Annotated in this window: 63 protein-coding genes; 38 read left to right on the forward strand and 25 right to left on the reverse strand. The window is 35.6% G+C overall.

What is annotated here, in order from left to right:
* Positions 1–496 precede the first annotated feature (496 nt).
* On the forward strand, positions 497–730 hold the full coding sequence (locus WH188_RS19230) for a hypothetical protein (RefSeq protein ID WP_339424507.1): 234 nt from the start codon (positions 497–499) through the stop codon (positions 728–730).
* Positions 731–774: 44 nt separating this feature from the next.
* Positions 775–933: a hypothetical protein gene (locus WH188_RS19235; protein ID WP_339424508.1), complete on the forward strand. Its 159-nt coding sequence runs from the start codon at positions 775–777 to the stop codon at positions 931–933.
* Positions 934–1,311: 378 nt separating this feature from the next.
* On the opposite strand, the gene WH188_RS19240 is transcribed toward WH188_RS19235, so the two are convergent.
* The gene (locus WH188_RS19240) at positions 1,312–2,652 is read right to left on the reverse strand and encodes an aminotransferase class I/II-fold pyridoxal phosphate-dependent enzyme (RefSeq protein WP_339424509.1); all 1,341 of its coding nucleotides are present in this window, start codon (positions 2,650–2,652) and stop codon (positions 1,312–1,314) included.
* A 255-nt stretch (positions 2,653–2,907) separates the two neighbouring features.
* On the opposite strand from WH188_RS19240, the gene WH188_RS19245 reads away from it, so the two are divergent.
* From WH188_RS19245 to WH188_RS19280, 8 genes are all read left to right on the forward strand, one after another.
* The gene (locus WH188_RS19245; RefSeq protein WP_132767497.1) at positions 2,908–3,810 is read left to right on the forward strand and encodes a helix-turn-helix domain-containing protein; all 903 of its coding nucleotides are present in this window, start codon (positions 2,908–2,910) and stop codon (positions 3,808–3,810) included.
* A 592-nt stretch (positions 3,811–4,402) separates the two neighbouring features.
* Positions 4,403–5,407, forward strand: coding sequence for an LLM class flavin-dependent oxidoreductase (locus WH188_RS19250; RefSeq protein ID WP_339424510.1), 1,005 nt, complete (start codon positions 4,403–4,405; stop codon positions 5,405–5,407).
* Positions 5,408–5,520: 113 nt separating this feature from the next.
* Positions 5,521–5,814, forward strand: coding sequence for a thioredoxin family protein (locus WH188_RS19255; protein WP_132767501.1), 294 nt, complete (start codon positions 5,521–5,523; stop codon positions 5,812–5,814).
* A gap of 21 nt (positions 5,815–5,835) precedes the next feature.
* Positions 5,836–6,468: an FMN-dependent NADH-azoreductase gene (locus WH188_RS19260; RefSeq protein WP_339424511.1), complete on the forward strand. Its 633-nt coding sequence runs from the start codon at positions 5,836–5,838 to the stop codon at positions 6,466–6,468.
* Positions 6,469–6,848: 380 nt separating this feature from the next.
* Positions 6,849–7,397 (forward strand): OsmC family protein, encoded by a 549-nt coding sequence (locus WH188_RS19265; protein WP_339424512.1) that lies wholly within the window; start codon positions 6,849–6,851, stop codon positions 7,395–7,397.
* 141 nt (positions 7,398–7,538) lie between these two features.
* A complete protein-coding gene (locus WH188_RS19270) occupies positions 7,539–8,237 on the forward strand; it encodes a DsbA family oxidoreductase (RefSeq protein ID WP_339424513.1) in 699 nt (232 codons plus the stop codon).
* A 47-nt stretch (positions 8,238–8,284) separates the two neighbouring features.
* On the forward strand, positions 8,285–8,671 hold the full coding sequence (locus WH188_RS19275; RefSeq protein ID WP_339424514.1) for an OsmC family protein: 387 nt from the start codon (positions 8,285–8,287) through the stop codon (positions 8,669–8,671).
* 244 nt (positions 8,672–8,915) lie between these two features.
* Positions 8,916–9,359, forward strand: coding sequence for a hypothetical protein (locus tag WH188_RS19280; RefSeq protein ID WP_339424515.1), 444 nt, complete (start codon positions 8,916–8,918; stop codon positions 9,357–9,359).
* A 1,217-nt stretch (positions 9,360–10,576) separates the two neighbouring features.
* Here the strand turns inward: WH188_RS19280 and WH188_RS19285 are convergent.
* Together WH188_RS19285 and WH188_RS19290 are read right to left on the reverse strand one after the other, a co-directional pair.
* The gene (locus WH188_RS19285; RefSeq protein WP_339424516.1) at positions 10,577–11,068 is read right to left on the reverse strand and encodes a hypothetical protein; all 492 of its coding nucleotides are present in this window, start codon (positions 11,066–11,068) and stop codon (positions 10,577–10,579) included.
* Positions 11,069–11,070: 2 nt separating this feature from the next.
* A complete protein-coding gene (locus tag WH188_RS19290) occupies positions 11,071–12,255 on the reverse strand; it encodes an ImmA/IrrE family metallo-endopeptidase (protein ID WP_339424517.1) in 1,185 nt (394 codons plus the stop codon).
* A gap of 927 nt (positions 12,256–13,182) precedes the next feature.
* Between WH188_RS19290 and WH188_RS19295 the strand changes: the two genes are divergently transcribed.
* Entirely contained in the window at positions 13,183–13,722 is a 540-nt protein-coding gene (locus WH188_RS19295; RefSeq protein ID WP_168126283.1) for a hypothetical protein, read from the forward strand.
* A 1,080-nt stretch (positions 13,723–14,802) separates the two neighbouring features.
* Here the strand turns inward: WH188_RS19295 and WH188_RS19300 are convergent.
* Positions 14,803–15,660 (reverse strand): hypothetical protein, encoded by an 858-nt coding sequence (locus tag WH188_RS19300; RefSeq protein ID WP_339424518.1) that lies wholly within the window; start codon positions 15,658–15,660, stop codon positions 14,803–14,805.
* Positions 15,661–16,119: 459 nt separating this feature from the next.
* Between WH188_RS19300 and WH188_RS19305 the strand changes: the two genes are divergently transcribed.
* On the forward strand, positions 16,120–16,311 hold the full coding sequence (locus tag WH188_RS19305) for a hypothetical protein (RefSeq protein ID WP_168126285.1): 192 nt from the start codon (positions 16,120–16,122) through the stop codon (positions 16,309–16,311).
* A gap of 610 nt (positions 16,312–16,921) precedes the next feature.
* Here WH188_RS19305 and WH188_RS19310 read toward each other — a convergent pair.
* The 4 genes from WH188_RS19310 to WH188_RS19325 form a co-directional block, all read right to left on the reverse strand.
* Positions 16,922–17,332, reverse strand: a complete 411-nt coding sequence (locus WH188_RS19310) for a lipocalin family protein (RefSeq protein WP_168126286.1) — start codon at positions 17,330–17,332, stop codon at positions 16,922–16,924.
* Positions 17,333–17,411: 79 nt separating this feature from the next.
* A complete protein-coding gene (locus WH188_RS19315; protein WP_339424519.1) occupies positions 17,412–18,329 on the reverse strand; it encodes a M43 family zinc metalloprotease in 918 nt (305 codons plus the stop codon).
* Positions 18,330–19,307: 978 nt separating this feature from the next.
* Positions 19,308–20,318 (reverse strand): IS4 family transposase, encoded by a 1,011-nt coding sequence (locus WH188_RS19320; protein ID WP_339424589.1) that lies wholly within the window; start codon positions 20,316–20,318, stop codon positions 19,308–19,310.
* A gap of 229 nt (positions 20,319–20,547) precedes the next feature.
* Entirely contained in the window at positions 20,548–21,210 is a 663-nt protein-coding gene (locus WH188_RS19325) for a hypothetical protein (RefSeq protein WP_168126289.1), read from the reverse strand.
* A gap of 123 nt (positions 21,211–21,333) precedes the next feature.
* On the opposite strand from WH188_RS19325, the gene WH188_RS19330 reads away from it, so the two are divergent.
* Positions 21,334–21,753 carry a hypothetical protein gene (locus tag WH188_RS19330; protein WP_339424520.1) on the forward strand — a complete coding sequence of 140 codons (420 nt, stop codon included), beginning with the start codon at positions 21,334–21,336 and terminating at the stop codon, positions 21,751–21,753.
* Between the two features lie 20 nt (positions 21,754–21,773).
* Here the strand turns inward: WH188_RS19330 and WH188_RS19335 are convergent, their stop codons facing one another.
* A complete protein-coding gene (locus WH188_RS19335; RefSeq protein ID WP_168126291.1) occupies positions 21,774–22,379 on the reverse strand; it encodes a hypothetical protein in 606 nt (201 codons plus the stop codon).
* A 594-nt stretch (positions 22,380–22,973) separates the two neighbouring features.
* Between WH188_RS19335 and WH188_RS19340 the strand changes: the two genes are divergently transcribed.
* Genes WH188_RS19340 through WH188_RS19350 form a run of 3 tightly spaced genes read left to right on the forward strand, consistent with a single transcriptional unit; the run spans position 22,974 to position 29,137 of the window.
* Complete coding sequence (locus WH188_RS19340; protein ID WP_339424521.1) at positions 22,974–26,507, forward strand: SusC/RagA family TonB-linked outer membrane protein; 3,534 nt, start codon at positions 22,974–22,976, stop codon at positions 26,505–26,507.
* An 11-nt stretch (positions 26,508–26,518) separates the two neighbouring features.
* Positions 26,519–27,877 carry a RagB/SusD family nutrient uptake outer membrane protein gene (locus WH188_RS19345; RefSeq protein WP_339424522.1) on the forward strand — a complete coding sequence of 453 codons (1,359 nt, stop codon included), beginning with the start codon at positions 26,519–26,521 and terminating at the stop codon, positions 27,875–27,877.
* A gap of 6 nt (positions 27,878–27,883) precedes the next feature.
* The gene (locus WH188_RS19350; protein WP_339424523.1) at positions 27,884–29,137 is read left to right on the forward strand and encodes a TlpA family protein disulfide reductase; all 1,254 of its coding nucleotides are present in this window, start codon (positions 27,884–27,886) and stop codon (positions 29,135–29,137) included.
* A gap of 50 nt (positions 29,138–29,187) precedes the next feature.
* Here the strand turns inward: WH188_RS19350 and WH188_RS19355 are convergent, their stop codons facing one another.
* From WH188_RS19355 to WH188_RS19370, 4 genes are all read right to left on the reverse strand, one after another.
* Positions 29,188–29,412, reverse strand: a complete 225-nt coding sequence (locus WH188_RS19355; RefSeq protein ID WP_339424524.1) for a hypothetical protein — start codon at positions 29,410–29,412, stop codon at positions 29,188–29,190.
* Between the two features lie 257 nt (positions 29,413–29,669).
* Positions 29,670–30,035, reverse strand: coding sequence for a hypothetical protein (locus tag WH188_RS19360; protein ID WP_339424525.1), 366 nt, complete (start codon positions 30,033–30,035; stop codon positions 29,670–29,672).
* The gene (locus tag WH188_RS19365) at positions 30,013–30,999 is read right to left on the reverse strand and encodes a helix-turn-helix domain-containing protein (RefSeq protein ID WP_339424526.1); all 987 of its coding nucleotides are present in this window, start codon (positions 30,997–30,999) and stop codon (positions 30,013–30,015) included. The genes WH188_RS19360 and WH188_RS19365 overlap by 23 nt, the downstream gene beginning before the upstream one ends.
* 169 nt (positions 31,000–31,168) lie before the next feature.
* Positions 31,169–31,555 carry a hypothetical protein gene (locus WH188_RS19370; protein ID WP_339424527.1) on the reverse strand — a complete coding sequence of 129 codons (387 nt, stop codon included), beginning with the start codon at positions 31,553–31,555 and terminating at the stop codon, positions 31,169–31,171.
* 330 nt (positions 31,556–31,885) lie between these two features.
* Between WH188_RS19370 and WH188_RS19375 the strand changes: the two genes are divergently transcribed.
* The 11 genes from WH188_RS19375 (at position 31,886) to WH188_RS19425 (ending at position 39,547) form a co-directional block, all read left to right on the forward strand.
* Positions 31,886–32,791 carry a LytTR family transcriptional regulator DNA-binding domain-containing protein gene (locus WH188_RS19375; RefSeq protein ID WP_339424528.1) on the forward strand — a complete coding sequence of 302 codons (906 nt, stop codon included), beginning with the start codon at positions 31,886–31,888 and terminating at the stop codon, positions 32,789–32,791.
* A gap of 110 nt (positions 32,792–32,901) precedes the next feature.
* Positions 32,902–33,273: a helix-turn-helix domain-containing protein gene (locus tag WH188_RS19380; RefSeq protein ID WP_339424529.1), complete on the forward strand. Its 372-nt coding sequence runs from the start codon at positions 32,902–32,904 to the stop codon at positions 33,271–33,273.
* A gap of 408 nt (positions 33,274–33,681) precedes the next feature.
* Positions 33,682–34,323 (forward strand): DUF6266 family protein, encoded by a 642-nt coding sequence (locus WH188_RS19385; RefSeq protein WP_339424530.1) that lies wholly within the window; start codon positions 33,682–33,684, stop codon positions 34,321–34,323.
* A 67-nt stretch (positions 34,324–34,390) separates the two neighbouring features.
* Positions 34,391–34,873 (forward strand): DUF5675 family protein, encoded by a 483-nt coding sequence (locus WH188_RS19390; RefSeq protein ID WP_339424531.1) that lies wholly within the window; start codon positions 34,391–34,393, stop codon positions 34,871–34,873.
* A 277-nt stretch (positions 34,874–35,150) separates the two neighbouring features.
* A complete protein-coding gene (locus tag WH188_RS19395) occupies positions 35,151–35,375 on the forward strand; it encodes a hypothetical protein (RefSeq protein WP_168126302.1) in 225 nt (74 codons plus the stop codon).
* Complete coding sequence (locus WH188_RS19400) at positions 35,362–35,526, forward strand: hypothetical protein (protein ID WP_339424532.1); 165 nt, start codon at positions 35,362–35,364, stop codon at positions 35,524–35,526. The genes WH188_RS19395 and WH188_RS19400 overlap by 14 nt, the downstream gene beginning before the upstream one ends.
* A gap of 729 nt (positions 35,527–36,255) precedes the next feature.
* A complete protein-coding gene (locus tag WH188_RS19405; RefSeq protein ID WP_339424533.1) occupies positions 36,256–36,630 on the forward strand; it encodes a VOC family protein in 375 nt (124 codons plus the stop codon).
* 187 nt (positions 36,631–36,817) lie between these two features.
* A complete protein-coding gene (locus tag WH188_RS19410; protein ID WP_339424534.1) occupies positions 36,818–37,399 on the forward strand; it encodes a Crp/Fnr family transcriptional regulator in 582 nt (193 codons plus the stop codon).
* 90 nt (positions 37,400–37,489) lie between these two features.
* Positions 37,490–38,197: a DUF5131 family protein gene (locus WH188_RS19415; protein ID WP_339424535.1), complete on the forward strand. Its 708-nt coding sequence runs from the start codon at positions 37,490–37,492 to the stop codon at positions 38,195–38,197.
* Between the two features lie 169 nt (positions 38,198–38,366).
* Complete coding sequence (locus tag WH188_RS19420; RefSeq protein WP_339424536.1) at positions 38,367–38,747, forward strand: VOC family protein; 381 nt, start codon at positions 38,367–38,369, stop codon at positions 38,745–38,747.
* A 35-nt stretch (positions 38,748–38,782) separates the two neighbouring features.
* The gene (locus tag WH188_RS19425; RefSeq protein ID WP_339424537.1) at positions 38,783–39,547 is read left to right on the forward strand and encodes an MBL fold metallo-hydrolase; all 765 of its coding nucleotides are present in this window, start codon (positions 38,783–38,785) and stop codon (positions 39,545–39,547) included.
* 140 nt (positions 39,548–39,687) lie between these two features.
* On the opposite strand, the gene WH188_RS19430 is transcribed toward WH188_RS19425, so the two are convergent.
* Positions 39,688–40,020: a winged helix-turn-helix transcriptional regulator gene (locus WH188_RS19430; protein ID WP_108160939.1), complete on the reverse strand. Its 333-nt coding sequence runs from the start codon at positions 40,018–40,020 to the stop codon at positions 39,688–39,690.
* Between the two features lie 113 nt (positions 40,021–40,133).
* Here WH188_RS19430 and WH188_RS19435 point away from each other — a divergent pair, with 113 nt between their 5' ends.
* The 9 genes from WH188_RS19435 (at position 40,134) to WH188_RS19475 (ending at position 46,501) form a co-directional block, all read left to right on the forward strand.
* On the forward strand, positions 40,134–41,030 hold the full coding sequence (locus tag WH188_RS19435; protein WP_132767548.1) for an SDR family oxidoreductase: 897 nt from the start codon (positions 40,134–40,136) through the stop codon (positions 41,028–41,030).
* Positions 41,031–41,047: 17 nt separating this feature from the next.
* A complete protein-coding gene (locus WH188_RS19440; protein ID WP_339424538.1) occupies positions 41,048–41,437 on the forward strand; it encodes a nuclear transport factor 2 family protein in 390 nt (129 codons plus the stop codon).
* Between the two features lie 36 nt (positions 41,438–41,473).
* Positions 41,474–41,650, forward strand: a complete 177-nt coding sequence (locus WH188_RS19445; protein ID WP_132767552.1) for a helix-turn-helix domain-containing protein — start codon at positions 41,474–41,476, stop codon at positions 41,648–41,650.
* Between the two features lie 100 nt (positions 41,651–41,750).
* Positions 41,751–42,164: an OsmC family peroxiredoxin gene (locus WH188_RS19450; protein ID WP_132767554.1), complete on the forward strand. Its 414-nt coding sequence runs from the start codon at positions 41,751–41,753 to the stop codon at positions 42,162–42,164.
* Positions 42,165–42,359: 195 nt separating this feature from the next.
* Positions 42,360–42,902 carry a cysteine hydrolase family protein gene (locus tag WH188_RS19455; protein WP_339424539.1) on the forward strand — a complete coding sequence of 181 codons (543 nt, stop codon included), beginning with the start codon at positions 42,360–42,362 and terminating at the stop codon, positions 42,900–42,902.
* Positions 42,903–43,452: 550 nt separating this feature from the next.
* Positions 43,453–44,562, forward strand: coding sequence for a hypothetical protein (locus tag WH188_RS19460; protein ID WP_132767558.1), 1,110 nt, complete (start codon positions 43,453–43,455; stop codon positions 44,560–44,562).
* A 138-nt stretch (positions 44,563–44,700) separates the two neighbouring features.
* Positions 44,701–45,075 (forward strand): hypothetical protein, encoded by a 375-nt coding sequence (locus WH188_RS19465; RefSeq protein ID WP_132767560.1) that lies wholly within the window; start codon positions 44,701–44,703, stop codon positions 45,073–45,075.
* A gap of 144 nt (positions 45,076–45,219) precedes the next feature.
* On the forward strand, positions 45,220–45,600 hold the full coding sequence (locus WH188_RS19470) for a hypothetical protein (RefSeq protein ID WP_108160931.1): 381 nt from the start codon (positions 45,220–45,222) through the stop codon (positions 45,598–45,600).
* Positions 45,601–45,631: 31 nt separating this feature from the next.
* A complete protein-coding gene (locus tag WH188_RS19475; protein ID WP_339424540.1) occupies positions 45,632–46,501 on the forward strand; it encodes a helix-turn-helix domain-containing protein in 870 nt (289 codons plus the stop codon).
* A gap of 111 nt (positions 46,502–46,612) precedes the next feature.
* On the opposite strand, the gene WH188_RS19480 is transcribed toward WH188_RS19475, so the two are convergent.
* The 9 genes from WH188_RS19480 to WH188_RS19520 all read right to left on the reverse strand — a co-directional run bounded on the left by WH188_RS19480 (position 46,613) and on the right by WH188_RS19520 (position 54,296).
* Positions 46,613–47,107, reverse strand: a complete 495-nt coding sequence (locus WH188_RS19480) for a c-type cytochrome (RefSeq protein WP_339424541.1) — start codon at positions 47,105–47,107, stop codon at positions 46,613–46,615.
* 43 nt (positions 47,108–47,150) lie between these two features.
* The gene (locus WH188_RS19485) at positions 47,151–48,116 is read right to left on the reverse strand and encodes a transporter (RefSeq protein WP_339424542.1); all 966 of its coding nucleotides are present in this window, start codon (positions 48,114–48,116) and stop codon (positions 47,151–47,153) included.
* 130 nt (positions 48,117–48,246) lie between these two features.
* Positions 48,247–49,311, reverse strand: coding sequence for a cytochrome-c peroxidase (locus WH188_RS19490; protein ID WP_168126312.1), 1,065 nt, complete (start codon positions 49,309–49,311; stop codon positions 48,247–48,249).
* Positions 49,312–49,314: 3 nt separating this feature from the next.
* Positions 49,315–50,196 (reverse strand): MbnP family protein, encoded by an 882-nt coding sequence (locus tag WH188_RS19495; RefSeq protein ID WP_339424543.1) that lies wholly within the window; start codon positions 50,194–50,196, stop codon positions 49,315–49,317.
* Positions 50,193–51,290 (reverse strand): cytochrome-c peroxidase, encoded by a 1,098-nt coding sequence (locus WH188_RS19500; protein ID WP_339424544.1) that lies wholly within the window; start codon positions 51,288–51,290, stop codon positions 50,193–50,195. The genes WH188_RS19495 and WH188_RS19500 overlap by 4 nt, the downstream gene beginning before the upstream one ends.
* Before the next feature lies 1 nt (position 51,291).
* The gene (locus tag WH188_RS19505; RefSeq protein WP_339424545.1) at positions 51,292–52,158 is read right to left on the reverse strand and encodes an MbnP family protein; all 867 of its coding nucleotides are present in this window, start codon (positions 52,156–52,158) and stop codon (positions 51,292–51,294) included.
* Positions 52,159–52,200: 42 nt separating this feature from the next.
* Complete coding sequence (locus tag WH188_RS19510; RefSeq protein WP_132767570.1) at positions 52,201–53,046, reverse strand: FixH family protein; 846 nt, start codon at positions 53,044–53,046, stop codon at positions 52,201–52,203.
* 30 nt (positions 53,047–53,076) lie between these two features.
* Positions 53,077–53,736, reverse strand: a complete 660-nt coding sequence (locus WH188_RS19515) for an SCO family protein (RefSeq protein ID WP_207902331.1) — start codon at positions 53,734–53,736, stop codon at positions 53,077–53,079.
* Positions 53,737–53,924: 188 nt separating this feature from the next.
* Positions 53,925–54,296, reverse strand: coding sequence for a hypothetical protein (locus WH188_RS19520; RefSeq protein ID WP_132767571.1), 372 nt, complete (start codon positions 54,294–54,296; stop codon positions 53,925–53,927).
* A gap of 395 nt (positions 54,297–54,691) precedes the next feature.
* Here WH188_RS19520 and WH188_RS19525 point away from each other — a divergent pair, with 395 nt between their 5' ends.
* Positions 54,692–55,402 carry a type 1 glutamine amidotransferase domain-containing protein gene (locus WH188_RS19525; RefSeq protein ID WP_165905813.1) on the forward strand — a complete coding sequence of 237 codons (711 nt, stop codon included), beginning with the start codon at positions 54,692–54,694 and terminating at the stop codon, positions 55,400–55,402.
* A 483-nt stretch (positions 55,403–55,885) separates the two neighbouring features.
* Here WH188_RS19525 and WH188_RS19530 read toward each other — a convergent pair whose 3' ends face one another.
* The gene (locus WH188_RS19530) at positions 55,886–56,077 is read right to left on the reverse strand and encodes a hypothetical protein (RefSeq protein WP_084825366.1); all 192 of its coding nucleotides are present in this window, start codon (positions 56,075–56,077) and stop codon (positions 55,886–55,888) included.
* 174 nt (positions 56,078–56,251) lie between these two features.
* On the reverse strand, positions 56,252–56,860 hold the full coding sequence (locus WH188_RS19535) for a hypothetical protein (protein WP_339424546.1): 609 nt from the start codon (positions 56,858–56,860) through the stop codon (positions 56,252–56,254).
* A gap of 207 nt (positions 56,861–57,067) precedes the next feature.
* Between WH188_RS19535 and WH188_RS19540 the strand changes: the two genes are divergently transcribed.
* Positions 57,068–57,517, forward strand: a complete 450-nt coding sequence (locus tag WH188_RS19540) for a hypothetical protein (RefSeq protein WP_339424547.1) — start codon at positions 57,068–57,070, stop codon at positions 57,515–57,517.
* The last annotated feature ends 154 nt before the right edge of the window (positions 57,518–57,671 follow it).

Genomic DNA, 57,671 nt, shown 5'->3' on the forward strand with positions numbered 1-57,671 from the left:
ATTTCCTGTGCATTACTATTTAAAGAGCACACTAAAAGAGGAAGAGTCAGTAAAGAAAATTTTATGAATTTCATCTTAAAAAAAATTATGTTAAAATTATTTGTTATAGGTGCTATATCTTATGCCGGCTAAGCTATCGTTACACCGATACAAATGTAGTTATGGGTAGATCAATAAAAATTACACTTTTGAGCCCTTTAATTACACTTTAAGGTTCCGTTTATTCAACACCTTTTATTTTAACTCATCTCTGAAATTTGACAATTCAAATAATGAAAAAATTAGCTAGAAATGGTTTGATTTTAATTCTTTTTTTTAATAATAAGGATGGACGCACTATAGGATAACCGGTTGCTCAACATTCTTTCGTGTTCATCCTGTTCAATATTAAATTAAAGCAGGGTAGGGTTTTGTAAGTTCGCTTTATAGTAAAGTAATTTAGAATCGAAATGTCAATCCTGTTGGAAGAAAGCAAAAACGATAAATACTAATTGCGATGAATGTACCATTGACAACCGAGATCTTGAAGGACTTAAAACATAAAGGATACAATATCCTGAAGTCCGATAATAGTGTGGGTGATGTTATACAGCATTTTGTCCCTACAAAAGTAAACGACCTATGGGCGTTTATGAGTGAATTTAAGGAAGAGTCTGCGACAGTTATTATTGAGCAGATCCTTGATGTACCAGAGGAAGTGTTAGAAGGAAAATTCTTAAGGTTTTTTTGATTGATCTTTTAATTTTTAAAAACTACACAGATGAATTAAAGCAAATGCACCAAGAATATATACTCAATCATCCTACAGCTGTAAGAACAGGTAAAAGCAGAGCACAGTTAACTTTTAGGCAGATTGCCGGCATCCGAGAGTCTGTCTTTAGTATATCTCAGTTATTTACGATATCTGACTATCTGCATGACAAGATATGGTAACCAGTAAGGATGGAGTACAGTGCACCTGTGATTATTTATCAAAAGAAAGATAGGCTTCAGAAAACTTTTTGGGCCATTATTTATTGACTCTTCTTTTATTAAGATGTGGTGAACAGACATCTCCTGGGCAAGTACCTTTATTTATTAAGGTAGTTATAAGTAAAATAGCTCCAAGAACTGAGATGTATATTTCGCTGTCCATAATTCCTATGGCAATGAAAAGCAGACCGAAAGCTATTTTAATCAGTCCGAGTATGGTGAAGTTTCTGAAATATTGTGTCATATGTTTCTCTTAATATTTTTTTATAACTGATTTATTGTCGTCATTAGCTTTGATTTAGGATAAAATTATTACCAAAACCTATAGGTATAACAAAATTATTCAACAGATTTTTTTACAGTTGTAGCTAAACCTGCTAAGTAGTACTGTATCCTTTTCATAGCAATCCGTAAGGCTTCATCATCAAAACAAGTATATACTATTCTAAACATGCCTTTTTTTGTGTGACCGAAACCGATTCCCGGTGTTAATAAGACTCCTGTGTTTTTGTAAAGATTCTCCCAAAATTCGATTTCCGCAGCCAAAGTTTCCGCGAATAAAAATTTAGAAAAATCAGCCCATATAAATAAGCTTCCATAGGAAGGAACAAATGGTATATCTAAAATTTTTAACATATCTACCACTACAATGTATCCCTTGGTTAAGGCTTGATGCTGTGCATCCAAGAAATTGCGCATAAACTCGTGATCTCCCAACACATTTTCCATTAACCATTGTGTATGATTGGAAACCATGTGCGGCAGGTTTAAATTATTAAAAGCAGTTAAGAAGGCTTGATTAAGCGAGTATACCATACCGACTCTCATTCCTGAGATCCCCAGATCTTTAGAAAGTGCGTACCACTGGTGTAAATATGGACTGTTTTTATTATGGATTATTGAGAGGAAAGAAGAAAACTGACGATGATCGAGGTAATCATCAGCTATAGCTGGATCTGTTGTATGTATGGTTACAAGTCCATAGATCTCATTGACGATAAAATGAATTTTCCTTTCTATACACCAATCGGCAATAGCTTCCAAATGCTCTGCGGTGTATAATCCTCCGGTGGGATTATCAGGATTAGTAACTACCAGAAGTTTGAAATTTGAACCTTGGAGCTCGATATCTCGTTTGGCTTTTTCCAGATGTTCAATCGACAGAATAGGTCCATGATGGATAGCATCACTATCATGATGCGTGATTAAATCATATCTTTCTATGCCAGCCTTATTCATGATGTCGCGGCTGTATACAGGATATGCAGGGGCTGGAAATACAGCAACATCCCCTTTATCTGCCAGAATTATTGCGGATAGTTCGATCACGGCGGTAGCTCCAGCAGCCACTCCTATATTTGCAGGATCTAAGGGGCGTTTTGCTAAAAAAACACCCAGAAAATCTGCTAATGCTGCTCGGAAGGTTTCGTGCCCCAGGCCAGAAGTATAGCCTGAAACCCAGTCTGGAATTTCCTGCGTAGCAGCGATTTTTTGCAAGCGCTCACTCAGGATAGGCCAATTTAGATTGTTATCCGCGACATTCAATGGAAAAGTTCCGTCTGGATTATCAACAGCATGATATATATTTTTTGATGCTTCAAAATAAAGTTCAAAATCTGGTCTAACAACAGTATGGTAAGCACGATTGCCTCTTGAAGATATATAGGATAAGTCTGACATTGAATGATAATGGTATAAATTATATATCCCAAAGCTAAGCAATGGGCAACTTCGAAAACATGGACAATACTGAAAAAAAATGGTACTTATTGATCATAATTCTATCTATATCTTGTCAATTTTAAATTTAAAGTATTGATAGTGAAATGAATAATATTTTTATGAAAATACTTTTTGATTATCATAATTTTTAATGACTATGGAAATACTACTATATTTGCAAAATCAATATAGTAAGCATAAACTGAAGTCAAAATGGAAAAGCAGGAAAAGGAAGCGATCAACGAATATCATTTACATGCTGATTTTCCAGGTAAAATGCAGTTTGAGGTCCAGTCTTTACAAGATTTGATAGAAGATCATCAGGAAGATATTGTCAAACCCCATATCCACAGTTTTTATCAGGTTATCTGGTTCAAGTCAGGTACTGGGAAGCATTTTGTTGATTTCAATGAATACGATGTATCAGAAAATACGATATTCTTTATTGCTAAAAACCAGGTTCATGCTTTTGATAACAATCCGGATTACGAAGGATTTGTTATTCATTTCGCAGAAGATTTCTTGGTTCAAAAGGAAGATGATGTTGATTTTTTTCTCAAGTGTAGTATGTTCAATAATGCCTATCAAATTCCTTCTTGTTGTGTAGGCAGCGGAAACGAATATAAACTGGATGAGTATATCGTCCAAATGCAGACTGAACTTAAAGAACAGGATAAATATGGTCAGGAAGAATTGCTCAGGCTCTATCTAAAAGCATTTTTGATTCAGGTTCAGCGTCGTAAATATCAACTTGAAGAACTAAATAAGGGCCATGCACCGTTTATTGTGGACGAAAAACGTACCCAATTGATCCACTTTGTCAATCTGATTGAAGAGAACTACACCAAAGGACTTCCTGCATCTAAATATGCGGAAATGCTATTTGTTTCCCTCAGAACTCTCTCAAATCTTACTTTGCAGCTGCTCAATAAAAAACCATCTGAAATGATCCATGAAAGGATTGTACTGGAAGCAAAAAGATTATTACTACATTCAAAACTAAATGTGAATCAGATCGCAGATAAAATCGGTTTCGAAGACTCATCTTACTTTATCAGATATTTTAAGAAATATACCAATCAGTCACCGACATCTTTTCGAAAATCCTTTCAATAGTATTTTCAGTAATAGATTTTATATACCATGGATATTGTAAAACATATTGACCAGCATCCCAATAGATTAATTGAGTGACTGGTCAGTTCTTCTTTTGAGCAAAGGAAAAGTCCACAATAGCCATTTTAGGTTTTTATATGCAATTAGAAATGTTCATATAGAAAACTACCAAATCCTAATATCAAGGTAAAGCTATCACCATTTCCACACAGGCCTTTAAATTTTAAAAATTCATCTTTAGTAAAAGCTGGGGCATTCGTTTTAATGGGGCTGTATATCGTTTTCTAAAATAATTCCTCAAATTCTCTTAATTGTAGTTGTCTCGTTTTGAATGCTATACAGGTGATGTCGATCCATCATCTGCGCGTATAATCTTGCTAATAAGTACCACTTGTTTTCAGTTTTGTCCATTTTCTTGATGCTTTCCAGCAATTACCTTTGTAGTATTAAATTTTAAGACAGATGAGTACTGATCTTTGAGATCCATGTTCTTTATTATTTTTCGATTATGAACAAATAATAGCATTTCAATAGTAAGAAAGAATATTAAACTCATCAGCAGCTGTAATTAATTATTAAAAAGAGGAAAATTATGATCCCTATATCATTATTAGAGTTAGCGTTTATTGGAGAAGATAGCAATGCTCGTTCTACATTCGAAAAAACAAAAGAACTGGCCCGATTGGTCGATACTTTAGGATATAAACGTCTCTGGTTAGCCGAGCACCATAATATGGCTCATGTTGCCAGTACTGCAACATCAGTTTTGATTGGACATCTTGCTGGTCATACGCAAAACATACGTGTAGGATCGGGAGGTATTATGTTGCCAAACCATTCACCTCTGATTGTCGCCGAGCAATTTGGAACCTTAGCACAACTTTATCCCGATCGGATTGATCTGGGGTTGGGCAGAGCACCCGGAAGTGATATTCAAACTGCTTTGGCAATCCAGAAGGATTTTTTCGAGCAATCTCAGCGATTTCCTCAGAATGTGGAAGCACTTGAAATGTATTTTTCCCATAAGAATCCATACGCCAAGGTGCGTGCTTTTATAGCCGAAGATACACATGTTCCGATCTGGATCTTAGGATCGAGTACAGAAAGTGCAGCTTTAGCCGCATCCAAAGGATTACCCTATGCTTTTGCCGGTCATTTTGCTCCTAGACAGATGTTGGATGCATTTGCTCTGTACCATCAGAATTTTAAACCTTCTGAAGTACTGAAACAGCCTTATACGATCGCCGCTGTAAATGCTACAGCTGCAGATACGGATCAGAAAGCAGAGATGCTGTCAACAAGTTTGCATCTGATGTTTCAAAGTTTAGCACAAAATGCAGGAAAGTTTTTACAACCGCCAGTAAAGTCCTTGCCGGAGCTATTAGATAGCATGTCTGAGCAGGTACGGTTACAAGTAAAGCAAAGGACAGCCTGTTCTTTTGTGGGAAGTAAAGAGAAAATTAGAGACGAATTAAAGGATTTTATAGGGCAAACAGGTGTGGACGAATTGATGATCCATTCGCCTATCTATGACCATCAGGAGAAATTAAAAAGTATGATGATCATGAAAGAAGTAATGGATGATTTAAATCGTTAAAAATCCCTTTTTCTTGACTCACATGATCATTATAAGCAAAAAATATCCAGCATTGCCCTAATACAATACAATACAATACAATACAACTGTTAATAATTTAAAAATATAAAACAATGGATTTAGCAAATAAAATAGAATCGGAACAATTGACCATGGTTAATTTTCATGCAACTTGGTGTCCTCCATGTGTGGCCATGAAACCAAATTTAGATGAAGTAGTTGCGGAATTTGATGATGTTATTCATTATGAACGTGTGGATATCGATAAATATCCAGATTTAGCAACCCTATTTGAAATCAGAAGTGTACCAACTACGATGCTTTTCAAAAATGGAGAAATGAAATGGAGACATTCCGGTATCGTACCTGCTCATGAACTAGGTCAGTTGGTAAAAGATAATCTTTAACATTATATACTTGAAATAAATATGAAAAGACTACTGCACATCATCAGCTCACCGAGAAAGGAAAAATCTAAATCCGGAGCCATCGCTCATGAATTTTTGCAACAGTATAAACTGTTGAATCCGGATGCTGTTATAGATGAACTGAATCTGTGGGACTTAAGCATTCCCACTTTTGACGGGGACAAAGCTGCGGCCAAAATGACTTTCTTCGGTGAAGGTATATTAAATGAGGAATTAAAAACATCTTGGGATAAAGTTGTGGAGGTAACGGAACGGTTTTCCTCAGCAGATGAATACCTGATCACTGTTCCGATGTGGAATGGAGGTATTCCATGGGTATTGAAACACTATATCGACACCATCTCACAGCCGGGTTTGACCTTTGGCTTTGGAGAGGACGGTTACTTTCCCTTATTGAAAGATAAGAAGGCTTGTGTTATATATACCTCAGGTGTGTATGGTGCGGGTGTACCGATTGAGCTAGGGCTTGATTTCCAGTCTACTTATTTCAATTGGTGGTTAGGACTTGTTGGAATTACTGAAGTTCATTCCGTTAAATTTTTAGGAAATCTAGTGAATCCCGATACTGAAAAGGAGTTTTCTAATGCCTTGGAGTCTGCTAGCCGTATTGCTGATGAATTTTTTTCACAATAGCTAATTTATGCTTGATTTGAAGAATTTAGCTCTTATAAAAGATTTCTGTGAAGGAGTCAAGTGAGCTATTTATCCTGTTCTTATCGGAAACTAAATTACGTCGTGCAAAACAGCAAAAGGCCTCTTGATAAAAAGGAAGTTTCCCATAATTTGGGGAACTTCCTTTTTTTATAAGTACCAGGTATCTAATGATTTGATTTTTCAATCAAGTAGGTTCGAATGGTCTGACCTATCTTTTTGCCAATATATTTTAGAAAGGAAATTTGACTATATAAAAGGGTGGAATTTAATCAATAAGTGCTATTTGTTTTCAGTTTTGTCCATTTTCTTGAAGCTGTCTAGCCAGTACCTTTGTAGTACAAAATTTAAAACAATTGGTTATGTTAAACAATGTAAATTTAGAAGCATTAGGAAATTATGTAGCAATAATTACTAACAAACCTGCTGAAGCAATTGCAGCATTAGGTGTAACCGCAACCTGGAAAGGTGGTGTAAATACTGAAATTACCACTCATAGTAAAAAGATAGGAAGCGCTTTCGTAGAAAAACAATTCAAATATCAGATCGGGGAGCCCAGAGAATTGTTGGGAGACAACCTGAATCCGAATCCTCAGGATTATATTTTAGGCGGTTTAGCCGGCTGTATGATGGTGGGTTTTGTGGCAGGAGCTACCAGTAAAGGGATCAAGCTTGACAGTGTTAACTTAACTATTGTAGGTAACCTTGATCTCCGTGGATTTTTGGAAGTTGACCCGAATGTTTCAGTTGGATTTGAAGAACTTCAATTCAATTTTGAAGTTACCGGTAGCGGAACCGAGGAGGAGTATGCTGCTATTGCGGAACATGTACGTAAAGTATCCCCGGGTTACAGAACTATCGCAGAACCCGTAAAAATCAGTATCAATAAGAGCTTAAATGCTGTGATGTAATTCAAGGTATGACAAGATTAAAAGAGTACCAACAACGATGCTATTCAAAAATGGTAAGATGAAATGGAGACATTTCGGTGTACATCAGCTTACTGAAATCGTGAATGAGAATCTCTAAATAAACTTAAAAATAACAAGACAATGAAAATACAGGTATGGTCGGACATCATGTGTCCTTTTTGCTACATCGCTAAGAAAAATTTTGAGCAAGCGTTAGCAGGTTCTTCATTCAAAGATGAAGTGGAAGTAGAGTGGAAAAGTTTCCAGTTGGATCCTACTTTAAAAGAAAGCTCTGGAACTTTGAGTATCAGCGAGTATATGATGAATCGTAAAGGTTTTTCTAAAGCTCAACTTGATCAGTTTTTAAATCAATTAAAAGAAATGGGTAAAAATGCAGGTGTTACTTTTAATTACGATCAGGTCATTGCTGCCGATACTTTTCCAGCTCATAAGTTATTGCATTTGGCAAAAGAACATGGTAAAGCCGATGAGATGGAGGAGGCTTTGTTTAAAGCTCACTTTGTTGACGGAAAAAATATTGCGGATGTTGAATTTTTGGTCTCCCTTGCGGAGGAGCTGGGCTTAGATCCGTCAAAAGCCCGAAAAGTATTAGCTGAAGATGAGTACAACTATGAAGTGAAACAGGATATCATGGAAGCACAAAATCTAGGAATAACAGGTGTACCTTATTACCTTCTTGATGGTAAATATGCCGTTTCAGGAGCACAGCCTGTCGAACTTTTTGCTAAGGCTCTTGCACAGACCTACCAGGAAAGCATTATTGATCTGTCAGAAGAATCTGGAGATAACATGTGTGGAATTGATGGATGTAGCATCTAATTTCAACATATAAGTCATTTCGTATTCACTATAAAAAATTAAATAAAATGTCACAAATAATAGCAACTACCTACGAAGGTAAATATAACTCAAGTACAAAATCAACATCGAATACTGATCCGATTAAAGTCGATCTGAAATTTGGTCCAATTGACCTGCTTATGGGATCATATGCAAGCTGTATGTTAGCTACAGTTGATTTTTACACACGAAAAAAAGATTTCGAAGTAACGGGATCAAGAAGCGAGTTATCTTATGAAATGTCCGCAGAAGGAGGACAAGTAGGAATGATCAACGTGAGGTTGTTCTTTGATAAAGAGTATACAGCAGAACAAAAGGAATTGATTGAAAATTCAGCAAAGAATCTATGTCACGTTGGCAACAGTCTTAATCCTGCAATTATAAAAAACTATGAATTTACTTACGGAGCTTAATCCGAAGGTAAGATCTCATAAAATAGATTTCATCTATTGCCAAGGAATGACAATATGACCAAATTTCATTTTTTGGATTACACAGAGAAAGACTATCATGGTTTTCACGCCTATAGTAGATTTTGAGCCAAAACTTCCATTAATTTTCAGTTTTGTCCATATCTACAGGATAGGCTTTCTTTATTTTTCTATAATCGATTTCCACAAAGGAACAGATATTTAAATTACTTTAAAATATTTTATAATGAGAGCAAATTTTTTATCCACATTGTTGTTGCTAACAGTTTTAATCTTTAGTTCAAATTACAGTCAAGCACAAACCCAAACATTAGGAGCTAAAGTGGAATACAAAGGGTCAAGTAAAAAACTTGCCGTTATGGTTTCAGACGTTCTACATTTTAATGTAAGTATTGAAACTATAGAATTACTTGATCTGAAGAAAAATGGATTAGCTTTTGAAATTGTGATTGTTGGTAAGTTAGCTAAAGAAATTGTTGAGAATGAAGCGCTAAAACAAGCTATTGATAAGGCTGAGAAAGTAGGGGCAAAATTGGTTATTTGTGAATATGCCTTAGATCTACTCAAAGTGGACAAATTGAAATTAGACAATCGTATACATATCACCCCTAATGCCTTAGTTTATATGTTTGAATTGAAGGACAAAGGATTTAATACCTTAGTTTACTAATAAAGGTCATAGCTTTTGTTTTTTCGTGAGTTACAATATGGTCGAACATTCAAGTTGTTTGTTAAAAAAGCACTGATAAATAAAAAATAATTGAATTTCAAACCTATAATTATCAAGCTGATTTATTTTCCTTTGCTAATTTGGATCATTTCAAAAAACAGAAAATGGGATTAAAATCTATTTGTTCATCAGTATCAGTTTTTTGACTATGAAACAGTTGTACAGCTCCGCATTGTCGGTTATCTGTTGCAATACGCTAATTTTATGGTAGGTCGCTAACCACTGACTTTTCAAGCGAAGAAAAGTGAGTTAGGGAAGAGATCAAAAAGCTTTTAGTACAGCTTTAAAGCTAAAAGAGATGAGTTTATAGGTAGAACAAATTGCTGAGGTTACAGGTCTTACCATCGACGAGCTTGAAAAACTGAAATGAATCAAATAGATCATTAAATTAAACCTATAAAGCCATTCTGTCAAGAATGGCTTTATAGGTTTAATACCATAGAAATAACTAATGACATCCACATGATTTTTAGTGTAGACGCCAAATCCTTTAATTTCCTTTGTTTAATTAATGTCAACCGTAATCTTACATTATAATGCGTGTCGCACTCTGATGGATAATTTTCAAATTAATGACCGCAACGCATGCTTCCAAATTAACAATGAGCTTACAGCAGTCGGCCTAGATTTTAAGGAAGACTTGCAGAATACCATTTAAGGTCATAGCCTCATTGAAAGTTAAGACAATTAACGGATTTTACCCCGTTTGGTTGTATTGACAATTTCACAGCTCTAGAAGCTGTATATCGATTTTAAAATATCCCTTCAATTTGCGTTCCTTCAAGTTCTTTTTTTATTGAGCCAATTCTTGTTCCGTTGCGCTAAAATTTACTTTTCCGTTACTGGGTTAGCTGGATGTTTGCTTTTCAGAAAACTGTTTTCCCCAACGGTATAATAATGAGAACTTAATGTTTAGTTCATTGGTTTACTAAGCCACATCTGTATGTTTATTACTAATTTCAACAATCATAAGTTCGAACTTTTTTAGATACGTTTTTCTTTCTCGTGACATAATTTCTGTTAAGGTATAGAATTCACTTAATATCTGCTCAAAATAGCAACTTTAAAAGGTTAATTACATATTTTGTGGTACATTCCCTCTTTAATAAAAATATACGGGTGTTTTTTACCAGTATATTTTTATTAAAATTTCAAATTTATTGACTTTGATCCATAGTTCCTCTTTCTTCGGATGAAAAATACCCATATTCAATATTTAAATCCCTAAACTTTAAAAATAGATCTAGTGTATTTCTATCGCTGTTCAGCCATTCGAAAAGAGCATTAAGTGCTACCTCTAAATGAGTCGATATATATGCTTGTCTACTATCCGCACCTCTTATTCCTTGAGCATTTTTCTTTTTTCCCCCTGTTAGAAAAATTGATTTCTCTTCTCTTATAATATCTCTAATTTCTTTGTTACTGTCGCCTTCAGGAAGATGGGTTTTAAGTATCCCCTGTATCGCATAAAATATTTTGTAAGATTTATCTGGATTTTGAACATCATTACCGTAGTCAATTTCAATGTTTTTAAATTCCTCCGATTGTTCAAAGCCTAATTCAAATGCTTTGTTTTCATCTGCTTTTTTTGCTAATTCTCTGATTTTAAGTAGAGAAAGCTCATTGTCTTTGTCTGTTTTATTATCCATAATTATGCGTTTATTTTATCAAGAATCTTTTCTAGTTCTAATTGAACATTTTTATCGTAGTCCCATATGTTAGATTTTAGTGGGGCAATTGCCTGTTCAGACGAAATTAAATATTTACTATATCTCTTATAATGTTCCTCTTTATTGGAATTCTTCTTTATATAGAAACCATAAATTATCGAAGGATGTACATAGTTTCGTTCTGCATATGCTTTCACTAAATTGTAGTTATTTATATTTGAAGAAATGTAATTTAATTTATCTTCATTGAACAGCATTTCTTCTGCAAACCTATTTGCTCTTTCCTCATTTAATAATAGTAAGTCTGCCATTCCACTTAGGTGAAATTTTTGAGATTTTAACTCTTCTAAATCAAAAATGATATGTGCAAGTTCATGAAATAGCGTAAACCATAATAAATCATATCTCTTATAATGATTTGTCAAAACAATACAAGGTTTGTTGTTAATGAAAAAACTAGCACCAAAAACAGCAGTTTTAGATATATAATCTTGTACAATGACTGTTATTCCGATATTGAATAAAGCTCTTACAATTGTTAGGAGACCAGTATCAATATTGAGTGTATATGGACGAATTTTAGTCACCATATCTTCTAATCTTTCAACAGAAAAATCATTATTGTTTTGAATTCTGTTAAATTGGTTATATGCACATTTGATCCAGAATTCATTCATGAAATCCTGTGATTTTAATTTAGATTTACTGAATAAAGAGTAAGCAAAATTTTCTTTATAATCATAAATCGATTTAAGACCGAAAAAATCTATAATTCTATGTTCAATATCGATTATGTTGCTTTTATCTTTTATAAAATTTATTTTTTCTAATCCATTAAGATCAAAGTTGTTTGCAATAAAAGAAGCTTTTTTACTATGTTCAATTTCTTCAATTATTTCTTTTGTTGTATTTGCTATATAAGCTGAAACAACTTTATCAACATCCAATTCTAAGAAATTAGCTAATTTGATCAGGCTAACAATATCAATTTTATAGTCTTCATTTTTTATAATTCGAGATAGGGTATCTTTATTAATATTTAGTATTGCAGCAAGATGAATATTTGTTTTTATATTCAGAAGCGCTTTTTTTTCCTCAATCAAATCCACAAGATTTTTTTGATGTTGTATTCCTAATATATCATATAGTTCATTGATGTTGTTCATGATTTATCAAATTTGATAAACAAAAATACACCTTTATTATTTATAAAATGTATTTTTTTATTTTTTTATCAAAAATGATCAATATTACTATGTGAAAGTATTGATCTATCACACCTTTTATTTTAACTCATCTATGAATTTGACAATTCAAATAACGAAAAACTTAGCTAGAAATGGTTTGATTTTAATTCTTTTTTTAACAATGAGAATGGACGCACCATTGGATAACCAACCGGTTGCTCAACATTCTTTCGTATTCATAATTTTTGGTATAAAATTTTCATGAGCTTGCAAGTAGTAAATTGAATATTAATTTAGGTTAACTATAAAATCACCTATTATATTCTTGGGAACCATTTAAATGAACCGAACTATCGTGGGAAATCTCATTACTATATTCTGAAAGTGCCTTTTGGCAATACTGAAAATATCTCTCAAAGATATCTGCTATAGGATCTTCGTTATAGTCGTAAATGTCTGTTGCGTGAATTGTTTTTGTTGTAATTAGCTCAGCTGTAATTTCTTTGTAGTTGTACATAATAGTGTAAATCTGTTAAGTATAAAAAAATAGTAACTCAATTAATTGCAAATCTATCTTAAAGAGGTTTAAATGATTTTGTATATTTTGAATTTTGCTGGAAAAAATCAAATTGTGTAACAGTTATTGAAGTTAACGCCGAATTTGCTAAATATAATAACTCATTATACTTCTAATTCTTTGCGTCAGATTTTATTTAAATATTTTTTTTAAATTAATGATATCTTAAGAAAAGTTTGTATTTTAAGTTTTAAATTAACCAATTTTTCTTAACTAGAACCATATAATATGAAAGCAAAAATTTTACAGATGCTCTTCTGTCTCATTATTTTCATGGGATGTTCCCGCAATGATATCCCCTTCAACTGGTACTTGTAATTAAGGAAGATATGAATAGATTTAAAAAAGTAATTGATGAATATTTTGACTGGGACTTTTTCTGGAGACCATCTGAGTCTTCAAAACAGAGCAAGTTGGACGAACGGGGTGAACGTTTTCTTGCCAATCATCCAGATCTTTTTAAGAAGGTCATAACTGACTTTAGATCAAATTTTCCACAGTCAGAAATTTTAGGATTCAGTCCATTTCCTGTCGAAGACCGATGCTTAAGTTTTGAAATAAAGTCTAACACTGAAGGTACTTTTGTTATTTGCATTAGTATTTTCAAGTATTTGTTGGTGTGGAAATTGTATGATGGTGAGCCATATACTCCTGAAAATTATATAGAAACTGGTGAATCGGAACTAATTGACAGAATTTACCAACTCGTAATAAAACCACATGTGGAGGTCGAGTGGTTGCATAGAGATGAAGCGTTCCTAGAAGTGAAAGAATTTAATTATGCTTCAGCCTCAGGACCATTTAAAGACGAGGAGGAAGATTTTGAAACACCGATTTTCTTAGCAAATCTATTAACCCGTTTTCGTTAAAATTTAAACTTTGTTTAAGCCTTTCGCACAGTATGGCGAAAGGTTTTCCAAGCTTTATATATTTTGCTCGTTGGCCAGATATTACAGCAGGAGAGTTGGAGCCATTTAAGAGGAGATTGGTTGATTAATTTGTCGTAATAGGAGTGTTTTCTTCGAATTGTAGCAGCTTTCCATATGGACAACATTGACACCCGACATTAAGAAATTGATTAATCAAATTCATGGAGGTTTATGTCTATGCACTTTATCTTAAGTGAATTAATATGGAAATGTAAACCATGAGAAAGCATATGTAGCATACAAATTTCAGGAAATAGACAATTCCTATTTGCACATCTCTGAAAACTATAAAGTCGTCAGGAAAGTTCAATCTTAATCACATTGGCTTTTTTTGCAAATTAGATGTTGATAAAACAACTTTACCAAATTCTGGATATAGGTTATTAACTTGCTATAATGTCTAAAAATCGAAATTTTATAAGGAGTAAAAATAAAGAGCAAAAAGATAAAGGTTCTGGAAGGCTACACATTGTATGGCGTATAACAATAGTTTTGTACATTGTAGTCATGCTGTACTTTTTATTTACATGTGGTGGCAACGGAGCTGATTGGTTTCCAAGAAAACCTATATTTACGAGATAGCTAAGGTAGAACTTATCCGTTTCGAGCGCTTCAAAACCAAGTTATGCAGGGTCTTTATGAAGACAAAAGTTTATCTCCAAACGGTGGTATCCATCTCCAGATACGAGAGCTTACCAACCTAAGCTTTACGAGCTTATAAATTCCTATAAAATATATACCAATGAATAAACCAGGTGTATTCAGTTTATAGCAGGCACTGAAGAAATTGATGTACATGATCATAAAAGATGTATCAAAGAAATGGACGATGCCAATGCACAATAGGGGCTTGAGCATATGACAACTATATACTAAATTTGGAGATAGGCTCAAGCTGGATAGAGGCTTTTAGAATTAGGCTAATTATCCAATGACACAGTTTGAGTTACACTCCCAGATAGAAACTTTTAAAAAGAGACTAATAACACAGTTGCTTGTACACTCCCGGATTTAGATCAATTAGTTTCCTGTATAGTTTCGCATAGTTTTTGGAAGTGAAATTTCTACACTGCCATCTTTTTTTAATTTAAGGAACATTTTTAATTTCGTGTCCATCGGCCTTCCACTGTCGTACATTATTGCTGCTCTCCACTTAGGTTTATACTTTCCAAAATCTTTATTCTTGTCCAAAAAAATAGCCCTTTCAGCAATATCGTTAAGCTCTGAGTTTTTTCCTCCAATTGATTTTACATCTGTAACCTTTCCAGTTTTTAAAATGATTATTTCTAGCACACAAATAGAATCATTAACAGCATCAGATTGGTTTAAACTTAATTCTTTGGCAATCTGCTGTTCCCGTGCCTCTATACTGCCCAAATATTTTGCAGGAAAACCCCATAATGGCATTATCTGTCCGTAGAAGTCTTTATGTGTAGTAAAGTAATATATAGTGCTATCTCTATAAATGGAGATTTTACTTAAGTAATTTATCTCATCATTTTTAGGTAGATTTTTAGGATATATGTCCTCGATAGATGGTAAATGAAGCCACGGATAATTTTGATTTAAGATATATTTATCGCCCTCAAAATTTAGATCAAAATAATAATTATTTTCTTTATGCAGAAAAGATTGCGAAGTATCTCCATTTTTTCTATCAAATGTTGTTGTCTTTTTTGTAAATAATTTGATGAAGTATGCTTTTTCATTTGAATATCCTACATATATATGAGTTATATTATCATCTTTAATGCTGTTCTTTACAGAGGAAAATATTCTTGTTTCAAGGAATTCGTTGTACTCCCTTTTAGCGGTATTGTTTTGTGATAATACATTTAATGACAGTAAAAGAGTGCAGAAAAATAGAAGATATTTCATATACATAAATGTGATTACTGATTATAGGCAATGATTTGAATGCCATTAAAGATCAACAGATCCTCTTCAATTTCTTCAAAATCCGTTATTTTCTGTTTCGAATTAAATAAAACAATATCCCAACTCATAATGGGATATAATATGGACGTATTATATAACTAATATAGTATAAATATAATAAATCATTGGTATTCAAATGGTACAAATAAAAATACATGAAAAACTAATATTTATAGCAATTATTAGCTAATATATTTAGTTTTATTATTTATCTTTGGATATTGAATAAGGATGGACACGCTTCAAGATAACTGGTTGCTCAACATTCTTGCGTGTTCGTCCTATTCAATATTGAATTAAAGCAGGGGAGAGTTCTGTAAGTTCACATTATAGTAAAGGGACTTGCGATTGAAATGCCAACCTGTTGGAATGAGGTGATAATGATAAATACTAATTGCGATGAATGTACCATTGACAATCGAGATCTTGAAGGACTTAAAGCATAAGGGATATAATATCCTGAAGTCTGACAATAGTGTGGATGATGTTATACAGCATTTTGTCCCGACAAAAGTAAACGACCTATGGGCGTTTATGAGTGAATTTAAGGAAGTTGTTAAGTGCATCAAAATTGGCGAAGAACCAAAGTAAATTTGCTATTTACATTGTGATTATTTAGATGAGAATGAACTGCTAGAAGAATGGTCAAAGTATACGAAAGAAGATCTCGAAGACTGTGATTTTATTTTTACCACTTACAGAATAATTCGGAGAAACCACTTCACGATCGATTTATCCTATCAAAAAATTCTGGATTAAGGTTAGGAACTTCAGTTAATTCAATTGGATCATCTAAAAAATTTGCAGAGATCTCAAAATTAAAGAAAGTTAGAAAAAGCTATAACCTCTAACCGTTTTCAATTATCTTACAAAATAGCTAAACCAAGTAAAAGGAAGTTGTTTTTAAAATTTTTTAATGGAGGGGTATCAATACCACTCTTTCCATTAAAAATTGATGAACGACATTAAATCTACCCAACAAAAACATCATAGTCATTCATTTTGTCTCTGTTTTTAACTAACCTAGGCGCTTTCTTCTTTTTTGTATAGTGTTGAATAGCATTGGCAATTAATAGCGGTCTAACTGCTTCATCGAAATGTGCTTCACAGTCTAAGAAAATATGCAGTGCAGTTTACGTAGTATATAAAAAGCTGCCCTTTTCGGACAGCTTCATCTTGAGAAACATAAATAATATTATAATTATTTATCTGAAATTTTTTTGTAATCAAAATAACATCCTTCGGGACAATTTAGATAAGTAGGAGTCAATCTCAAAATACCCTCTTTGATACTAAATATTTCCTTTTGTATCCCTTTACTTAACATATTTTCTTTCCCCTCGCATGTATAATCAAAGATTATATAATTCTCTGAAATTTTGTATGTTCCTTGATCACAGTTCCCACCGAACTTTTTGAATGTTCCATCACTATTTATAAATATTTCTGCTCCATCTTTAATCGACACATGTGAGTCAGGAAGTCCTACATTTTGTGCAATCAATTTCCACTTTCCTTCGATCTTATTTAAATTTACATTTTCAGTTTGTTTACTGCATCCTTGGTTCACTACAGTAAACAGCAATAATGCTATAATAGGTATAATTTTCATTGGTTTCCTTTGTTAATATATTTTGAGAACTATTTTCACTTAATTTCTTACTATTATAACGAATCTGTTATAGAAAATGCTACATCGTTACTGAGTACATAATATACTTCCAGTCACCCGTTCCACAACTATTTTTTGCTCTAGCCTTTAATTGTATAGTACCAGAACCATTAATCTGTATAATCGCTGTTTGTCCTATATTACCATTTCCATTATTGACAGGATTAGTTGAATAGTCCCCAGTTGTAAATATAAAATTACCAAATCCTTTTTCCCATTCCCAATCATTTATTCCAGTAGTATTTGTACCTTTCCCTTGTAAACTTAAAGTTATTTTTGAACCGAAAGGTAAAGAACTTGCTGCTCCTCCATAGTTCATGTCACATGTAGTAATGAAAACATCATTACAATACATATTAAGGGCTACAAGTGGAGTACCGATCCAAACTTCTTTTTTAAGCGTTTGAAAAGGAAGTTTTGCCTCAACAAAAGCTGTTTTTTCATAAATTGACTTAGGTTTAACCGTTATTGAATTACTGTTCTGTGAAATGATATCTACTGTAGAAGAAACATTCCAAACAACATTAGAGCCTCCATTTAGAAGTGTATACACTATATTTTCTCCAGCGCAATAATTCTGTTTATTTGTTGATAAAGTTGGAATTATACAGTTATTTCCGATTACATTTGTTAGGACTGAATTATTAAAAATGGATGTTTTCATTCTTGATTTTTGTCCTTCAGTAAAACGTGCGCTGGTCGATGTATAGTATGACATAATATTATTTAAATCTGGCGTATATCCATTTTCCGTTCCAAACCCCCGGTCAGCAGGAGTATCACAGACCTTGTCTCCACATGTAATACAATTTGACCCATTTATATTTTCCGCACAGCCAGATGTTCCTGGTTTAGTACCCTGAAAAGTATGCCATAAGTCAAGGCAATGTCCCATCTCATGAGCAGAAATAGGAGTGGTTACATAATTCTGATTCATAATTAACGTTTTAGATGGAATTCCAAGGGCCATTCCCAAGACACTAGAACCTCCGCTACTCCACAGATTATTAACTATATAATAATCTATAGCATTCTGTTTCACATTAACATTTCCTAATTGATTAGATTCAGTATCATTATCTATAGAATAATATTTTGAACTGTTTATAAAATCATGACCTGTTGACTTAAAGTATATACCGTGTTTATTGTAATGACGGTTTAAAGAATCAAGTACTATATTTAGATTTGTTTCAGGGTATCCACCTGTTCCATTATCTTGACGTACAATATGAAAGAAAACATTAATACATACAGGTTGATCCGGATCTATTATAGAATAATTGGCAGAAGCTCTATTTTTAGCCTCAATTTCAGTTGTTGTAGGAGTTGGAGTACCACATATTATTCCATGGTTATCTAATTCTAAATCAGGTTTGTTTTTGTCATTTTTATCATTTTTATTACAAGAACTTATTCCAAATAATAACGGTAGAATAATTAGATAAAAAAATTTTTGCTATTTTCATAATTTTTTTCGGTTTTCTCGAAATTATAGCTTTGTTTTTAACTAGTTTTACGGGAAACCGGAAATTGGTGTATTATTTGTTTTTTTTACAATATTTCATTTTTCTCATAATTTAATCTTGATGTGTTTTTTAAAAAAAAATCTAAATTTTTTAAACAATCAGAGCTTTTATAATAGAAGCGAAAAATTTGATATGGACATGATTAAACTATTTGTTAAAAATCAGTCCCGTCCTAAATAAATTTTAGGCGCTTGTTTCCATTTCTAAAACAGCTATTTTTAGATCATTTCAATTTTGATCCTATTTTTTAGTCTGAAAACATTTGTAACTGGCCATTTTTCCCTTTAACTGGTGGCCTGATAAAAGGATCATCTATCCATTGCCATATATTTATTTTTACGAAGATATTCATCCTGATAAATCCCACCAGATTTGATAGATTCCAGTCATATTTTAGCCTTCTTTTGAAGGTATTTTAGTAACAAGATGCCGATCAAGGAAGTCCATATCTGGATCATCACCGCATTTTCGGATGTGCCCACAAATGTCGATACTTTTAAGCGCTGTTTGAGATGCTTAAAGAAGACCTCAATCTGCCATCGCTGTTTGTAAATGTTTGCTACCAGTGAGGCCTTCCACCCAGTATTATTTGTCAGAAAGTGATACTGGGTGTCTGTGGTGCTGTCCCAAAAATGAATCAGGCGCAGCGATTTGGAACTGTATTTATCTGCTGATGGACCAGAAAGCTCAACGATCTGATCTTTAATGATTCCCTTTTCTAAGAGTGCTTCACTCTGATATGACCTGATCACGTTGTACTTCATGTTAGTTTTACTCCTGGTAACAAAATAACAGCCGTTGCTGTCCAAATCCCCGAGCCAGCTGTAATCTACATAACCTCGGTCCACCACCATGACGCTTCCTTTAGAAAAACTGTAGCTGCCCGCACGCTGGCTCTCATGAACCTTTCCGTCCGTAATCTGCATAAAAACAGGCAGACAGCCATCATAATCCAAAACAGTGTGCAACTTTACAGCTCCTTTGGTACTTCTAAACTTAGCCCAGTCAAATACCGATAAGCATAATGGGATAACACTGGCATCCATTAGATAAACCTTGCGCTTTAATTGGTTAAGCTCTTTACGGAAATGGGTATCTTTTTGCCACAGCTTATCCAATAGCGAAAAATACAGATCTTTAAAGAGTTCATGGGTGCGATGCTTATTGATATAGGAAATATTGGACTTGCTGGGAGCTCTGCCCACACCTAAATGGTTCAGATTACCGGTCGTACTACGCAAGCCATTACTGATATCCCGAACTGAATCTGCAGAAGAAAAATGGCAGAATAACATGCTTGCAAGATGAGTCCAGCTGTTGATCCCTTTGCAATGTTTGTCACTCTTATGTTTAGCAACCAAATCTTTGAATAATTCCCGGTCGATAAGGGATAAAATCTGACTAAAACGTTTAAATTTACCATGGCGGTGTAAGAAAAGTTAGCGATTTAAATATAGCAACTTTGCTATACCAAATCACCGCCAATTTTTAAACGTTTAGGACGGAACTGATAAATTTTAGTCATAATAATGAATCTATGAAGAGCTATTAAATCTTTTTTTAACTTAATATAGTTGTTTTTCTAAGTCTATTAGGCTTGGGTTTTCTGAATTATTTATTTGACATTTATCTCCTATCCACCTCTCCAATAAAAACATCATAGTCATTCATCTTGTCTCTGTTTTTAACCAACCTTGGGGCTTTCTTCTTCTTAGTGTAGTGTTGAATAGCATTGGCAAGGAATAACGGTCTAACTGGTTCACCGAAATGAGCTTCACAGTCTAAGAAAATTTCCAGTGCAGATTTAGCAACATTAAAATATCCATTATGGTACTTTTTATCAATCCAACTTTGAATCTGGGTATCTGTTATTAGACTAGACGACTCTAGAAGGATGTCCTTTTCTTCATCACCAAATCTTAAAAATTCCTTCCACTTGCCGTTTCCAATTTTTTGCTCTGCTATATAATTTCTGTTGCCTTGGTCATCAACTTGATAGAGTATTTGAATTTTATGATTGGTACTGCCGTTACTTAATGGAACAAAATCCTCAAGTTCACATTTGAAAATTATTTTGATGGTATTATTTTCACTAAGACCTAAGATTAAAGTATGATCTGGTCGTTCAAAATCTCGCACATAAAGGTCACGTTGTCCCAACAAAAATGCTAGCTCAAATTGACTTAAACCACGGTTATTACGTAATTTAATTATATTGAGCATCTTAATGAGCTCGATATCCGACATACTGCTTATTTTTAAGATCTCAAAATCTAGATTTCGTTTCATTATATGGGCTATTACCGACTTACAACAAATATAATCAAACGAATCTTTAATACTATCTCCTTTAAAAATATATTGTAATGGGAAAAATTTGTAGATTCAATAAATTAACAATGAATAGATCTGATGAATCAAAATCAATTGCAAATATTAAAATTATTGGAAGAACTTCCTGACTCATCAGACTTTGAGTTGGTTCCAGCTACTTCATTACAAATCACTGTTTTTAAAGAACGTGCTTTTACGAAAAAAGTACCTGAAAATGTGATTACGCAATTGATTGAATTATATAAGGTTGCCGATGGATATGTTAATCATATGGTTATAGGCTTTATTAATTGTGATGATGAAACTATATTTGAATGGTGGGGTGTTTATCAAGAGCTTTGGATAGGGCAAAGAGATTTAAATACATTACGTTGGGCAAATGGTACGTTCTGTTTAGGTGATGCCTCCAGCACTAGCGATGACGAATCTTATGAATCACCAACTTTAGTAGGACTTATAGAAATATGTAGAAATGAAATGTTGAGAGCGATCGATTAAATCTTTGGACATTATAAATACTAGTCAACCTTTTTATCAATACTTTCTTTTTTAGGTTTGTATTTTATGTAGGTATTTCTGCCATCAACAATTACGACTTCCAATCTTTTGTTTTTGCCTTTAATAGCACGACTCAATGCATCAGTGAAATCTGAACTCGTCCAAGTCTGATTTTGTAATTTATTACAATGATTCACTATTTCCTCTAAAGTTCTGGCTTTGTCGAAATACTTTGTGTTTTCAATCACCGCATTCAATGTAGATGCAGAGCCTGCTCCTGGTGGGATAGGAGGTATCACTTTTAATACTTTATCTCTTTCTTGAATATCAGAAGGTTGTAAATCTAAGTTGGTATAGCTTGTTTTAAAATCTATTGGTTCACCATTCTCTACACATTCATTTTTACGCTCTTCTGCTTTTAACGAGAAATAGATTGCAATGTGATAAAGAGCTTCTTCGGTATATTTTAGGGCACTAGCCTTACTTTCAATATGTCCAATATATTTTTTACTCTTCCCTAGATAAAGTGATAATTCTTCACCTGAAATACCCAAGCTCAATCTAATTGTGCGAACTGTAATTATTGTTAATAACTCATACGGGGTAAGATACCATTCCTTGTTCATTATTTATAAATGAAGTAATTTTGTTCGCGTATATTGTATTGATATAATAATTTGCTTTTGTAAAATATACTCTGTACTTTAGCGTTAGATTTCGGATTAACGAATTAATCTGAAATACTGGTATTTAAAATAAGAGTCTTGCGATCACAATTTCTCAGGCCGTAACGCAGGGCAGTAGTTTAAAATACCCATGTCTTTTCTTTATATTGCAAATCGTATATTTGCGTATATAAGATGGATATGGGCCTACTGTTAGTCCGTGTTACGTAAGGCCTGAGAACTGATAAGTGGTCACGGCGTGTAGTCCCATATTCATCATACTACCTGCTACTGGACTCGTTAATTATAAAACGAGTTATGAACAAAAAACAAACCACCAAAAACATCATCAAGCCGGCAGATTAGATTTGTTGCGCAAAGTCACTATGCTGACTATCTATTCAAAATGCAATAATGTAGACCATTATATAACCAATTGACGACGACTTAGAATTGCATTTTTTCCATTTTATTTTTTAACTATTGAAAGTTGAATAGGGTGCTTATTGCCTAATTTTTAGCTCTTTATTCACTCTCAGTATAAATCTTTAAAAAATGCAAAAAACTTGCAATAGGGATAGCTATGTGCTGTACCAAAGGAAATTTACTGTCCTAAATCTTGAGTTATATTTTGGTCTTCCATCAAAAACAAACCAAAAAATAAACACATTGAAAAGTTCTATACTACAAATTGAAAACGTTAGACATGATTACGCTTTACAAGAGCATAATCAATCTACGGTTTCATATATAAAAATACATTGGAAGTTTGCGCTATGCATCTTGCTTTCTCCAATGCTCCATGCCTTTAATATACTCATATGCTTATTAAAGGCTATTAAAGTAATTGCGATACCCTGTATCATGATCATTGCAGTATTTCATAGTTTATGTTTATCAGCTCAGACACCCCGCAAGGACAGCGGGGTGAATGGGCAGGTAAAAAATGAGCTTACAGGTGTTGTTTTTTCTTCCACCGATGGTACGCCACTGCAAGGAGTGTCGGTCCGAATCGAAGCCGAAAACTTACAGATTAAAACCTCCAAAGATGGAAGGTTTCAATTGACGGTCCATAAGAAAAGTGGAAAGATCAGATTCTCTTCCATCGGTTTTAAAAGCCAAGAATTCAATTATACCGCAGGAGTATTAATGACTGTGAGATTGATACCTGAAGATCATAAACTAGAAGAAGTGGAGGTGGTATCTACCGGTTATCAGAAAATACCGAAAGAACGAGCAACTGGTTCTTTTGAATTTGTTGACAACAAGCTTCTTAATCGAAAAGTATCTATGGATTTTTTAAGTCGATTGGAAGATGTTGTGCCCAGTGTATCTAGAATAAAGCTTTACGAAGATAGCCGAGGAAAATTACCATTTATGAATATCCGCGGTACAAGTAGTATCAACTCGAATATTTGGCCCTTAATTGTGTTAGACGGAGTTCCTTATCAGGGAGATTTCAATACGATCAATCCCAATGATATTGAAAATGTGACCATCTTAAAAGATGCAGCAGCATCGTCGATCTGGGGTGCACAATCGGGTAATGGTGTCATTGTGGTGACCACAAAGAAAGGAACTTATGAAAAACCTATCCAAGTATCCTTCAACAGTAATCTGACCATTCGCAATAAACCAGACTTATATTACTATCCGCAAATGGCTACATCAGATTATATCGATGTAGAGCAGATGCTTTTTGAAAATGGATATTATGATTCTAGAATGAATAATTTCCAATATAATATTACACCAGTTGTGCAATTATTGAAGAAAAACAAAGAGGGTAAGCTGTCATCGGTAGATATGAATAAGGAATTGGATCGATTACGTAAAATTGATTTTCGTGATGACCTATTAAAATATTTCTATAGAAAAGAGATCAGTCAACAATATCATGTTCAACTAGAAGGAGGAAGTAAAGTATTAAACAGTATTTTTTCCATCGGTTATGATAAAAATTCTAAAAATATTATAAATACCGGTAATAACAGATTGAGCACAAGAAGCTATACAATATATAAGCCCACTAATAACTTGGATATTGGTTTAAGTTTACAATATAATGAGCTTAATGCTAGTGAACCATATGTTAGGCTTGGTTTTTATGAATTTGGTGCTGGATATGGAAACTTTCCCTATATGGAGTTGGCTGATGCAGATGGCAATCCATTGGTCGTGGATGCAATTGCTTTGCATCCTGAGTTTCGGGATACCGTTGCTGGAGGACGTTTGCTGGACTGGAAATACAGACCCTTAGCAGAATTGGATCAAACATCGGTTAAGAACAAGCAACGTGAAGTTCAGTTGAATTTTGATGCCAGCTATAAAATTACATCGTCCCTCAGAATGTCTTTTCTGTATAATTACCGTTATGCTAACACTGATCTGCAAACTTGGAGAGGGATGGGGAGTGTTTATCAAAGAGATATACTCAATTATTATGCAGTTTGGGATAATGAATCGGTTAAATGGAACCTTCCTCTCGGAGATTATTTACAAAAAACGAGTAGTGCTAATCAATCACAGCAGGGTCGTTTTCAAATAGACTTTAATCGTGTATGGCAGGGTAGATATGCTATTTCTATGTTAGCCGGAACGGAGTATAGAGAACAGAATCAGGAGTCCTATAATACTGAATTATGGGGTTATGACCCTGAAACATTGTCTTCAATGCCTGTGGATTACGTAAACAGTCATCCCTATCTGAATGGGAGATATGGAAAACGTAAAATTCGTTCATATTTAGATTACAGCAATTTGATCAATCGTTTTACTTCTTACTTTATTAATGGTTCTTATACTTTAGATAATAAATACATTGTAAGTGCCAGTGCACGTAAAGATGCCTCCAATCTTTTTGGTGTCAAGACTAATAATAGGGGTAAGCCCTTTTGGTCTCTAGGTGCATCATGGCTACTTTCTAATGAAACTTTTATAGGCAACGATGTATTTTCTTTATTAAAGGTACGGACAACTTATGGACATAACGGGAATGTGAATAACAGTACCTCGGCATATCCGATTATCTACCGCTCCTCACAGCCCCATTATTTGACCGGGCTTCCTTATGCGACCATGCAGTCACCTCCAAACCCTTCACTTCGATGGGAAACGGTGGGCATGTTGAATTTTGGTATTGATTTTCAGTTGAGTAACAATCGGATTAGTGGTGCACTTGAATATTATATCAAGAAGCCAAAAGATCTTATAGCAAGTACACTAGTGGATCCGACATCTGGATTTAGCAGTATGAGTATCAATAGTGCCAATCTATTAGGCAAAGGGGTAGATCTATCGCTAAATACTGTTAATGTTAAAAGTCGCTCTTTTGAATGGATTAATAATCTGGTATTTGCGTATAGCCGTACAAAAGTTACGAAGTCTTATGTGGAGGATCCGTTAGGTAAAAATTTTAGTGCTAATGCTTATAGTGCTTTAGTTACTCCTATTGACGGGGCTGATTTGAATAGTGTAATAACTTATAAATGGGGTGGACTTGATCCGCAAACTGGAATGCCTCGCGGCTATATGAATGGTGAATTATCAACCGCTTATTCTCAGATCTATAATGATACGAAAATAGAGGATATGGATAATCATGGCTCTGCATTACCACTGTATTTTGGATCATTACGTAATTCATTCCGGTTTAAAAACATAGACCTATCATTTAATATCAGCTACCAATTAGGACATAAATTCATGCGTAAAAGTACCAATTATTCATTTTTGATTGATCAACGTGTAGGGAATAATGATTTCGCACGTAGGTGGCAAAAACCTGGTGATGAGACGAAGACCGATGTGCCTGTATTTAATTATCCGTCAAATTATTATGCTGATTACTTTTATAACTATTCTTCGGCTTTAGTATTGCCTGCAGACCAAATCAAATTGCGGGATATTCAGCTTGGGTATACACCACAGCTAAGTGATCGGCTTAAGCTGAAAAACCTGCGCTTTTATGCGTACCTGGCGAATATCACGACCATATGGCGCGCTAATAAAATGGGTATTGACCCTGAATATGGTATCAGTACGCCAGATCCATTTTCCTGTTCTGTTGGCGTTAGTTTTAAATTGTAATGATGATGATCATGAAGAAATTAATCTATATACTCACTTTCACATTGCTATGTACGGGCTGTAGCAGTTTTTTAGATGTTAAGCCTGATAAAAAGATGTCTGTACCGCAAACGCTAGAAGATTGTGAGTTATTGCTCAATGACTATGGGACACTGAATATGGCCTATCCGTCCTTGGGTGTGATCGCGGGCGAGGCCTATTATCTGAATTCTGCTGATTGGAATAGCATTGAGGAGTTTGATGACCGGAATGCTTATATATGGTCTGACGAGCCTAGTTTTAAGTCCATGGCTTGGCAGGGATCCTACCGCGTGATCTATATCTGCAATCAGATTATGCAAATATTGGATAAAATGTCTACTGTGGAAAAACAGTCTCTTCGTTTTAAATCTGCATATGGCCACGCTCAATTTCTTAGAGCTTTTGCGTACCAGGAATTGATCGCGATTTATACTTTGCCATATAATGTAAATACAGCAGATAGAGAGTTGGGAGTTCCCATCAGATTAGTACCTGATCTGGATGTGGTCTCCAAAAGAGCATCACTCCAGGAAAGTTACAAACAGGTAATATCCGACTATCAAGCTGCTTTAAGATTGTTGGAGGCAAAAACCACAATACAGACGGGTACTTCTAAATCTGCTGCGTATGCGGGGTTAGCCCGATTATTTTTGGATATGCAAGATTATGATAGCGCTTATCGCTATGCGGACTCCGCGTGGAAGCTTAAACCTTATTTATTGGATTATAATGCACTGAATTTAGAAGCGAGTTATCCGATACCTAAGTATAATAGCGAAGTTCTATTTTCAGCAATGACTGCGTATTCCAATGCATTTGGAAGTTATTATGTTCGTATGAATCCGGATCTAATAGCTAGTTATCAGATAGGTGATCTCCGTAAGCTCGCCTATTTTGAACCCAATGAAGTTGACTTAGCAACTTTTGGATTTAAAGGTTCTTATGATGAAGGACCTGGAGGGGCATTTATAGGGTTTACTAGTAGTGAGGTATTGCTGATCCGTGCAGAATCTGCAGCCCGATTGCAAAAAACAAATGAAGCACTAGAAGATGTTAATCTTTTACGTAAATATCGATGGTCTGATCATGCTTATCCGATTATTACAGAGCAGGAACCAAATCGATTATTAGATACAATTCTAGAGGAGCGGAGTAGGGAGTTGGTTTTTAGAGGAAGACGCTGGAGCGATATTAAACGTTTAAGCGATGATCCACACAGGGCAATATCGATCGAACGGATTATTGACAATAAAACTTACAGTTTACCAATAGGGAGCTTAAAATATGCGATTCAAATCCCTTATAGCGTCATGGAGCAAAACTCGAACATTAAGCCAAATAAAAGATAATTAGCCATGAAATACATTATTTTAAATATATTATTGTTGACCGTAGCTTGGCAATTTAGCTATGCACAGCAAAAAAAAGTGGGCATAAGTAAGCCGCTTCTTGTAGGTAAACTTTTACCAAAAGTTAGGTCCATGCCTATTCTTAATTTCAATACCAAGTCGGTAAATCTGCAAGATTGGAACGACAAGGTGGTTGTACTGGAGTTTTTTGATACGTATTGTGCTACCTGTATTGAAGGAATGCCTGCTCTAGCAAAAGTACAGCAAGAAAGGGGAGATAAGTTGGTTGTGCTATTGGTAACTTGGCAATCCAAAGAAGTGATCGAAAAGTTTTATAGTACTAATGCATTTTTGAAAGAAAAGAATGTGAAATTACCCACTATTGTTGGCGATACTTTATTGCGTCAATATTTTCCGCACAAAGGAGTTCCGCATACCGTTTTCCTATATAAAGGAAAGGTGCAAGCAATAACCTATCCCGACTATGTAAAAAAACAGTTTGTAGATGAATTATACAATAATGGACAAATTCATGTTCCACAAAAAGATGATTTTAAGAGCGAAAAGGTATTTGAGCTTGATGATTCAGAAAACGGAATTATTGGATCAGTTCGAATGACTACCTATCAAGAGGGGCTCAGTGACAAGCCAGGATTGACCATTGTGAAAGATAGTATTACTGGCTTGTATCGTTCATACTTCAATAATGTGGGTATTCTCAATGCCTATAAAGCTTTGGATGCATTGATCAACAAACCAACATTTTTATTAACAGATAAGCGAATAGTCTGGAAGGTGAAAGATCCTGACAAGTATTATTATCGCGAAGGAAGTGGCGGACAACAGTTTTGGTTAACCAAATATGGAATTTGTTATGAAAGAAAGAGTTATGTGGTTAAGGATCTGGCTGAGCAAGTTAAAATAGTGATGAATGACCTGAATAGGTTCTTAGGTTTGAGAGTGTATTGGGATCAATTGGAACGTGACTGTTTAGTTATTCAAAAGAAAGCTTCATCAAATGCCGCTCGAGCAACAATAGAGAACACACAAAAGATGGAAAGTCTAAGTGTCTTGATTTTTTTCATGGACTATTCAGGTAATTTTTTACCGATCGTTGATGAGTCAGGATACAAAGATGCTATTGATATAGGAAGTTACAATAATATAGCTGAATTGAATGAACAGTTGCAATCTTACGGATTGGAGTTGGTTGAAGGAAAGAGGACGATGCAGATGCTGATTGTTGAGGAAGTGCAATAAACAATAATAGGGGGTACTTAACGGTACCCCCTTTGCAACTTCCTATAAATTTAAGGAGTGCTGCGCAATTCTACATTTGGCTCTGCAATACCAGTTTGTAGTGATCTAATCATCTCATCTCTTAGCGCATTTGTAAATACGGGACGACCACTAGCATCTGGAGTAGCATTGATCTGACAAATTTTACCTGTTCCACTACATGGTGTACCACTTGGGGTAGTGTAATCTGCTGCTTTTGTCGGATCTCCATTTGGTTTTAATTGATGCCAACTCATAATTTTATGGTTTTAATTAATAAATGGGTTAATTGTCACATATCGCTTTCGCACATGTGGCCCCATAACTCTACATTTTGGTAAAGCTATCTTCTTGACGGGTACTCCTTTGTCAAGATTTAAGTCTTTTTTGATCTTACCGCTAAGGCGGGGAATGTTGCAAATTTGCGAAGGTATAGTGTGATACCTATCTTATTACATTTTATCATTTTTTTATAAATCTAATATTACCAACCTACTCTTTATTTTTTAACTCTCTAACCATTTTGATTTCTAGCCTTCTCAATTTTCTCCAACCTTCTCACTTTTCTAACTCTTATCGAATCTATTTCAAAGATAGAGCGCATAAGCAGGTAAGCGTTAGGCTGAATGTTGTCTTTGAGTAAGCTATATGTTGTTAGGGGGTGGGTGGTGGTGAATTGGAAATAAAGTACAAAGCTTCCTGTGATCGGGAGGCTTTGTGTGTTCTGAAGCGAATAAGTTTCTGGATAGAGATATACATAGTTGAACTGTTTGTTTGGATTTTCTGCTGGAAAATGACCATTGCGAAGGAGATAGGTCAGTACCTTTTTGTTGATTTTATTGCTGTTGAAGATTGTTTTAGTGTTTGTGATATTGCGCAAGGGATTGTCCTTTCATCTTTTTGAAAAAACGGTTGAGTTCACTTAGCCCTGCGAAATTCAATTCATAGGCAAGACCAGACAGGTTATTGTGGAAATGCTCGTATTCTCGCAATATCCTTTCGACCAGCAGTTCATTGCGGTAGGTTGACAGGCTACAGTGGTAATATTCTTTATGAAGTTTATAGAGCCGGCTGCGGTCTACCTGTACACTTTCTGCAAGGTCTCCGATAAGAGCTTTGTTGCCGTACTGGTCGATAGTGAGTCTCAATATTTCTCGGACATGTTTGATAATAGTAAGCGGTGTATCGATGGATCCGTCTCCCATCATGATTTTGAGCCGAGATAATTTGATCAAGTAAATCTGGTGCCGAATCAAAATATGCTCATTGTCCAACACTTTGGGATTTAGATTCTGAAATATCGCATCGAGCTCGTATTTCGTTAATGTGCCGATCAAGAAATCCACGCTCTGCATCGAAATACTTTTGCCGGTACGCTTTGCCTCCACTAGAGGCATAACAAATTCAAAGCTCCGCGCAATGTTGGGACGGAACAGACCGGCATCGAGTGTGATGCCTCTCACGATGTAATGACCAATGGGTAGGTCTACCTGAAATTCCGCAACGGCTAGGTAGAGATAAGATGCTCTATTTTGGTTCAGGGTTAACTTGATATCAAGCAGCTCATCGTGCATCATCAGTGGCTGCTCACCAATTTCAATCGGATAGCATAGGTGGAGATCTGGTGCATGGGATCGAAAAATGACAGTAGTTGGTTTGTTGATCCAAAATTCGAAATAGTGGAGATAGGCATATCGTCCATCGAAAGTCTGTTCGGCAACCAGGTTGCCGTCAAACTCCCAATAATATGTCTCTGCATTGCGCATGATATAGCTGATTTCTTCTTTTGGGTGCATCACTTCCTTTGCCCCGAAGGGTAGGTTTAAAGTAATGGTTCTTTTCATAATAGGCTTTTGTTAATTTATATCTGGTCAGATTGTTTAGGTCTTTTTTTATAAAGCAACGGAACGCTTACATCGTTCCGTTGCTTTATTTTTCTTGAAATTTTGATGTTCAAATACACATTTACCTGGTATGGCGGGATGGAAATAACATCGATCGCAAGGTCATTTATTAATAGCTGATTACAAAGACAAATTCTCCCTCAGCTTGAAGTGCTTCACCAGTAGCAGCACTGCTGTTAATGGGATTGTGTGACTCACCTCTTTTTACTCCTAACACACTGACACCCGGATCAGGCTTTTCAGGTTTGACCAGTCTTATCGGCAATTCAAGTGTTAAGGTGAGTGTAAGCTGGTTACTTATAACGAAAATAAAATCATCATCCAGTGCATCTAACCATTCTTCCTGCTCGCTTGTAAAGTAAAACATGGATTTTAATGTAAGCCTGAATGACTGCTGAAGTGCTTGAATCTGTTGTTTTTTTTGAAAATCATTTTGTGCGTAAAATTCGAGATACCATACTCGAACACCTTCGGGTGTAAATTCTTTCTTTTCCATTTTAGTTTTGTTTTTTTAAGATTCTTAAATTTCGGTTTACTATTACTGGTTTGCAAATAGTTAAAATGGTTTTTTTACCGAATAGGGAAAGAATAAATACCGAAAAGGGAAAACATAAAATTGATAAAAACAACAAAGTGACTGCTGCAATTTCCTGCGTAATGGATATATTGTTTCCTATTTTTTAATTACGAATGTATTTTGCTTATCTAAGCTCATTTAATTATCTTTGAGTTAATTCTATATTTATGTATAGTATTATCAATTTTATCTTCAACTATTTTTAGTCAAAATTATAACAGAACATTGAAATGTAGTTAACCTCATGTTATGAAGCGAACTGTAAAAAAAACCATGTGGCTCGTATTTATTCTGCTCAGTGTTGCAGGTGGTCTTGTGATGTATCTCATCAATGAGCACGAAAGCTTATTCGAAATTTTAGATGATCAATATCTGATTAAAAATCTAAGTATCAGCATTGCCTCTGTCGCACTTTTTTTGCTAGTCTCTTATCAATCCAGCAGGTTAGTATCGAAGTTTGCTCCATATCATCAGTCAAAAGTGGCGCATTATTCATGGTATTTTGTTTTACAGTTCTTGATCAGTGGGGGCTTAAGTTTGTTTACTGCAATCTTCTCGGCAACGGTGATCGTGTATGCAAATAGCGGCAGATGGTTGGGCAATACCTCTTACTTTAGTGTTGACATTTATTTTGTCCTTTTGTCTACTGTATTTGTTCAGATTGTACTGTTCCTGATTTACTTTTTTGTTAGTAGCGTGCAAGGCCGGCATCGATCTGAAAAGCTTACAGTGCTCTTAGAACCGGAATATATCAAATTACTGCAAGAAGTTGCTGTCCGCAAACTCGAAATGGATAGTCCAGCTCCTGAAAAGCAATATATAGAGGAATTAGATGGCATTGATCTAACCGATATCAATTATATCTATAGTGAACAAAAGATTCGCTACATCCAAAGTGAGGTTCGGGGTAAAACCATGTTTGAAGGGTTGACGCTCTCTGAATTAAGTAAAGTGTTGCCTTCGGATCAATTTTTTTTGGCAAGCCGGCATCTTATTATTAACCGTAGGTCTGTTAAATCTTATAAAATATTGAGCAACTATAATATTGAACTGGAATTAGATCCACCGTTTCATTTAAAAACGACTTTAAGTGAAACAGTAACAAGATTTTTTAAAACCTGGTATATGCGCGGGATGGATGATTTGGCCGATTAGGCGAAAATATAGATTGCAAGTTTGATGGTTTAACTTGCCAGTTCCGGACATTTTGCGCTGGGGCTGGTATCACTATGCTGTTTATCGAACAGCCGCAAACATATTGAATAATGAAAAAATGGTTACTAAATATACTTCAATGTATTCAAGATATCTATCAAATTCTGAAAGAAATAAAAGCGCTCTATAATCAATTTACAATAGTCACTGCTCATCTACAAACAATTATCCGACTCATAGAAAACTTCAATCAACTCGCAGAAGAACGTGAAAAAACAGTTGACACTGATCAGCGCCAGCGCGAGATTAAACTGTTAGATATAGGACAGGTAATGAAAATACTAAATATATCAGAGTCAACTTATTACCGATGGGTGGAGAATGGAGAGCTTCAACCTAGGAAAAAAGGCAAGCGCCACTATTATTATTTATTTGATTTGCAGGATCAAATTGCAAAATGCAAGTTGAAAGGTCGGCTCTAGTTCTTCGACTGCTGTTCGGGAGCGCTTCGAGAGGTGTTCGAGAAGTGTTCGAGACAGGTTCGGGACTTGCTCGGGTGAGCTTCGACTGCTGTTCGACTGGGCTTCGGCAAGTTGCCGAAGCCCAGTCGAACACTTGCCGATAAATGGTCGAAGCAACCTCGAATCAGCCTGCTGACTAGGTCAAACTTTAGTCGAAAAGCAGTCGAATATTTTTGCCTTATGTGTCGCTATTTTTAATATTTACACCTTTTACTTTTCTATTTATGACAGGGAATGAAAGTCGTTCCTATCATGTGCTATCATGCCCTGTCATCACTCGTATTTTCGTGTTTTCGCCCCTAATTTAGCTCTCGATATCAGTAAAAACCGGCATGCAGGTTATAGTGTAAACAATTGAAAATTAGAACAATGGCAAGATTTTTAAAAGGAATTGTAGGAGCGTATTCGGGTAAAGTGGGAAGTGTAGTGGGAAGCTCATGGAGAAGCGTAGATTATGTCAAATCGCTACCAAAATTTACGGGGAAAAAAGCAACAAATGGACAAATTGCTCAGCGCACAAAGTTTGCTCTGGCAGTAGCTTTTTTATCACCGATCAAAGATCTACTCAACCTGGGTTATTCGGATAAGCTGCAGGGCAAGGCGACGGGATATAACAAAGCGCTGCAGGCAGTGCTTAGCAACGGTATCTCGGGTGTCTATCCAAGTCTGGAAATTGACTATTCGAAAGTGGTAATCTCCAAAGGTGCTCTTTCCAATTTAATGGGCGTAGCATGGGCGGAAATTAATGCTGGCGAGCTGGAGCTTTCCTGGTCTCCGGAAATTAACAAGTTCAATGCGTTCGCTGACGATTCAGTAGTGCTTCTTATGTACAATAGGACGAAGAACTTCTTCAGTATTATGGAGTCGGGAACGCGGTTGGATGCGACCTTATCGCTGCCTTTACCGGCAAGTTATTCTGGTGATACTTTGGAAGGCTGGATTTTCACGGGGCACCGTGATGGTGTCAAAACTTCATTGAGTTATTACCTGGGTCAATTGGTATTAGCATAGCATGTAGCTCTGTTTTTAGGGAGGTGGACCCTTGGTTTGCCTCCCTAATCTCTAAAAATCAAATTCCATGAATTTAAAATTAGTCCGTGTCAAACAGGGGAAGGAAAGTACCTTGTCTGAGCTATATCTTAATGACCAGTTTGTCGGATACGGTCTCGAAGATGCTGTCCGTAAAACTAAAATAAAAGGAAGCACTGCAATTCCTGCTGGTAAATACCGGCTTGGCCTGAATACCTACGGCGCGATGAACGCGCGCTATAAGAGAAAATTTCCAAAAATCCACCGTGGGATGATCGAGATCATGCAGATCCCGAATTTTAAGTACGTCTATATCCATATTGGTAATCACATCGGGGATAGCTCCGGCTGTGTGCTCGTTGGAAATAAGATGGCCTTAGTGGATGGTGATTATGAGGTTTATCAGTCTAAAAAGGCGTACGTAGCGCTCTATGAGAAACTGGTGGAGATGATGGTGAACGGAGAGGTGTGGATTAATATTGTGCCTCTTTCACCGGCACAGGGCGAATTACTTTTTCTTGATAAAAAGTAATCAAAAATCAAGACTGCATTCCTTTATGCTATTTCACCTTGAATAGGCTAAATGAATTTAAACTCGTTTCACTCAGACAGAAATTCATTTTTAACGCCTTTTCATCGGTGAAATTACGCAGTCGGAATACTAGGCCTTTTGGATAAGCCTTCGGCTATAATTTAGTGACAGAATAACGAAGTAACTAGTGACGAGGGGGAATGCCTTGCTTACTAACCTACTAACGATCTTACTTCATAACCTTCTAACCACTTTCTAACCTTCTAACATTAAATAAATGAAAAAAATAATTCAAAAAATAAGTGCGGCTTTGCAAGTGGTCTTGTTGGCGCCGATTAAACTGCCGGGAAAGGCATTGAATATTATTAAATACATTGCATTGGGTCTTGGTGTGGTGGAGACGGTACTGGATGATAAAGACAAAAAAGGAGAGGAGCAGTCACCACCACCAGAGCAGATACTTCGGAATAAAGAAAAGGGGGTGCTTGATGAAGATGAATGATATCCGTATCGGTACTTTAGGGGGTACGCTATGTTCCATCTGGGCGAGCTTTTCTCTTGGTGACGTCATGCAAACTGTAATAATGGCGTCATTAGGTACAGTGGTCAGCTATATGACGAGTAGGCTTTTGGGAAGAATGCGACGCAAATAGTCTAAAAGAATAGGCTTATCTATTGTTGGATAAGCCTATTCTTTGTCGATCGTATATTTACTCTGTCAAATACATATCAGAGAAAAAATAGAATTAACATGTAAGACTTCCCGTTTCGTAGATAAATGCCGATAAATAGTACGCATTTGTTCAAAATATTGTTCCAACACGATTACTATCGAGATCATATTCATGTATTTATAACCAGCATAAACCGTAATTTGATTGGAACTGCACTGGATAACTCCAATCTTTTTGCAGCATTTTTTTTATCTAATTAAACCGAATAAAATTGATCATTTTCAGGGTTCCAATTTTGTGTAAATAAAGATGTTTATGTGCTTGCTATATAGATAATCAGATCCTCTTTTAATGCTAAAGAACATTACCTGGGTATCAATTAAATCGATTGAATCATTTTGTATTTTGAGTAATGCTTTATAATTATAACCTTCTTATGTGCTATGTTTTTTTACTGTCTTAACCTATAATTAGGAAGATTATGCGAAATCGTATTTCTAATTAATTTGGAATATTGACTTAGATCAAGATTTTTTATTGATCAAGGTTTTCATGCCAATACGTAATTAATCCAGAAATTTGTATTGTGATTTTGGTCATCATACAATCATTAAGACTGTAGTATGGCCAACATACTTTTTTGTATTTGTGAGAATATGAGAAGAACGCGGAGCATTATTATAATGATAACTTTAAAAAATAAGTATTATGAAAATCAATCAAGTTGGATGGTTTGAATTTGGTTCAGACCAACCGGAAAAAGCAAAAGAGTTTTACAAAAAAATGTTTGGCTGGGATTTTAAAACAAATCCGGATCTGGAAAGTCAAGGATATCAATATGATGGTATTCTTGAACCGGGAAATGAAATACCTACCGGAGGAATGATGCATACAGATGGAAAGATGCCGGAATATGCAGTTTTTTATGTATTTGTGGAAGATGCTGAGAAAGAAATAAAACGAGCACAAGAAAATGGTGGTGAACTAGTGTGGGGACCTGTAACAGATGCCTCCAACATTACTTTTGCACGTTTAAAAGACAATTCTGGAAATCAGTTCGGCATTTTTTCTGTTAAGAAATAATCTTTTATCGTACTTATCAAGAGCCTGCCTTTTAACAATGGCAGTTTTTTTTTAGTAACTTTTTTGGTAACTCACTAACATAATATTACGATTTACAATAATTATCTATTATTTTGTACATTTATGGTAGTTTAACCCGTTGGAGTTTTAGCATATGCATCAGGAAACGCAAGATAAATTTACAACAATGATTGATTTTTTTAATTCAATCATTCCATTGAAGGAAGAAGAAAAGGATTTGATCCGGCAATACTTCCATTTGCGTTTCTATAAGAAGCGAATGTATGTTCTTCAGGAAGGAGACGTCTGTCAGTATCTCAATTTCGTGCTCTCCGGCTGTCTGCGGATGTATAAAGATGATGAAAATAACAATCCACATATCTTACTTTTTGCAACCGAAGGTTCTTGGATCAATGATTTGGATAGTTATTACGAAGAAAAAAAATCGTTGCTGAACATTGATGTTTTGGAAAATGCAGAATTACTCCAGATCAGTCGAGCGGATATTGTAAAGTTGTATCTTAGCGCACCTAAATTTGATAGGATTTTTAGAATTCTCACAGAGAAAAACCTTGTTCTCTTGCAAAATCGATTGTTGGAGAATATCAGTTTGTCTGCTGAGGACCGTTACTATAATTTTTTATCCAATTATCCCGACCTCATCAATAGAATACCGCAGGTACATATAGCATCTTATCTCGGTGTCTCAGCCGAATTTATAAGTCGCTTAAGAAGCCGAAGGGCTAGAAATCCTTTAATGGGAAATTGATCCGGATCAATAGTATTTCTTGATCTGGTTCTACGTCGCGTGAGCAACCTTGTCCGTAAATTTGCATAATAAAGTAAATTTATTTTTATTATGGAAATTGTTAATATAAGTAAGTTGATAAAAACCCTTAATCCAGTAAATGGATGTACTGCAGGGTGTGTATATTGTTATGCACGAAAAATTAACAACAGATTTAAAATTACTCCTGATTTTGAAGTCCCCGAATTCAGTCCACATCGTTTAAAACAGATCAAGCAAACTAAGAAATCCCAAATCTACTTCATGACAAGTATGAGTGATTTCTCAGATTGGCACGAAGAGTGGAGAACAATTGTTTTTGATTACATCAAAGATTTTCCACAGCACATTTTTATATTTCTTACGAAATTTCCAGAACGTATTCATTTCCAGACCGACCTTAAAAATGTATGGATCGGAGCAACAATTACGGCAAAGAATGAAAAACGAAGAATTGATGCGCTGAGAAGCAATATTAATGCTGTAAATTATTTTATCACATTCGAGCCATTGCTTAATAATCTAGGAGAGCTTGACCTGCACGATATCAAATGGATTGTTATAGGTCCGGAAACAGGAAACAGAAAAGGTAAGGTTACTGTTAAAAAAGAATGGGTGGAAAATATTATTAGACAGGTGGATAAGGAGAATGTTTCAGTCTTTATGAAAGATGGTCTTGCGTCTGTTGTAAATTTAGCTGACATCCGCCAGGAATTACCTTTTAATGATGTGGCTGAAAATAAAGAAGAAGAGCTGCAGATTTCATTTGATTTTCAATAGCTAGAACCTTGACGAATAGATCGAATGTTGACCTAGATCAATATTAGAAATTGATTTAGGTCAAGCCGTACTATTAAAACTCGTTCGTAAATTAGTTAGAATTAAATTTTAAGCTTTTCAATATATCAACTAAGAAGTAGACAGAATCTTTTATTTTATAAACAGCATAATGAAAACACGAAGAAATATTGGCGGCTGGTTTGAGATATATGTCGAAGATATGCAACGGGCGATGGATTTTTACCAGTATGTTTTTGATGATGTAAACTTTATTGACCTTTCAAAGGGGGGGAGCCAGATGCAGATGTTTGAATGGGAAGATCACTATCCCGGAGCAGGAGGTGCATTGGTAAAAATGGAGTTTAATAAACCTTCACCAAATGGAACTGTTATTTACTTTAATTGCGATGACTGTGCGGTCCAAGAGGCCAGAGCCCGTGAAAAAGGTGTGGAGATTGTCGCTTCAAAAACGCAACTTCCCCACTTTGGCTTTTCAGCGCTCTTGAGAGATAGTGAAAATAATACGATTGGACTTTACTCACTTAAGTAGAAAAGAATTAGAAGGACACATTTAAATAAATTGATATGAAATTACAACAAATTAGAAATGCAACAATGGTTGTTAATTATGGTGGTAAGAAATTTTTAATTGACCCTATGTTATCCGATAAAGGAACATTACCTGCTTTTCCACATCCCGCAAGTGGTGATGAGCGTGATAACCCTTTAGTAGAACTGCCAGTATCAATAGATGAGCTGTTAGAAGATCTGGATGCCGTATTTTTAAGTCACCTGCATTATGATCATTATGATGATGCTGCAAAAAAAATCCTACCTAAACATATAAAAATTTATGTTCAGGATGCTGCTGATAAAAAGGAAGTTGAATCTGCCGGTTTCACAAATGTTGATGTACTTACTGATGGAACTGAGATAGACGGAATTCAATTATTTCAGACTCAGGCCCAGCACGGATTTGGAGAAACATTAAAATTAGCAGGAAATGTACATGGATTTGTCATGAAGCACATTGAAGAAAAAATATTGTACTTCATTACAGATTCAGTTTGGTATGAAGGAGTACAGCAGGAACTTGAAAGACATACTCCTGACATTGTAGTTGTAAACGGAGGTGACAATCAGTTCGTTGGCGGTGGCCCATTGATCATGGGTAAACAAGATATCAAAAAGGTGCATGAGACTGTTCCTGAGGCAACTTTGGTGGTAAGCCATATGGAGGGTGTAAACCATAATACATTATCTCGAAGAGAATTAAAGCAGTTTCTTGCTGATGAAAATATCTCGGAGAAAGTATTGGTTCCAGATGATGGACAATTTTATGAGTTGTAGTCTAGTATCAACTATGTATAAATGAGAAGATCCCTGTACTTGTTATTGTAAACATGCATAGGGGTCTTTTTTTTAGTAAAAAGGAATTAAATTACTTCCTTTTGCTCCGTCTATGGTAGTCGTGATCTCTAAATTTATTCTTAAACTAAATTTTCCAGACCAAATTGAGCCAGTTGATCAACTATGGGCAGGGTTTTCAATCCTAATTCGGTTAGTGTATATTCCACTTTGGGAGGAACTTGATGATATACTTTTTTAATCACCAATTTATTCTCAACCAGCATATTTAATTCTTGAATGAGCATCTTTTCACTGATGCCGGTCACTGTTCTTTTTAGTTCGCCATACCGCACTGTATTTTCGTTGATCTGAAACAGGATCATCAGTGTCCATTTTCCAGCCAACAGAGATAATGACGCTCTTACAGGGCACCTCTCGTCACAAGGAGCAGTTGATTTTAATTTTTTTTCCATTGATATTCAGCTATTCTAACCATTTGGTAAGTACCAAACTATTTGGTAAGTACTTGTGCAAAAGTAAGTTAATTATTAGATTTGATCAAGATATAGAAAAAAAATATTAGCAAATGAGAATTTTAGTATTTGGAGCTACGGGCTCACAACAGTTCAATGTAATTGGCGAAGCGAAGAAAAAAGGTGCAGAAGTATTTGCTGCGACCAGTTCAGAAAAAAGTTTTGAAAAATTAACTCAAGCAGGTGCAACACCGGTATTGGCAAACCTGAATGACGCAGCCAAAATCCTAGAAATTACGCAAGGTATTGATGCTATTGCTTTTATGATTCCTGTTTCATTGCCGAATCCATTTGATGGTTTACAATATTCAAAAAATGTGATTGATGCAGCGAAAGCAAATGGAGTTAGTAAAATTGTTTGGAATACAAGTGGTTGGTTAGAGTCTCAAAAAGTAGGTTCTCCGGTAGATGACGTGAAATTGGATGTTCGAGATTATTTGAAAAATAGTGGAGTGGACTATGTTATCATCGAACCTACTATCTATATGGAAAATATGATGGGTGCATTTTGTGCACCGTTTATAACAAATGAGAAAAAATTGGCTTATCCTACTCCTGAGGCCATGCCAATTGGGTGGATTGCTTCTAGAGATGTGAGCGCTTTTGTCGTTGAAGCTATTTATAATGTTGATTTAAAAGCAGATGCTTTCAAAATCAGTGGTATGGAAAACCTAAAAGGGAATGATCTGGCGACGCAGTTTTCTAAGGGAGTAGATGAAGAAATTGTGTATTATCCTCAAAAACCTAATGAATTTGGTGATATATTAAAACCGTTTGTGGGAGAAGCAGGTGCAGCTAGTGTTGCAGCATATTACGAGAATCTTCAGAACGCAACTGAATTTCCACCTAAGTTTAATTCGAAAATGAATGAAATCTTGGAAAAACTTCCAGTGGAAATGACTTCGTTAGCGCAATGGGCTCATGATAATAAAAATTATTTCATTAAATAGTTATTAAATTCCAATATATGGAAGCGAAAGAAGTTGTTGCATCATACTTTGAGGCATTGGGCAAGGGTGAATTAGAAAAAGCACTTTCATCATTTACGCCAGAAACTAGATGGTGTCAGCCGGGAGACAATAAGTTTGCCGGATTGAAGAATAATCTCAGTGAAATTATCCAAATGTTTCAGGGCATAATGAGTCACACATCGGGGAATATGGTTGTGAAACCCAACGGAAAGATGTTGGAAAGTGGAAATCTGATTGCAGTTCCAGTTTGGTTTACCGCAAAAACGGAAACTAAAGTTATGGATTTGGGCGGTCTTGACCTTTTCGAAGTAAAAGACGGAAAAATAATTCAGGTTTGGACATTTTCAGATGACCAGTCTGTGGATGATGATTTTTTTGGTAAGTGATATCTTAAATAATTTAAAATCGAATCTACAATCTATATGGAAAATATGATGGGCGCATTTTGTGCCCCGCGATTGCTTGCCAATACAGATCTTACGGTAAAGGAGATTGCTGTCCAGCTTGGATATGATGACCAATCTTATTTTGTCCGTTTTTTTAAAATACAAACAGAAAAATCACCTATTGAATTTAGAAAAATACAAAGCAAAAACTAAAGAATGGGCAAAATGTCCTATACAATGTGCCCAATATCCATTGTATGAAATTCTAAGAGCCGGTAACTTTGTACTATAAAATTTTATTAAAATTAAGTTTATGAAAACAAGTGTTAAAGCCGTTTGGCAAGGAAGTTTTAAACAGGGAAACGGACAATTGGATATTGAAAATTCGAAATTGAATAGCATAGCATTTAAACCTTCTTACGCTAAAAATGATGGCAGTTTTAGCAATCCGGAAGAATTGCTGGCTTCTGCTCACGCTTCGTGTTATACAATGACATTGGCTTATATCCTCGGAGAAAACGGACTTTCTGCCGACACTATTGAGACAAGTATTTCGCTGGTGATAAGCAACAATGTTATCAGCAATTCCAATTTGACATTACAAGCTAAAATTCCTGCAATAGCTGAAGAACAGTTCCAAGTTTTTGCACAGAAAGCCAAGGAAATGTGTCCGGTCGGCAATGCTCTTAAGATTGATATTTCTTTAGAGGCTATACTGTTAAAATAAAAATTGGTTAACCAAACAGAATACTTTTCAGCCCGTTTATTTTTATTGAACCAGGAATATTACCGATACTTTAATTGCTAACTGATGCTGTGGTTAAATGTTTATTTATCAAAATGGTAGTTTAATAATTCATTCTGGTATAAGTTAGACCTAAGTTTAGCGTTAAATTTGAAGAATAATATAAATAAAATAGTTATGAGTAAAGCTTTGATTATTATAGACGTTCAAAATGATTATTTTGAAAATGGTGCTATGGAATTGGTTAACCCTATTCCTGCTAGTGAAAATACAAAAAAATTGCTTAAGCACTTTAGAAAAGAGAACTTGACTGTAGTACATGTACAGCATGTATCTCCAGAAGGTGCACCATTTTTTGCACCTGGTACCAGTGGTGTTGAAATACACGATAATGTAAAGCCATTGCAAGGCGAAAAAGTAATTACCAAGCATTATCCAAATAGTTTTCGTGACACTGATCTGTTAGCATATCTGAAAGAGAACAATGTTACTGAACTTGTGATTACAGGTATGATGACCCATATGTGTGTAGATGCTGGTACTCGCGCTGCATTTGATTTTGGGTTTGATTGTACGGTGATCAGTGATGCCTGTGCAACTCGTGACCTAGAAATCAATGGTCAGCATGTAAAAGCTGCTGATGTACATCATGCTTTTCTAGCGGCATTGTCATTTTTCTATGCTAAAATTCAGGATACTGAAGAATATTTGTCAGCATAGGTGTTCGGTCAATACATAGTATCAGTACCGCTTATTAAAACGCAAAAAAGGGGTCCAATAAAATGGACTCTTTTTGCTGGTGTTTTTTATAATTATTGCGATTTACATGGAAGGGATTAATCACTGTATTTTAATTCTAAAAGCATTGGCTGACTATGTAGAAGAAAAGGGGATTGACGATAAAGTAATCATACCGGCAGATGTACAAAAAATAGTACTTTAAGCAGCGGTAACAAATTGTTTTTTTAGATATAAGCATGTATATTCATGCTAGAAGGAGCACATGTATCATGTGCTCCTTTCTATATATCATCGGTTGGATATATGGTTGTCAAGTACCATCGATACGTTGGAAAATTGCCGTTTTATTTATTTAAATGATCTATTTATACAGACTATTTCCATGTGTTTTTGATCAATCTATACATCGATTTGAATAATAAAACTATGTGCACGAAAACCGAAATCTATATACTCCAAAAGCGTCTAATTTTGCGATTGAATCTGATTTACGTAAATCAACTATTTTTTATTTTTTAATTGAAAAAAAATGTGCAATCTTAAAACGTTATCGCTATTAAAATTAGGAGTAATGACGCTATTCTGTTTAGTCGCGATATCCTGTACTAAGGATACGATAGTCAATGGTTATCTACCTCCATTACCTATACCGGATGGCGTTTCCGTAACCTATGGTGACACCCTTTCTTATCAACTTCCTGAAGAATATAGCGCCGATGATATTTCTTTGGAAATAACTGTCGACCATCCTGGTCAACAGGTCGATAAGGATCACTCTTTGTTGGATCTTGTAAAGCAGTCAATTAAATTTGATCGTGAGCATTCAAGGATGTTTATTTATTCTGGTAAATTATATCCAAACAATACGTTTTCATCCGAATTTCAGAATACGATCCCAGAAAATTACCCTATTATCATTACTTCTAAAACTGAAAATGGTTTAAAGGGGTTTTCAAAAAAAATTAATCTGGTTGTAAACCCTGCTCAGCTTTATTTAAAAAATGAACCAAATGCCACAGTGGTACTGACTCCATATTGCCTGTACAACGATCCCCAAAATACATTTGATCTGGTAGTGGATAACTTCAATATGGAAGGTGCAATTTTTCAATTTGATCCTTCATACGGCAATAAAGATCAGCATGTCAATATCGTCAATAATCAGATTGTGGTATCTGATAAAGCTGGTGATCCGAATAAAAAGAAAGAATGGGTATATACTTTGAGACCAATACTTTTCAAAAACGGTTATAAATTGGCAGAAAGAGATCTTAAATTATCGATATTGCCAGAACCTAAACTGTTTTATGGGATCTATTATCAGGACTTTGACTTAACGATCATTTACAACCGTTTTGTTATCCCTTTGGGTAATTCTTTTAAATCTGATGCCCCGGTGGTAAATCCTGGACGGTTTAAAGGCAAATTTAGCATTAAAGCCATCACTCTAAATGATAATGGTTTTAATGATAGTAATGCTATTTTTTCTATTGATGAAACTTCTGGAATCATTCAGGTAAAGAAAAACAGTTCTTTAAACGAGGGAACATATAAGTTGATTATTGAAAGTAAATCTCCAGAAGGAGTAATGCTTAGTACAGATTTTAATTTAGTGATGCAAATTCTGTCCGATAATTAACAACGTAGATCAGGATCTATATAGCCTCAGAAGTAGGCTATATAGATTTTAAACATCTACTGAAGTACATGAAAAAAGTACTGCGATTTAAGTCAAGATGTTTCTAAATTGCTTAAAAATAGCGTATATTTGAACTTTATGAAAAGAGTACTTTTATATTTCCTATCTGTCCTCATGCTGTTTCAGGCATGCTGGGGAGTCGTGGTTGTAAGTGCTTTTTATATCAATCGTGATTATATAGCGCAATATCTCTGTGAAAATAGAGATGCTCCTCAGTTGCATTGCAAGGGCACATGTGTATTGATGAAGAAAATGAAAAAAGCGCGAGAAGATGAAAAGAAAAATATAGAAAATAAAATAAAGGAAGCGCAAGCCTTTGTTTTAATACCATCTACCGTGCTTAATATGCCTGCGATTTTTGTCGATCATACGACAAATACAAATTTTGATATGCGCCATTCTCATTATACTTTTAATCGTATTAATCGTATTTTGCGACCACCTAGCTGCTAATATCCTCATCTAGTCTTTCTGACTATTTATTTCGCTATCTCATTTTGAAATAAACCGATAGCTATACCCTTATTTATTTTGAATTTCTCGTGCTTGATAATTAATATTCAAGACTGTAGAACGCTATTATTTATTAAGTTTTTAATGCGCGCTAAATTATCGATACTTCTTGTCTTAGCCATTTTCATACAAGCAACGAGCTGTACCTGGATCTGTATGGGTTTTGAGCTCAATAAGGATTATATTACAACCCAATTATGCATTAATCGGTTTGAGCCGGCAGTGACCTGCAGTGGATTCTGTTATATCGATAAGCAGTTGGAAAAGGAAAGAGACCAGCAAGATCCTGCTCCTAAAGCGAAGCAGATCGATCTGAATATTTATCTTCCTTTGACCTGTTTTTTACTGAAGTCTGACGAAGACTTTACTGATTTACGTGCTGCACATTTGTTTTTTCAGCGCTATCTTGTATTGGAGGGGACGGATAGATTTATTTTCAAGCCACCCATTTTGTTTTTTGTATAGTCGATTATCTCACTTTGCAATTACATTAATTATGGTTATAAAAACAGAAAATATTAACACAATATCATTAAACAATATTGATCCAGATCATATTGGCTTAATTGTATACAATCTAAAAGATGACTATAGTTGTCTTCAAAATCTGCATCTACCAAATCGAAGAACATTTTATACGGTTATTTATTTAACATCAGGACTTATTACGTTGAATATTGACAAGTATAACTGTCAATTACAGCAACAACAGGTTATGTTTTTCAGTCCTAGTACAGTATTGAGTTTGTTGACAGAAAATGATCAAAAAGACGGTTGGGTTATTTTATTTGAAGAGCATTTTTTTACGCAACGGTACAACGATAATGTACTGCATCATTTTTCATTTTTAAAAACGCAAAAGATGCAAGCCCACAATGTTGCTGTTGAACAGCAGTTAGGTTGGCCTATGATTTTAGAAACAATGCATCGCGAATATTTATTTAGCCATCCTGACGCTAAAAATATACTGCGTTCCTACTTAAATATTTTTTTGGGAACACTCAGCCGCAATGTCAATATTGAAGGAACTGAAATACCAAAAAATGAAAAAGAGGAGAAGGTGATCTCTTTTGAACGCTTGATCAGCGAGCAATTTGCGCATGAGCGCTTGCCTTCATTCTATGCTGATCAGCTTTTTATTTCCACGAATTATCTCAATCGTTTGTGTCAGGAAAGGAGAGGGATATCTGCTGGCCAACTGATAAGGGAGCGCGTACTGATGGAGGCTGAACGCCTCCTCATTCATACCTATAAGAATATTTCGGAAATCTCTTTTGAACTTGGTTTTGAAAATGTATCCTATTTTATTACTTTCTTTAAAAAGAAATATGGTGTGAGTCCTGAAGAATTTAGGAAAAAGCAGTAACCATTTTGCAGAACAGAAAGGGATGAAATTGATCAATATTTCATCCCTTTTTTTGTTTTTATCAATTCTTACCGCCAGCTTTTTTAATGATGTCGGATGTGAAATTTCTTTCTATTTCGAATCTTCTTGTCTCAGGTATTCCAGAATTGCGATTGCTTCTTGAGGGTTTAACCCTAGAGCCGCCATTGCTCCATCGTAAGTTTTGCTGAGTGCTATTGCATCTGCATCTTCTGCTAGCATCTTATCAGGGGTCAAGATCATGTTCATCATCCATTCTGGCGTTCTTTTTTTTGTGACGCCATAAAGTGCTGGACCTATTTTATCTTCCTTGATTTCATGACACATCGTACACTTGACAATGAATAATTTATTGCCCTCATCGGCTAATTTTTGATCGAATGGTTTGTGTTCAAAACTCGTGATGCCGCCTACACCTTTATTTCCTTCTTTTAGAAAATCATTTACTTGAAGCGTTACTGGAGTGGGTTCTTCAACAGCAGGTTCGGTTTTTTTTGCATCTGAGTCTGCAGAGTTGTTAGCATTACATGCAACCATGCTGAATATACAGCATGATACGAGTATGGATATGGAGCTAATAGATTTCATAGTATGTTATTTTTTTAGAGTTTAAGACAATCTTTTTGCTTTTTTAAAAGCTGTAGGACAAATGGGTAAGAAACCGATCGCCAGCTTCTACACGCCCGCCAGCAAGATTTTGGCTTAAAGGGGATTGATAGTTACCGCCGAATGATATTTTTCCGATATTGACTTCTATACCTATAATTCCTGTGGTGGAGTTTCCGCCAGACTGTGCGACATCATATTTTCCAAAGACTACATCTTTTGGCTGTGTCTCATAAGTGACACCAGCATTAGGTGCTATACGTACCTGATCGCGTATATTAAATTTATAATATGCGAGTGCATTGGCAGTGAATTTATTGGCGTATCTGTAATCGTATTTGTTTTCGGTGTTCAATTTGTATGTGGTATTGACATTCAGACCTAGATCCATCAGCCTTACATCATAGGCAAGATTGAACATAAAGTCTGTACTGGCGGTACCCAATTGAAAGTTATTTGGTGAGTCCTGAGCCGCATTACTGCGTTCGCTTGCATCGTACTTGCCCGTAGGTGCTTTTACACCTGCGCCTATCCATAGCGAGTGGACGAGCATTTTGTTGGATGCGGTGCCTTTCGCTTCTTCAAATATTTTGAAATAGCCCATTGCTACGACATCACCCATTCCATTTTTCTTCCCCTGCTCTCCGCTGCCTTTTATGGTACGCGTGTTGAAGTTATAGGGCAAAATTGCCATTACCCGCCACCGCTGACCGATATTCCATGCACCCCACATTTCCATGCTTTGATAAGTTTCATCGGCGGTAATAGGCGTGCGATTGCCGGTAGGTCCTAAGTGTGTGAGAAGCGATTTATGTTGATAGCGAAGCCCAATAAAGCGTTTGTTGAAGTCTGGTAAAATACCAATGTAATAACTGCCGACACCACATCCACAGATATCACATGCTTTTGAGATAGGGATCATCAGTCCGCATGCTAATACGGTCAATAGACCGTATATCGTATTTTTTTTAAGGTGTTTGTATGTATTCATTTGTCGCTGTTTTTATGATAATATGTCGAAAATTGTATATGCTTGTCATCTGTGCTTACTGTTGATCTACATGTTAAAATCCGATATAGGAACGTAAGAAGAGCACCAATGCTGCTTGAAAATCAGATGATCAATTGACAACAAAGCCCGAATTTATTTCGGGTTCTGCCAATAGCTTATTGGTCAAGAAATCCCGGTCATCTAAAGTTTTTAAAAATGCAATCAGATTATCTTTTTCAGTATCGCTCATTTTTATACCTAACGATCCATCCGCTTGTCTAAAAACGGGGTCAAGGGTAGGGGAATCGACCATTCCTGTCCGGTAATGTTCAATAACCCGATTTAAGGTCAGGAAACGCCCATCGTGCATGTAAGGTGCGGTATAGGAAATATTACGAAGGCTAGGGACTTTAAATTTATATCTATCGGCGGGATTTAAGGTCACAGAATCTCGACCGGTGTCGTTAGCCCGATTAGGAGAAAGTCCATTATTACGGTAGCTTCTATCGGTAAACAGGGGCTCGTTGTGGCAGGATGAACAGTTTTTTTGGTAAAAAAGATAGCCTTTTTGTTCTTGTTCAGTAAAGGCGTATCCTGCTTCTTTGCGCATCACATGATCGTATTTAGCATTGTTGCTTACAGCCATTAACATATATTGCGATAGGGCTTTGAAAAAGCGTGCATCGGTTATTTCATCTGTCCCAAAGGCTTTTTTAAATAGCGCAGGATAATCAGGATGTGCTCTTAATTTTCTAAGCACATTGGGTACTGTTTCATCCATTTCAACAGGATTTGTGATCGCGTTGACTGCTGCAAGATCTAAATCAAAGACGCCTCCGTCCCAAAAGAATTCTTTTTGCCAGGCCATGTTCATAATAGGCATAGGATTGCGTATGCCTAGCCGATCGTCAATACCGTGACTCACATCGTGACCATGATGGGTAAATGCTGCAGACTGGATGTGGCAACTGCCACAGGCAACGGTATTGTTACGGGATAAGCGCGGTTCGTAAAAAAGACGCTTGCCCAATTCAAAGCCTTCTTTTGTAATCATGTTTCTAGAAAAATTATAAGTAGGCTCAGGAAAATTACTTGGTTTCAAGAAGCCTGTGAAGAGGTCAGGAATTGAGTCTTCACCTTTTTTGCATGCCCATACGAGGGCAACAATTCCAATTAGCACAAATATTTTTTTCATCAGTTATAATTCATCTTCACTTTTCACAAAATTTTCGGTATGATCATGTGTGAAAAAATGCGGGAAATTGTTAGCAATATTCACACTGTATTCACTGAACATGACATTGGGATGCTCCACAATACTGAATGTGTGTGGACCATTGAATATTTTCATGATATCGACAAATAGGTGGACGTTACTGCGTAACCCTTCTCTCACTTGTGCTGTTCCTGCAGTTTTTAGATCTACGGTAATTGTCTTGATATTGTTCAAGGTGGGGGCATTGTAACCTCCAAATCCACCGATATGATATTTGAACTGTTTATTTCCGGTGGGATCTCCCTGTTGATTGTCGGAGATCAAATCGCAGTAACCTTCCATTTTAAAGAAGATATAACCGCTGTTCCATCCCCAGTACATACCTCCACCTTCGTGACCTTCTTCTGGATTAAATGATAGTACGCCAGTCCGTTTTTCTACAGGCATCGAACTTCTTGCACTGTCTACACCGATGACAAATTCAACTTTTTCATAGTTTCCTTCGGGCACTTTTACTTTGGTGAAACGTGTGGTACGATCGGCTGCGTTTACTAAAAAATAACTGTCATCCTGAGGTACTGTATAACTACTGCCATCTGCTTTATAGAGCTTGATATTGCTGATGAAATATTGCAACAATTTAATTCTAAAGGATTCTCCCTTTGCATTTTTATAAACTCGGGGTTCGAAACTCAAAGTTTCTTCGCCCATTATATTGTCAAATTCGATAGAGAATTGTCCAGTTTTTTCTTCATCGGGGGTAGGTGCTTCAGTTTTGCTGCATGCTCCTGTTATTGTTAATAGCAGGATTATCATCGCTGTAAGAACGGTTCTACTGCCTACATTGGTTTTGTCTTTTTTCATTTCTTATTTGGATTAGAAAAAGTTATTTCATTTAAAAATATATCGTCTGTCAATGCTTCTAGAAATGATTTTATTTCTGTCATTTCTTTATCGCTCATGGCTATGCCAGGATTTTCATTTTGATCGTAAAGAAGTCGGTCTGTGACCGGACTATGCTTAATACCAGATCTGTAGCGCTGCAACACCTGATCAAGTGATTTGAATCTTCCATCGTGCATATAGGGTGCAGAGCGTGTTACGTTTCTTAGAGTTGGTGTTTTAAAGGCACCCAGATCTATCGGATTAAAAGATATGCGATAACGTCCGCGATGTATCCATTCGTTGGAGTCATCGGTAAAGTCATCATCAATACCGTTATTATGGAAAGCATTGTCTGTGAACAGTTCTCCACTATGGCATGTCCCACATTTTTGTTTTACAAGATGCATTCCACGTAGTTCCCCTTCGGAAAGGGCTTTCAAATCTTGCCCACTTCGATAACTGTCATAACGCGAATTGCTCGATATCAAGGTTCGCTGGAATTGCGCCAATGCTTTTGCGGCACCTTGTGCTGATGGTTTTTCAGCAAAAGCTTGCTGAAATAAGTTGACGTAAAATTCACTAGCTATCAGCCGGTTGGCCAAAGTGACTAAGGACATTCCCATTTCGTCAGCATGCGTAAGCGGTCCAAAGGCCTGTGATTCTAGATTTGTTGCACCACCGTCCCAGAAAAATCCTTGATCAGCCCATGCTAGATTAATCAATGTCGGAGAATGCCGCTCAAGTGTTTTTCCTGATACACCTGCAGCCGTAAGTGCCACTCCATCTGCAAATGCTCGTTCTTGATGATGACAGCTTGCACAGCTTACCTGCATATTTGCAGATAACAAGGGGTCATAAAAAAGATGACGACCTAGATTTACTCCTTCAACCGTCAGGGGGTTGTCGAGCATCTTTGTTGGTGCCGGAAAATGGGCCGGGACTTTTAGCATCAAAGGAGTAGGAGTTTGATCCGGTAGCGGAGTGTCCACTTGTACTTTACGACATGAGATCGTGCACAAGCTTAATACGATGCTTGTGAAAACTCCTACTTTTAGTCCTTTGCCTATCATCATACTATTTTGCTATAGCAGTCGAACTTGTGCTTTTTAATGTGATGGCCTTGGTAAGCAGATTGTCTTTTAACTGTGTCATGAGCTCCTTTTTGGATGCGCTGATCAATCTGTTGGACCATGGGTTTTCGATATCGATTACTTTTTTGACATCCAATTCTAAGTTGATATTTGATTTCATCTGCGCATTAATAGTGATCGCTTTATCTAGTTTAATTTCTTTCTCCGTATAGAGATTGTTTGAAGCGAAGTCCCAAAAGAATGTTTGTGAAGCAGGAGCTTCCGGAGCTGCTTTTACCCAGGTCATTTTTCCATTTACCACAAAAAACTTATAACTGGTGAACCACATCCAATTTTCAAAAGCCATACCATTTAAGGAGGATAATTCGCCAGCACGTAGGGTTAAATTATCGTTGTATTTTGAATCTACTCCGACAGCAAATTTTATAGCAGTATAATCACCTGCTGGTATAGAACCTATCTGCACCTGTTCTCTTTTATTTGCAGGATATTTTTTGTCAAATGATCCCTCCTGTACTGGAATTTCAACATTTTCCTCGATGAGATAATAGGATTCGGGCACTTTGAATTCTTCGCCAGCAGCATTGACTAAACGAACGTTGCTGACCCAATAACGAAGCTGGCTGAACTCATATTTTAGATCAAACTGACCAGTAGCATTGCTGAGTTTGAAATCGTATACTTTGTTCAATTGGAAGTCAGCGTCACCATATCGTGCATCAAAAACCAATGTTGTACTTCCTGGGCCAGAATCAACTGAAGTTTGAACAATTGTTTCTTTTTCACATGCTGTCAATAATAGGATGCAAGAAAATAGGCTAAATGCTCCTTTTTTTGAATAGTTTTTCATTTTATTATGTTATAATTTGTTTTGTTAAATTTTTGTGATTTATTATTTGATTTTGATAGGATAGACCAAACTATCTTGTGATACTGTTTCCCCATTTTTCAAAAGCTTAACTTTGATAACCCAGTCTCCAGACATCGTGAAATTGACTAAGCCGGAATAACGGCCATTTCCTTTGCTTTCAGCATCTTTATTCTCTGGAGAGCCATGTTTCATAGCAGGCATAAAAGGTTCTACTGCTATGGTATATCCATCTAGATTGGTAAAGGTCTCTTTGTCCATTTTGTGTAAGGCAAATTCGATATTGTGCTTACCTGACTCGACCTCATTAGGAATTAAACAGGATACGAATACGCGATCATCTGTCGTTGTTCCTGTAGCTATAGTGCGGGGTATAGTCGCTTGTTGTACTGGGAGGGCAAAAGTCAAGGTATCTGTTTTATCTTTTCCTTTGAGTAAAGTTTTGAATAGCCATCCTCTCCCCATATCCTTCATATTGGCCATGATAAATACCATATCAGCTTGAAAAATGCCGTTTCCTTTGTTGACTAGAGCGTCATAAGGTCCACCATGGGACATCATTCCCATATCCATTGTGATTTCGTAATTTACTTCTTGGTCATTTATTGGATTTCCTTTTCCATCTTCTAATCTCAAGTATAGGCTTTCAAATTTATTGGTTAGACTATCTGGTGTCCAGAGTGATACTTGATGACCTGCAAAGGTTGTGTCTCCAAGCATGATCATATTGGAAAGATCTATGCTATTTGAAGCATGTTTATTTTCTGACTGTGTTGCAGTTGATTTCGTCATATTATTGCAGCCGTAGAAAGATGTCTGTACTAGAATTAATGTGATGTAAAGGATGGTTATTTTTATTATACGCTTCATAATTGTTTTTATTAATGTTGTTGAAATAGGTTATCGCTGATCCAATAATTGTTGAATATCTTGTATGGCAACTTTTACGGAGTCCATCTCAATACCACTGTAGACACCTCTTATATGCCCTTTTCCATCTACGAGTGTAAATACACCACTATGATCAAAACCACCTGGTGCATCTGGGCTTTCTGTGGCAAATGAGAAATAACCTGCGGCTCCCGCAATGTCATATACTGTTGCTTTTGGGCCATTGACAAATTTCCATAGGTCTGGTGCGCCCAGTTTTTGAGCATAGGTTTTTAAAACCGATGGCGTATCATGATCTGGATCTATGGTATGCGAAAGGATGGCAAAACGTGGCTCGTTCTGAAAATGTTTGGCTACCTCAAGCATGTGTTTGGACATGATCGGACAGATGGTAGGGCAGCGAGTGAAAAAGAAATCGGCAAGATATATTTTACCTTTTAAATCTTCATTGCTGATCCAGTTACTATCTTGATCCACAAAACGAAATTGGGGTATACGATGATAGCTTGTATCACTTTGTGTAATACCATCTTTTGAAGTGGAAATGATTTCTTTCTCCCCTAAAATGGGCAGTTCTTTATTTTGGCTAGATGATGCGCATCCTACCATACCCATGAACAGCGCAATAGATGCACAGCCAAGAAGTGTATGTTTATATTTTGATAACATTTATCTTCGTGTTATGACTAATGATTTTTTATATGGCTAATCTGTGCAATAGCTATTGCTCAAAATGAATACGATACAGCGTATCTATTCAAAATAATGAATAGCTTGTACTGGAGCCTATATAGGTATCAATTAATGTGAAAAATGAAAAGACTCAAATGACAGATGATGTCACTTGTTTTTTGCAGCTAGATGGAAAAGAGGGGTGGGTGGAAGATTGTTTCTGCAAAAAGGAAAGTATAGCTCATATCTTGTGGATAGTGCTTGGTAATACGTCGTGCAATGCGATTATTTTTCGGAAATTCGAAGGTGTCAAGATGATGAATAGAAGCTAACTGCTCTAAGTTAACGGTTGCTTGTTTTGCTTCTTTTTCAGCCTGCTTCTTCAGCTTTTTCATGAGTACACATTGACCTTTACAATGCATGGTAGGTTTATCAATGTTTTCACACGATTTGAGGTATTCTTTTGTGTTTAATTTGTAATCAACGAGCATACCTATTCTACTAAACGTCTGGAATAAGAACGTTAGCAGGAGTAAGAATATGGTCAATTGTTTCAAATCAGTGAAATTTTCAACAAATATACCGCCCTATAATCTAATGTAGTTTTGATTTTCGTGCACATTATGTTGTGTTTCGGGACAACTTTGGGTTGTATCAGCAGTTCTTTTTGAAACTATTCTAGAATGCACAAAAGGTGCTTTGTGAGTAGTTAATTTTTTTGTCAGGTATTGTATATTATCAAATACATGACAATGGGTCTTGCACCGTGTTGGGTGATCTTTGGTTAAAGTAAACTGTGATGGAATGAAAATCCTACTGTTGTGCAGATGTTCATTAAGTGATATTTGAGGTATTTATTGTCCTAGATCGGGTAGTATGCCTGCAAACTTTGCTTTGTTCGAATTGTTATCTCTGTCTATTGTCATCCATGTTTACTTAAAGGATTTTTAAAATGGAAAATAAACGGAATATACTCATGATATTGAGCTCCCATGATAGAATGGATGGGACAGATAGTAAAACTGGGGTGTGGTTAGGTGAAATGACAGAACCATATTATAAATTTGAAGAGGCCGGATATCAAGTTCTTTTGGCCAGTCCATTGGGAGGTGAACCACCTCTTGATCCGATGAGTAAGTTAACCGAACACTTGACTAGTGATAACCGTAAGTTTCTGGATGATGAAAACGCACAGCAAAGATTTAAGAATACCGTTCAACTGGAAAGCGTTCAATCTTCTGCCTTTGATGGTGTTTTTATTCCAGGAGGGCATGGTCCTTTATGGGATCTGGCTCGACATCCTGAGGTGTCACGTTTACTGACGGACTTTATCAAAGAGCATAAACCGATCGGGGCTGTGTGTCATGGTCCTGCGGCTTTAGTCGCCCTTGCACAAACAGATCCTGATTTCTTGGTTGGTAAGCACGTGACTGCTTTTACCAATATGGAGGAAAATCTCGTGATGCGAAGTGATTATATCCCTTTTAAATTAGAATCCAGATTAAGAGAATTGGGAGCTTCATTCAGCTCGGCTCCGGTACCTTTTGTACCGCATGTGGTGCGCGATGGAAACTTGGTTACCGGGCAGAACCCACTATCCGCTGGTCCAACAGCGACGAAATTGATTGAAGTGCTTCAAGAGATAAGTCCTAAAGATATTTAATCATTAAGAAATGATAAGATTAGGGATGAAAGGGATGCTGTGTCAGTTAGAACGTTATTATTCTGTAGTTTTTTTTCAATGCAGTAATTGTATCACGGGTAATACAGAAACTGCTTTTACTTAAACAATTACTTGAAGAAAAATATTCCGCAGCCGCTGAAGCCAAAGATATTTTTATTCTCTAAATTTTGGGAGCTTTTATTTTTCCAATACTTAAAGTTCTAAAGGTTCAATCGAGGTGATTGAACCTTTTTTATGAAAATAATAGCGAACACTGTTTCATATATTTATTCGTTCCCCTAACTTTTTTTACATAAAGCTTCGTTTATTTTATTAAAATTATCAATGTTGTCCCCGCAGTTTTAATGAAAAATTCTGTCGTAAATCACTATAATAACTTTCATTCAAGCCTTTCTAAAGCGTTTTAATCGCATCTTATTGTTTTGGAAAGTGCTTATGCTCTTAATTGATATTTTAAAATAGTTAGCTTCTGAAAATTAGGTAAAGAAGTGCTACAGCAGGGAAGATGAATATGCCCAATATGACAGAACTGATGGGTTTTGCAAAATTCAATGTGTATCCGTGTATACTCGAGCGTGTTTTAGGTACTAATAGACGAGGGTCTGAAGGGTTATAATAGAATACACCGAACTTATAATTTTTTAAATTATCCATTGTTTGTAATTAATGATTTATAATTATGCGTGATAAAGCCTTTAAGTACAGCCCTAAACCCGCTTTTGGTTTCATACTAAAGGTAATATATTTCAAGGTTAATTTCAAATTTTGTTGCATTTTAATTGATTATGCCCAATGTGGACAATTAGATTTTATTTCCTTGATGAAATATTAAGAAATCCATGTAGCGTTATGTTTAACGACGATCCATTTATCTTTAATTTTGTTAAGGATAAAATTTGATCCTCCTCCACAAAGAGGCCCGCAATTGTAATCTAGGGATACAAAGGCTTTTTTTCCATTATGTGATAAGATAGGTATGTGGAAATCATATCTTGAAAAATAATATTCTGGCATTTTTAATTTATTACCGTCCAATACTTTATATACAGTAGCAATTTCCTTTGGTACAAAAACCGTATTTAAATTGTTTGTTTGATTAAAATATCCGATAGAATCTAGAGCAGTATTACCTATTACTGTAAGTAATTCATTAATTGTTACACCATTTGGCGATGGTGGTAATTCATCATTAAGTGTATCAATTGAAATTTTGATAAATTGATTATTGATAAATGCTTGGGGTTTATTAGTTTTCATTAATTCATGGTATGAAGAATCATAGGTCAGTATAGCAAGTAATATCTCTTCATAATCTTTTTCTAAAGAGATATGGTTAAATGAGTTTTTTTTAATGTTTTCATTTATACCGGTTTGCTTCTCAATTTTATTTTGGCAAGCGAATAGAACGAATAAAAACGGCAGAAGGTATACTTTCATAAAAATTCTTTTAAAGGGAGATGATAAAATTAAAGAATTTTCATAATATAAATATGGGTCATTGATTAGATTGTTCGATTGTGAACAGGTAGTGTCCGATTATGGTTAACCTGTTGTTCTTATCATTCTTCAATAACCTGTTAATGAGTAAAATATGTTTTTGGTAGAATAGTTGGCATTGAGATTCATGAAAAATATAAATTAAAAATGATTATTCAATTTATTGACTCTACTCTTGGAAAAATCGCTAATCATGCATTGATTATTTTATTCAGTTTGTTGTTCATGCTAGCATATGATCAGCAGGAGAAAACGATAGCGAGCACAAAACTTGATGAAGGAGTTGAAATACTTAATTTTTTCTTGAGGGGCACTTATGGATCTGATCCCAGTTCTGAAGCTTCTAGAAATATTGATCGAATTGTTGAGGATGATGCATCTTATGAGAATCACAAACTGATAAGCTTTTTTACGAAAATAAGGGCGGGAAATAGCATTGACTATAATGCTGTGATGAGCCTAAAAATATATTATGATTATGATTTAAATCTAAAAATAGTTTATAACGATGGATCGTCTGAAGCACAATGGAATAATTATAACGCGATCAAGTATTTAAAGTTATTGCAGTATTTCATGGTATCTGCGTTTTACTGAAAGTGATATAGGTGTGGCGTTATTGTGATATATTGAAGATGTTACGATCAACGATGCGTTACTTTTTGTAGATATTGTTGAATTCAAGTTATTAATAATTGATCATCTATAGATTGTGTGTTTTTTGGATCTATAATATCCAAAATCAAATATT

The organism is Sphingobacterium sp. MYb388, assembly GCF_037479535.1.
In the GTDB taxonomy this organism is placed as follows: domain Bacteria; phylum Bacteroidota; class Bacteroidia; order Sphingobacteriales; family Sphingobacteriaceae; genus Sphingobacterium; species Sphingobacterium anhuiense.

Bases quoted from the DNA above. Each gene is read 5' to 3' on its own strand.
- WH188_RS19300 (WP_339424518.1), bottom strand. From the start codon at position 15,660: ATGAAATATCTTCTATTTTTCTGCACTCTTTTACTGTCATTAAATGTA.
- WH188_RS19450 (WP_132767554.1), top strand. From the start codon at position 41,751: ATGAAAACAAGTGTTAAAGCCGTTTGGCAAGGAAGTTTTAAACAGGGA.
- WH188_RS19315 (WP_339424519.1), bottom strand. From the start codon at position 18,329: ATGAATCAGAATTATGTAACCACTCCTATTTCTGCTCATGAGATGGGA.
- WH188_RS19510 (WP_132767570.1), bottom strand. From the start codon at position 53,046: ATGAAGCGTATAATAAAAATAACCATCCTTTACATCACATTAATTCTA.
- WH188_RS19245 (WP_132767497.1), top strand. From the start codon at position 2,908: ATGGAAAAGCAGGAAAAGGAAGCGATCAACGAATATCATTTACATGCT.
- WH188_RS19430 (WP_108160939.1), bottom strand. From the start codon at position 40,020: ATGGAAAAAAAATTAAAATCAACTGCTCCTTGTGACGAGAGGTGCCCT.
- WH188_RS19500 (WP_339424544.1), bottom strand. From the start codon at position 51,290: ATGATGATAGGCAAAGGACTAAAAGTAGGAGTTTTCACAAGCATCGTA.
- WH188_RS19240 (WP_339424509.1), bottom strand. From the start codon at position 2,652: ATGTCAGACTTATCCTATATATCTTCAAGAGGCAATCGTGCTTACCAT.
- WH188_RS19370 (WP_339424527.1), bottom strand. From the start codon at position 31,555: ATGGAAAAGAAAGAATTTACACCCGAAGGTGTTCGAGTATGGTATCTC.
- WH188_RS19515 (WP_207902331.1), bottom strand. From the start codon at position 53,736: ATGTTATCAAAATATAAACATACACTTCTTGGCTGTGCATCTATTGCG.
- WH188_RS19435 (WP_132767548.1), top strand. From the start codon at position 40,134: ATGAGAATTTTAGTATTTGGAGCTACGGGCTCACAACAGTTCAATGTA.
- WH188_RS19470 (WP_108160931.1), top strand. From the start codon at position 45,220: ATGCGCGCTAAATTATCGATACTTCTTGTCTTAGCCATTTTCATACAA.
- WH188_RS19285 (WP_339424516.1), bottom strand. From the start codon at position 11,068: ATGGATAATAAAACAGACAAAGACAATGAGCTTTCTCTACTTAAAATC.
- WH188_RS19385 (WP_339424530.1), top strand. From the start codon at position 33,682: ATGGCAAGATTTTTAAAAGGAATTGTAGGAGCGTATTCGGGTAAAGTG.
- WH188_RS19535 (WP_339424546.1), bottom strand. From the start codon at position 56,860: ATGAAAGTATACCTTCTGCCGTTTTTATTCGTTCTATTCGCTTGCCAA.
- WH188_RS19530 (WP_084825366.1), bottom strand. From the start codon at position 56,077: ATGGATAATTTAAAAAATTATAAGTTCGGTGTATTCTATTATAACCCT.
- WH188_RS19405 (WP_339424533.1), top strand. From the start codon at position 36,256: ATGAAAATCAATCAAGTTGGATGGTTTGAATTTGGTTCAGACCAACCG.
- WH188_RS19455 (WP_339424539.1), top strand. From the start codon at position 42,360: ATGAGTAAAGCTTTGATTATTATAGACGTTCAAAATGATTATTTTGAA.
- WH188_RS19260 (WP_339424511.1), top strand. From the start codon at position 5,836: ATGAAAAGACTACTGCACATCATCAGCTCACCGAGAAAGGAAAAATCT.
- WH188_RS19310 (WP_168126286.1), bottom strand. From the start codon at position 17,332: ATGAAAATTATACCTATTATAGCATTATTGCTGTTTACTGTAGTGAAC.
- WH188_RS19295 (WP_168126283.1), top strand. From the start codon at position 13,183: ATGAATAGATTTAAAAAAGTAATTGATGAATATTTTGACTGGGACTTT.
- WH188_RS19235 (WP_339424508.1), top strand. From the start codon at position 775: ATGCACCAAGAATATATACTCAATCATCCTACAGCTGTAAGAACAGGT.
- WH188_RS19415 (WP_339424535.1), top strand. From the start codon at position 37,490: ATGGAAATTGTTAATATAAGTAAGTTGATAAAAACCCTTAATCCAGTA.
- WH188_RS19465 (WP_132767560.1), top strand. From the start codon at position 44,701: ATGAAAAGAGTACTTTTATATTTCCTATCTGTCCTCATGCTGTTTCAG.
- WH188_RS19540 (WP_339424547.1), top strand. From the start codon at position 57,068: ATGATTATTCAATTTATTGACTCTACTCTTGGAAAAATCGCTAATCAT.
- WH188_RS19280 (WP_339424515.1), top strand. From the start codon at position 8,916: ATGAGAGCAAATTTTTTATCCACATTGTTGTTGCTAACAGTTTTAATC.
- WH188_RS19460 (WP_132767558.1), top strand. From the start codon at position 43,453: ATGTGCAATCTTAAAACGTTATCGCTATTAAAATTAGGAGTAATGACG.
- WH188_RS19365 (WP_339424526.1), bottom strand. From the start codon at position 30,999: ATGAAAAGAACCATTACTTTAAACCTACCCTTCGGGGCAAAGGAAGTG.
- WH188_RS19380 (WP_339424529.1), top strand. From the start codon at position 32,902: ATGAAAAAATGGTTACTAAATATACTTCAATGTATTCAAGATATCTAT.
- WH188_RS19250 (WP_339424510.1), top strand. From the start codon at position 4,403: ATGATCCCTATATCATTATTAGAGTTAGCGTTTATTGGAGAAGATAGC.
- WH188_RS19390 (WP_339424531.1), top strand. From the start codon at position 34,391: ATGAATTTAAAATTAGTCCGTGTCAAACAGGGGAAGGAAAGTACCTTG.
- WH188_RS19270 (WP_339424513.1), top strand. From the start codon at position 7,539: ATGAAAATACAGGTATGGTCGGACATCATGTGTCCTTTTTGCTACATC.
- WH188_RS19485 (WP_339424542.1), bottom strand. From the start codon at position 48,116: ATGAATACATACAAACACCTTAAAAAAAATACGATATACGGTCTATTG.
- WH188_RS19440 (WP_339424538.1), top strand. From the start codon at position 41,048: ATGGAAGCGAAAGAAGTTGTTGCATCATACTTTGAGGCATTGGGCAAG.
- WH188_RS19425 (WP_339424537.1), top strand. From the start codon at position 38,783: ATGAAATTACAACAAATTAGAAATGCAACAATGGTTGTTAATTATGGT.
- WH188_RS19230 (WP_339424507.1), top strand. From the start codon at position 497: ATGAATGTACCATTGACAACCGAGATCTTGAAGGACTTAAAACATAAA.
- WH188_RS19475 (WP_339424540.1), top strand. From the start codon at position 45,632: ATGGTTATAAAAACAGAAAATATTAACACAATATCATTAAACAATATT.
- WH188_RS19350 (WP_339424523.1), top strand. From the start codon at position 27,884: ATGAAATACATTATTTTAAATATATTATTGTTGACCGTAGCTTGGCAA.
- WH188_RS19335 (WP_168126291.1), bottom strand. From the start codon at position 22,379: ATGAACAAGGAATGGTATCTTACCCCGTATGAGTTATTAACAATAATT.
- WH188_RS19490 (WP_168126312.1), bottom strand. From the start codon at position 49,311: ATGAAAAAAATATTTGTGCTAATTGGAATTGTTGCCCTCGTATGGGCA.
- WH188_RS19480 (WP_339424541.1), bottom strand. From the start codon at position 47,107: ATGAAATCTATTAGCTCCATATCCATACTCGTATCATGCTGTATATTC.
- WH188_RS19420 (WP_339424536.1), top strand. From the start codon at position 38,367: ATGAAAACACGAAGAAATATTGGCGGCTGGTTTGAGATATATGTCGAA.
- WH188_RS19410 (WP_339424534.1), top strand. From the start codon at position 36,818: ATGATTGATTTTTTTAATTCAATCATTCCATTGAAGGAAGAAGAAAAG.
- WH188_RS19395 (WP_168126302.1), top strand. From the start codon at position 35,151: ATGAAAAAAATAATTCAAAAAATAAGTGCGGCTTTGCAAGTGGTCTTG.
- WH188_RS19275 (WP_339424514.1), top strand. From the start codon at position 8,285: ATGTCACAAATAATAGCAACTACCTACGAAGGTAAATATAACTCAAGT.
- WH188_RS19400 (WP_339424532.1), top strand. From the start codon at position 35,362: ATGAAGATGAATGATATCCGTATCGGTACTTTAGGGGGTACGCTATGT.
- WH188_RS19525 (WP_165905813.1), top strand. From the start codon at position 54,692: ATGGAAAATAAACGGAATATACTCATGATATTGAGCTCCCATGATAGA.
- WH188_RS19290 (WP_339424517.1), bottom strand. From the start codon at position 12,255: ATGAACAACATCAATGAACTATATGATATATTAGGAATACAACATCAA.
- WH188_RS19375 (WP_339424528.1), top strand. From the start codon at position 31,886: ATGAAGCGAACTGTAAAAAAAACCATGTGGCTCGTATTTATTCTGCTC.
- WH188_RS19305 (WP_168126285.1), top strand. From the start codon at position 16,120: ATGAATGTACCATTGACAATCGAGATCTTGAAGGACTTAAAGCATAAG.
- WH188_RS19445 (WP_132767552.1), top strand. From the start codon at position 41,474: ATGGAAAATATGATGGGCGCATTTTGTGCCCCGCGATTGCTTGCCAAT.
- WH188_RS19495 (WP_339424543.1), bottom strand. From the start codon at position 50,196: ATGAAAAAAGACAAAACCAATGTAGGCAGTAGAACCGTTCTTACAGCG.
- WH188_RS19345 (WP_339424522.1), top strand. From the start codon at position 26,519: ATGAAGAAATTAATCTATATACTCACTTTCACATTGCTATGTACGGGC.
- WH188_RS19355 (WP_339424524.1), bottom strand. From the start codon at position 29,412: ATGAGTTGGCATCAATTAAAACCAAATGGAGATCCGACAAAAGCAGCA.
- WH188_RS19325 (WP_168126289.1), bottom strand. From the start codon at position 21,210: ATGAAACGAAATCTAGATTTTGAGATCTTAAAAATAAGCAGTATGTCG.
- WH188_RS19340 (WP_339424521.1), top strand. From the start codon at position 22,974: ATGCAAAAAACTTGCAATAGGGATAGCTATGTGCTGTACCAAAGGAAA.
- WH188_RS19265 (WP_339424512.1), top strand. From the start codon at position 6,849: ATGTTAAACAATGTAAATTTAGAAGCATTAGGAAATTATGTAGCAATA.
- WH188_RS19330 (WP_339424520.1), top strand. From the start codon at position 21,334: ATGAATCAAAATCAATTGCAAATATTAAAATTATTGGAAGAACTTCCT.
- WH188_RS19505 (WP_339424545.1), bottom strand. From the start codon at position 52,158: ATGAAAAACTATTCAAAAAAAGGAGCATTTAGCCTATTTTCTTGCATC.
- WH188_RS19255 (WP_132767501.1), top strand. From the start codon at position 5,521: ATGGATTTAGCAAATAAAATAGAATCGGAACAATTGACCATGGTTAAT.